Here is a 57,671-nt window from a genome sequence, read left to right on the forward strand (position 1 = left end):
GAGGTGGAACTGGTCAGTGAAAAACCGTCGCTGGACCTCGAGACCCTGCTGCACAAACCGGCCTTCCTGCAACTGTCGCCCGACGGCAGCGGCATACACGGCCAGATCTACCGCGCCGCCCAGGGTGATTCCGGCAAACGCCTGACCCGTTATTCGGTAACCCTGCGCCCGCAACTGTCGTACCTGGCGCACCGCGTCAACCAGCGCATCTTCCAGAACCTCAGCGTGCCGAAAATCATCGGTCAAGTGCTGGAAGAGCACGGCATCCAGAGCAACGCCTACGATTTCCAGACCGGTTCGATCTACCCCGAGCGCCTCTACTGCGTGCAATACGACGAATCCGACCTGCATTTCATCCAGCGCCTGTGCGAGGAAGAAGGCATTCACTACCACTTCCAACACAGCGTGGCCGGCCACAAACTGATTTTCGGCGATGACCAGACGGTGTTCCCGAAACTCCAACCCGTGGCCTATCAGCAAGACTCCGGCATGGTCGCCAACGACCCAGTGATCAAGCGCTTCGACCTGCGCCTGGAAACCCGCACCAGCCGCACCACACGCCGCGATTACGACTTCGAAAAACCACGCCTGACCCTCGAAAGCGAAAACCGTGGCGATGCCCTGCCCGACCTCGAAGACTACGATTACCCGGGCCGCTTCGTCGACCGCGAGCGCGGCAAACACCTGGCCAAACGCGCCCTCGAACGCCACCGCAGCGACTTCCAGCTCGCCGAAGGCAAAAGCGATCAGCCGTTGCTGGTCAGCGGCCATTTTCTGGCCCTGACCGAGCACCCAAAAGCCAAGTGGAACGACCTGTGGCTGCTCACCGAAGTGCTGCACGAAGGCAAACAGCCGCAAGTGCTGGAAGAGTCGGTGACCAGCGACACCACCGCGCTGAAAGACGATTTCCACCAGGGCTACCGCAACCGCTTCCAGGCCACCCCGTGGGACGTGCCGAACCGCCCGCCCCTGCGCCACCCGAAACCGCGCATCCTCGGCAGCCAGAGCGCCGTGGTCACCGGCCCCAAAGGTGAAGAAATCCACTGCGACCAGTACGGCCGCGTCAAAGTCCAGTTCCACTGGGACCGCGAAGGCCAGGCCGACGACAAAACCAGTTGCTGGCTGCGTGTCTCCAGCGCCTGGGCGGGCGCCCAGTACGGCGGCATCGCCATCCCGCGCATCGGCATGGAAGTGCTCGTCACCTTCCTCGAAGGCGACCCCGACCAACCACTGATCAGCGGCTGCCTGTACCACAAGGAAAACACCGTCCCTTATGCCCTGCCGGCGAACAAGACCCGCAGTACGTTCAAAACCCTGAGTTCCATGGGCGGCAGCGGTTACAACGAACTGCGCATTGAAGACAAGAAAGGTCAGGAGCAGATCTACCTGCACGCCCAGCGCGACTGGGACGAGAACGTTGAGCACGACCAGAAAATCCGCGTCGGCAACGAGCGCCACGACACGGTCGAGCAGAACAGCTACACGGAATTCAAGGCCGAAGAACATCACACCGTTTATGAAGATCGCAAGGTTGAGGCGCAGGCCAATGATCACCTGACGGTTGGGGTGAATCAGCACATCAAGATTGGCACCGGGCAGTTCATTGATGCGGGGCAGGAAATCCACCTGAGCAGTGGCATGAAAGTGGTGCTTGAGGCAGGTGCGGAACTGACGCTGGTCGGCGGTGGCAGCTTCATAAAAATCGATGCCGGCGGCGTGACCATGAGCGGGCCGGTAATCAACATGAACTCAGGCGGTGGTCCGGGTAGCGGCACGGGCGCTGCCCCGTTGTTGCCGGGGCCGTTGAAGCAGGCGGATGCGGATAAGGCCGGGCAGTTGTTGGTGCCGGCGTTGCGTCAAACCCTGAAACGGGCGGCCACAACGGCTCAGCCGATCTGCGAGATATGCCAAAAACTGAAGGCGATGAAATGATCCCCGGTGCCACGCGTTATCTGCTTCTGGATGGAGCAAAGATCGAAAACCTTCCGGCCCGTTTGTACAGTCTGGACGACAACCCTGTTGTCGAATGGCTGTATCACGCAACGCCCTACCAAGAGGTATTTGATGTCGGCCCTGCGCTGATCGTCTTGCGCGCCAACAGCGCACTTGAAAAAGCCTTCGCTGATGACTGGCAAAACGATGCTGGCCTCATCATCGAAAGCGATGCGCCTCTACAGCAATTGACTGAACATCTGCGCAGCCTCATCCACGCGCGGGTGACCGGTGAAGCGTCAATGCTGTTTCGGTACTACGACCCGCGAGTCATGCGCCATTGGTTGCCGGCCCTGAACCCCGGGGGAAAAGATCACGTGATGGGCCCGATCAGACGTGTACGCCTGCCAGCGCGAGAATGCCAGGAAGAACAGTGGGTCGTTCGTGAGCAGGATCGCCAAAGCGCCCAGCAATATGCTGAGCGCCCGTGGCTTTACCTTGATGAGCAACAGTTGCAACGGCTCAATCAAGGCAAGCTGGAAATGTTTGATCAACAGTTACTGGAGCACGTTCGTACCTACTTTCCCGACTGCCTGGCTCAGCGCTCGGCCGTCGAACAGCAGCAATGGGCGGTGCTTTGCCGTGAAGGCGCCGCCAGCCAGGGTTACTCGGCGCCCAACGAAGTGGCACGCTGGTCTGCTCTGGTTGCCGAGCATGGCACCGCGTTCCCCCTAGCGCCTGAACATCAGGCCTACCGCGAGATTCTTCAACAGCCGACGCTCAACGCCACACAACGCCTGGATGCCTTGTTGGTAGAACTGCATCGCCATTGGCTGCTGACTGACAAGGAGTCCAATGCATGACCACCACACCGCTCGATAAAAACCGCAACCTAGCCGCGGCCGACAACGCCGCGCAGTGCCAATTCGGCAACGAAGACTTGTCCAACCCGGGCACCGCCTGTCCTGCGCAACATCCCGAAATTTTCGTGGTTCCGAGCCGCTACGCGATGGCCGAACAGGGCGCCGACCACGCCGATTTCGCGCCTTCCAGCCCAACCAAAAGCCACCCGATGGCCTTGCGTCGCTTGCGCCCGGGCTACGTCTATCTTTGGCATGCCGAAGGACCATTGAAACGCTACGCGGTGGCATCTGATGGTTTACTGGTTGAACAACCGCTGACGCAACCCCACTCTGCTCTGACGACCGGTGAAAACGCCGGAATCGCGTTGAACAAAAGCACCGACGCGTGGATGCTCTACAGCGAAGTGCCATTGGGCAAAGACGCCTGCGAGCGCCTGAAAAAGAACGGTGAACGACGCAAGCGCATGCGTCAGATCGCCCTTACCGACATAGCCAAACGCCTATCGGCCAAACACTGCCCACCGCTCGAAAAAGCCCCGACACTGGTGGCCGAACTCATGCCGAAAGTACGCGAAAAAACCCTTGCGCATGAACATCAGAAGAACGGCTCAACTGACCGCGAAAGCGTGAAAGAACAACGCAAAACGGCGCAAGCCTCGCCTACTCAAGACAATATCAAAGCCTACTCCGCCAGCTCGGAATCTCTGCGCGAACGCGAACAGGCGGCCGGCGCGCAACCACCGGGCGAGCCGGTGGTCGAGCCCGGGACTTGGAGCGCTAGCCCTTGGGAACTGGCACCTACGCAAGCCTGGCTGGACAAAGCCAAGAGCGAATCGGCTCCGCTATATGCGGTGTTTGCTGCGCTGGATGATGATCTGGGAGTGTTGCGGGATATCGACCACGAACAGAACAAGGTCGAGGCAGAACACGAAGAGTGGGTAGCCGACAATAGCTTGCGCCAGACCATCGGCAGCTTTATCCGCAGCATGGTCACCGAAGACGGTGGCGAAGTTGCCAACCTGCTCAACTACCGGTATCGCGAACATAACCTGCAACTGACACCGGAACAGGGCGACACCCTGATCGACAGTCAGAAGCAGCTGAACACCTTGATGCTGGAAGAAACACGCATCAACCAACAACGCGGCCGACAGTATGGGCATGCCCAAGCAGATGGCCTGTTGGCTCAGGTTCGATCCCGTGAAGAAGCCGTACTGAACAAGGTGCGCAGCTTCATCCCAAGCGAATTGCATCAGGAAGCGCAACAGGTCGTGCGGGATTATCGCAAGGAAAAAGTCAGCAATCTGGAAGGTGGCGGCGGAACCAAGGTTGGTGAATACATCGACTTGGCGAGCATGGACCATTGGCTGGATCAGGAAGCGCCGCAGCACTTCAAACAGGTCGAAAAACGCCATCAGTTGCTGTACGCCGATCGCAAAACCTACCTGCCACGCAACGACAGTGGTACTTGGTTTGTCGACCAGAGCAGCGAAGAACACCTCACTTGGCTTGAAAGTTTGACGGTCGCCTGCCTCAGTGCGCAGTGCAGCCGTAGCGAAGGCGCCAAACAGTTTGCCGATTACGTGAGCAGCGATGACCCCGGCTTGCTGCGTCTGGTGTTCCAGGCGTGGAGTCCGAGCCTGGAAGCGGCGGTGAACAACACTTCACGCCTCAACGAACTGGTCACGGCGCTCAGTCTGGAAAACCTTGCCGACTCCCGCGCAGCCGCACTCAAGATTCTGGACGCGGACACCCTGCGCAATATCGAGCGGTTAGCGAGCAATCTGGAAGGTGCCTGGACGGCGACCATGACCCGCCTCGGCGCCTCTTTGATTCATGCAAGCAAAGGCACGGCGATGGCAATGGGATTATTCCTGGTCATCCGCCTCGGCGATAACACCCGTCTTGTGCAGGGCGTAGAGAACGGTATCAAGGTCTGGCGCTTGGTCGGCCAGAACGCTGAAGCCCTCAGCCAATGGACCCGAAGCACCGCCCAGGCCATCAGCCTCGGTCGCGTCAACGGCATCGTCAACGCACCCTCGATCAAAGCCTCGGGTGGCCTACTGCCGCTGGCGGCGCTGGTGGTCAACATTCTCAACGCCGGCACCTATGCAGGACAGGCAGCGGCGCTGGAAGGCAGCGATGCGCAACGGCAGGCGGATAGCATGTCAGCGTATTTGTACGCAGGGGCAGCGTTGGGGGCGGTGATTCAGAATTGGGTGATTTTGGGGAAGGGGATGAATGAGGTTAGCTTAGCTAAAGGCCAGCTCTCTTTCACTGCGCCAACTCTGACTTTATTCGGGGGAATCGTGGGAGCACTATCATTCGGAGCCGCTCTCAGTGAATACAGATCACTGCAAACTCAAATAGAAGCGTCTCAGAGCAACGTTGATCCTTGGCTAAAAGTGAAAAATTTGGCCGTTACTGGGCAAATCGCAGTTTATGGGGCTCAAGGATTGCTCGGTTTAAGCCTTACCGGCATGCGATTAGCTAACGTAATAAGTACTCCAGTCGCAATTCGCCGCTTCCGCTTGGGAATGGGCCCAGTCAACTTGCTGCTGCTCGCGTTAGGAAGTCTGTATCTTTTCGCTTGGCTCCGCCAAGCCAGTCCTTTACAAAGCTACCTTGCGAATTGCTGCTGGTCGCACCGCCGGGCAAGTGCCAACAAAACTATTGCGCCCCAGGCGCAACTGGACGAAATCAACGAACTGATGGTGATGCTGTACCAGCCTCGGCTGGCAATGGAAACCAGGGAAGTACGCATCAGCGGTTCTCTGGGCGATACCATCACCCAAGACGGTATTAGCCAACTGACCATTGATCTGCCAGGAGCCGCTCCGGGAGCTGCACAAATCGATCTATCCATGAGTGGCAATTTGACCCCTGTCTCGGCCGGATTCGGGACTGGTACGCGAGGTACTCCCACAGATCTAGGTGCCACTTGGCTGAACGCCAGCCGGTGTAGTTGGATACCAGTGGACGCAGGCCAGGGTTTGCGCCTGAGCGGGAGTTTCCCACAGCCCCTCACCCGTTTGTCCTTGCGACTGTGCTATCTCAGCCCGGTGGCACTACTTGCCGGTGTAGGTGCTACCATCGGCGGCTCAAAGGGCCAAGCCTATACCCTATCGCCTAATGGCGGGTTATTGAGCCCAGATGGTGAAATCATTATTTTACGTCCAGGAGAGCCAACCCCTGAGCTTGACCGGGCCAGCATCCACCGACTAGGGCCACAACAAAATTCGCGTTATTTGAACCCCAAGGATAAGGCATGAACTCAGCCAAACTCGGTAGCCGCAACGGACCGCTCTCACGAGAGGATTACCTGGCACCACTGGCCGTTCCGACAGGACAAACGCCCAAGGATGTCCTCAACACGATCTGGCGCAAGAACGAGGTATTTCTTGACATTGGCTCCTACAGCATTGGCTCTTTCGTCATGGTGCTTTGGCCCGTACTGCTTATTTTTATATGGTTAACCCAGGCAGTGGGTTTTGACGGATTGAATGCTGCTTACTGGTATGGGTTCATGTGTTTCTGTGGGATGCCAATTTTTTTTTTCATCTACATGTTGAGCCGCCCGGTCCCTCTCCCTGTTCGCTTCAACCGCCAGCGCCGAGAGGTCTGCGTGCCATTCGATGACGGCCGTTACTGGATCGTCCCCTGGGAACAGGTCACCGCCCAAGCAATAGCAATGGACTCTGTCGGCCAACACGGCAAAACAACTCAAGGTCTATTGGTGGTGGGCTTTCGCAATCCCGATCCCGATGCACCCGAAAAAGAACGAGACTTCAGCTTGGGATTCAGTTGCGGTGGCGGCGAAACGGCCATGTGTCTGTGGGAGTGCATGCGCAGCTACATGGAGGTTGGGCCGGAAGCCGTTCCGAAGTGCAATTTTGAGGGTGAGAACAGCCAAAAAGGCTTGATCGGCTGGACCATTAGTATTTTGTTCGACGCATTGAAATCCGCAGCCAAGGGAGACTTTAAATCTGCAATTAAAGATGTTTTCTTCACTGTCTTTTTAGGTGCTCCTTTGGGGTTTTATTTGCAAGAACGCAAGCTGGTTCCGCCACCTGACTTGAACGCCCCGGCTATAAAAGAATGGTCGAAACCGCTGCCGGCTGAGCAGTGGGCCAAACGCTCTCCTGAGTTGGCAGCAGCTATCGCCAAGCGTGAGGAGGAACTGGAGAACAAACCACAATCCGCATGACCCGAAAGCAAGAAATCCAGCTATTTGAAAGCCAAGGATAAGGCATGACATCAGCCATACCCCGCAGCCGCAAGGGACCACTCTCCCCCGGTGTCAGGATAGTTGTCGCCTCTCCGGTTTCTCCAAAAAAAGCATATCGGGGGCGGAAAGAGACTGGTCGTGCCGTACTATTCACCTGAACGCAGAGCCGCATTACTTAAGATGCTGCTTCCCCCGCTGAACCTGTCGATGGCCGAGGTTTCCCGGCGCAAAGGGGTCAGCGAAATGTCTTTGTCCAACTGGCGCAAGCAGCTCAGTTCTGAAGGAAATGCAGTGTCTGAAAACAAGCCGTTGACCGAGAACGGTATACAATCGCGGAAGGCCAAATTTGTATCGTCATGTGCAGATATCACTACTAAGAATCAAGCCCCACCGCCTGCCCCACACCTCTGACAATCATCTCCACCTCCCGCTCATCAATCGTCAGCGGCGGCAGCAGCCGTATGGTCTTGCCGCGCGTGACGTTGATCAGCAGTCCGTGATCGCGCGCAGCGATCAATGTCAGATCGCGAATCGGCTGTTTCAGCTCGATACCGATCATCAAGCCCTGCCCACGAATGGCCAGCACATTGGGGTTGTCCGCCAGCTCTGCGCGTAACCGAGTTAACAGCCGCTCACCCTGAATACGGGCGTTCTCCAGTAACCCCTGTTCTTCGATGATATCCAGCACCGTGCAAGCAACACGGCAAGCCAACGGATTACCGCCAAACGTGCTGCCATGGCTGCCCGGGGTGAACAGATCTGCCGCCCTGCCCCGCGCCAGACAAGCGCCGATCGGCACACCGTTGCCGAGTCCTTTGGCCAGCGTCATGACGTCCGGAACGATGCCCTCATGCTGAAAAGCAAACCACTGGCCGGTGCGGCCGATGCCTGTCTGAATCTCATCGAGCATCAGCAGCCAAGCGTGGCTATTACAGATTTCGCGCAGGGCCTTGAGGTAACCGGGTGGCGCGAGTTGTACGCCGCTTTCGCCCTGAATCGGCTCGACCAGAATCGCCACGATCCGCTCGCCATGCTTGCGCTGAATGTGCTCCAGTGCCGCCAGATCACCGAACGGCACTTTGACGAAATCCCCCGGCAATTCATTGAAGCCCAGGCGCACTGCCGGGCCATCGCTGGCGGACAACGTGCCGAGAGTGCGGCCATGAAAAGCGTTGACCATGACCACGACAAGCGGTTGCTCAATTCCCTTGCGCCAGCCATACAACCGCGCCAGTTTCAGCGCCGTCTCATTGGCCTCGGCCCCGGAATTGTTGAAGAACGCTCGCTCCATTCCCGACAACTCAGTCAGCCGTTTTGCAAGCTGTTGCTGCCAGTCGATGCTGTACAGGTTGGAGGTGTGCAGAAGCATTGCGGCCTGTTCGCTGATGGCATTGACGATGCGCGGATGCGAGTGCCCGACATTGGTCACCGCTACGCCCGCCACGGCATCCAGGTATTCGCGACCAGCCTGATCCCACAGGCGAGTGCCCAGGCCTCTGATGAAGCTCAGGGCCAGTGGTTGATAGGTGTTCATCAGGGCGGCGGTCATGACTTCAAACTCCAGTGAAGGTCGGTGTGTTTGCAGTATGGTTAGCCACCGAAACTGGATAAACTCGGCAAAACTTCAATCATTTATAAGCAGAGCTTGATAATGGATCTGTTTCAGTCGATGAGCGTCTACGTCAAAGTCGTCGAAGCGGGGAGCATGACGGCGGCCGCATTGCAGTGCGATATGTCGACGACGATGGTAGGCAATCATCTCCGTGCGCTGGAGCAACGGCTCGGTGTGCAACTGCTGCAACGCACCACCCGACGCCAACGACTGACTGAGTTCGGCAGCGTCTATTACCAGCGCTGCCTCGAAGTGCTGGGCCTGCTGGCCGATTCCGAACGCCTCGCCGAACAGGCTCTGGACGAACCCCGCGGCATCTTGCGCATCACCGCTCCGCTGACCTTCGGCGTTGAACGCATGGCCCCGGCGCTCAGTGAGTTTTCCCTGCAATGGCCAAAGGTCAAACTCGATGTGGTGCTGACCAACAGCCGCCCGGATCTGCTGGAAAACGGCCTCGACGTCGCTTTCCGGCTGGGCAACTTCGAGCAGTCCAACCTGATCGCGCGGCCATTGATCGATTACACGCTGACGGTCTGCGCGTCGCCGGACTATGTGGCACGGCGCGGCATGCCGCTGACGCCGCAAGACCTGCAACAGCATGACTGCCTGTCCTTCGCCTACCCCACCGGGGATGACTGGCAATCGGTGGAAAAGCGCTGGCGCCTCAGCGGCCCGGACGGCGAAATCATGGTCGATGTCAGTGGGCCAATGCTGATCAACAGCTCCGCCGGCCTGCATCAGGCGGCCCGCACCGGCATGGGCATCGTGATGCTGCCCGATGCGTTGGTGGAGCAGGATCTGCGCGATGGCAGACTGATCACGGTAATCCCCGACTACCAACCGCCCAGCCGCCCGTTACATCTGCTTTATGCCCCGGATCGCTATCGCCTGCCCAAGCTGCGGCGCTTCGTAGAATTCGCGATGCAGGCATGGGGCAGACCCTGATTCCCGGAGCCATCGAACGAGTTCCTGCGAGTCCTTTGCGCATCTGATCGAAAACTCCCAACGCACCGCTGTCGCGCTGTACTACGGACAAATCATCGGCTTCGCGCGAGGCATTACCAACGGTTTGGGATTTGAAACGTCGATGATTGCCATGGAGCGCCCGCGATTGAAATAACCGTCAAGCACGATGACAACGGCTATGATTCTCCTTTTTCCAGCACGGATGCTGCGCGATGCTCGCCATTTTGCAAAACACCCCGCTGTGGGTTTATGTGGTTTTCCTGATCCTGATGTATTACGGCCTGAAGGCGCGCAAGCCTCAGCACGAAAGCCGGTTTTCGCTACTGTCGACGCCACTGGCGCTGCTGGTCTGGTCGCTGTTTTCGCTGAACCTGTCGGTTGATCCCGGTTTTACGCTGGGCGGCTGGTTTATCGCTTTGACCCTCGGCGCCCTGTCGGCATGGCTGATTTTTTCCCGCGAGGGCGTGAAGCTCGACGACCCGGAAACCGGATTGGTCGTGCCGGGCACCTGGAAAGCGCTGATGTTGTTGCTGCTGTTTTTTGCGGTGAACTACTACATCGGCTATCAGGATGACGTGCACCCGGAACACAGCACGGCTGCGGACATGTTGTTGCTCAAGGCCGCAGCGTCCGGTTTTGTCTGCGGACTGATCAGCACCCGCTCGCTGAAGTTCTATTGGCTGCTGCGAACGCTTCAGGCACAACGCCCGTCTTTGGGCGCTCAATGATTCAGGAACCGCTCTTTACCAACACCGGTTTCTCCTGATAACGCTCCCCGAACAACTGCTTCAACTGCGCCACTTTCGGCATGTCGTTGATCACGATGTACGGGTAGCTCGGGTGCTCGGTCAGGAAGTCCTGGTGATAGTCCTCCGCCGGGTAGAAGCCGTTGTAGCTTTCCAGCTTGGTGACGATGGGTTTGCTGAAGGCATGGGTCGCGTCGAGTTGAGTGATGTAGGCCTGCGCGACTTTTTGCTGATCCGCGTTGATCGGGAACAATGCCGAACGGTATTGGGTGCCGCTGTCCGGGCCTTGGCGGTTGAGTTCGGTCGGGTTGTGCGCCACCGAGAAGTAGATCTGCAACAGGCTGCCATAGCTGACCTGCGTCGGATCGAAGGTGACTTGCACCGATTCTGCGTGGCCAGTGTCGCCGCCGCTGACCCGCTCGTACTCAGCGGTATTAGCGGCGCCGCCGGCGTAACCGGAGACCGCTTTCTGCACACCTTTTACATGCTGAAAAACACCCTGAACACCCCAGAAACAGCCGCCGGCAAAGACTGCCGTTTCACTGTGAGCCTGTGTGATTTCATCGAGGGTGGGCGGTGGAATGACCACCGCGTCTTCGCCGCCAAAGGAGAAGGCTGAACATTGGCCGATCACCCCGGCCACCGCGATACCCAACAAAACTCGACGCCAGCTCATTTGATTTTTCATGTCTGTGACTCCTGATCAACCGAAGGTAAAGGCGTAGGCCGACACGCCGGGGTCGAGAAATTCGATACTGAAGGTTCGATCCTGCACGCCGCCGGACTGTCGCACCAACTGATACAAGCGCTGTTCAGTGACTTGGCCAGAGCCATCCGGGGAGACATCGACGCCATGCGCTTCACCCGGTGCCTGACCATCAATCGACACTTTGAAACGCACCGGTTTGCCATCCGCGCCCGGCCCGAGCACCAGATGCAGGTCGCGGGCATGGAAGCGGTAAACGATACGGCTAGCCGTTGCACCGGCAGTGGCGCGTTCGGCACCGACGTTCCATTGGCCGCCGAGGCTCCAGTCATTCAGGGCCAGATGGGGCGGTGGGGTGTAGGCCGAAACTTTGTCTGGAACAAAGCTGAGTTGCGGCACGAAATGTTCTGCACGCTGGTAACCGATATACGTTTCCGGCGATTGCACTTCGTTCATGTCCGGCGCCTGTTGCACGCCTTTGGCGTCGGCATTGATCAAACCATCGGCGACGGTTTTCGAGCCTGCTTCACGCAACAATTGCTGTATGACGCGTTCCGACTCGGCGTAAGCCCCTTCACCGAAATGGTGGTAACGAATCCGTCCCTGAGCGTCAGCAAAGTAATGTGCCGGCCAGTATTCGTTGCTGAAGGCGCGCCAGATCTTGTAGTCGTTGTCGATGGCGACCGGGTAGTTGATGCCCAGTTCCTTCATGGCTTTGGTGACATTGCCGATGTCGCGCTCGAAGGCAAATTCCGGCGCGTGTACGCCGATGACCACCAAGCCTTGATCGCGATACTTTTCAGCCCAGGCTTTGACGTAGGGCAGCGTGCGCAGGCAGTTAATGCAGGAGTAGGTCCAGAAATCCACCAGCACCACTTTGCCCTTCAATGCCTGAGCGTCCAAGGGCGGCGAGTTGAGCCATTGCACGGCGCCATCCAGCGGCGGCAACCGGCCTTCGACCGGCAAGGTTGCCGGGGCCTCTGCGGCCATTTTCATCGCGCCACCGGCGGCCATCATGCTGCCGTTGGCCACATCATCTTGCGCCGGAATCTGCGCCATCATCGTGCCGTTCGGGCTCGCAGGTTTGCCCGACAGTTTGCCGACCAAAGCCTGTTCCAATCCGCCAGTGGATGCCGTTGAAAGCCGCGCGAGAATTCCGGTATCCAGCCCTAATGCAATCGCCGCCACCCCGGCCAACATCAACGCGCCCAGGCCTCGACGGATCCACTCACCGGTACCGATCGAGCGCTTCATCAGCGCAAACACCTTAGCGCCCAGCAGCAGCGCAGCCGCCAGCGAGGTGGCGGCCCCCGCCGCGTAGGCGAGCAACAACAGCGTGGTGGCGATGCTTGCCCCTTGCAGTGCGGCGCCGGTCAGAATCAGCCCCAGGATGGGGCCTGCGCAGGGTGCCCAGAGCAGCCCCGTGGCAACGCCGATCAGAAACGAAGCGCCGGGACGCGGGCGATTGTCCTGGCCGGCGGCCTCTGACAGACGACTGCCGGCCGAAACCAGCGGACGGGTCAGACGTTCGGCTACTTGCGGCAGCAGCAACGTCAGCCCGAACAGTGCAACGAACAGCAACGCGAGCCAGCGACCGTACTGATTGACTTGCACCACCCAACCGCCGCCCACCGCCGCCAACGAGGCGACGAGCGCAAAGGTGACCGCCATCCCCGCCAACAGCGGCAAGCCACTCTTGATAAATGGCTGCCCGGTGCGAGCGAAGACAAAAGGCAGAACCGGCAGGATGCACGGGCTGACGATCGTCAGCACACCACCGAGATAAGCGAGAACCAAGAGCCACATAGTGTCGTCCCGTTTGAAGTGAAGAGCGCAAACGCGTCATGGCTTAGGCCGCCACAGCGTTGAAGGTCATGGCCAGGCCATTCATGCAGTAACGCAGCCCGGTGGGTTTCGGCCCGTCATCGAAGACATGTCCCAGGTGACCGCCACAGCGTCGACAGTGAACCTCTTCGCGAGCCATACCGAAGGAGCGGTCCTGGCGCGTGGCCACGGCCTGCTCAAGCGGTGCCCAGAAACTGGGCCAACCGGTGTGGCTGTCGAACTTGGTCGCAGATGAAAACAGCGCCAGAGCGCACCCGGCACAGGCAAAAGTGCCTGCGCGATGTTCATTGTTCAGAGGGCTGGTGTAGGCGCGTTCGGTGCCTTCTTCACGCAGGATCCGGTACTGCTCGTCAGTCAGGATCGAGTGCCATTCGCTGTCGCTGTGACTCACTTCAAAGGCTTCATCAGCCTGTGCCTCGCTGATCAGCGGTACGTCAGTCGACAATTTTGGCAATACACCGATTACCAGGGCTGCAAGCCCCAGCCCGCCGCCCGCTACGAGAATCTGCCGCCGTGAAAACATGGCCGTCTCCAAAATGTCAGGTACCTGTCTTGGAACACAGCCTAGGCTTGGGTTGATCGCCAAATCCTCACGGGAAGTTAACGAATTCGTGATAACTCGCCTTGAGGAAAACCCGCACAATGCGCTCATTGCGCCGAAGGATTGAGCTTCATGGAACAAACCAAACGCATCCTGGTGGTCGAGGATGACCAACACATCGCCGACCTGATCTGCCTGCATCTGCGCGATGAGCAGTACGACGTTGTACACAGCGCCGATGGCGATGAGGGCATGCGTCTGCTGGAGCAAGGGCACTGGGATGCGCTGGTCCTCGACCTGATGCTGCCGGGCGTCGACGGTCTTGAAATCTGCCGCCGCGCCCGGGCCATGGCGCGCTACACACCGATCATCATCACCAGCGCCCGCTCCAGCGAATTGCACCGCATTCTTGGCCTGGAACTGGGCGCCGACGACTACCTCGCCAAACCGTTCTCGATGCTGGAGCTGGTCGCGCGGGTCAAAGCCCTGCTGCGCCGGGTCGATGCCATGGCGCGCAACCTGAAAATGGATGCCGGTAGCCTGAGCCTCGACGGCCTGAGCATCGACCCGATCACCCGCGAAGTCACCCTCGATGCTCAGCGACTGGACCTCACGCCACGGGAGTTCGATTTGCTGTATTTCTTCGCCCGGCAACCGGGCAAAGTATTTTCGCGCATGGACCTGCTCAACGCCGTGTGGGGTTACAGCCACGAAGGTTACGAACACACCGTCAACACCCACATCAATCGCCTGCGGGCGAAGATCGAAAAAGACCCGGCGCAACCCTCTCGCATCCTCACCGTGTGGGGCCGCGGTTATAAGTTCGGTATCGAGCAGCCATGAAACTGACCCTGACGCAGCGCCTCTCGCTGGTATTCGCCGTGTTGCTGTTGGTGTGCGGTGGTACATCGGCATGGCTGCAAGTGCGCTCCAGCCAGATGCATGAGCTGGAGGTGGTGCAAGGGCTGTCGCGGGATCTGGCGCGACACATCGCCCATGACACGGTACTGATGGACAGCAACGGTTTGATGCCTGGCGCCGTGCGGGAACTGTTCAGTCAACTGATGCTGGTCAACCCGAGTGTCGAGGTGTATCTGCTCGACACCGAGGGACGCATTGTCGGTAACGCGGCGCCCGAGGGCCGGATGCGGCGAGACAACGTCGACCTGGCGCCGATCCGCCAACTGCTCAACGGCCAGCCACTGCCAATCCTCGGCGATGACCCGCGCAGCGTCGATGGGCGCAAGGTCTTCAGCGCCGCGCCATTGCAGGTCAATGGCAAAGCCGCCGGCTATCTGTATGTGGTGTTGCTCAGCGAAGAACACGACCGTTTCGCCGAACGCGGCGCCACCAGCGCCGCGCTGAACACGGCGTTGCTGTCCATCGCCGTGGTCGCGTTGCTGTGCCTGATTGCCGGTCTCACCGCGTTCAACCTGATCACTCGGCCACTGCGACGGTTGACCGATACCGTCAGCCGTTTCGACATCGACGGTGCGCCGCCACCCTTGCCCACCACGTCGACACCAGTGGACAAAAGCACTGATGCGGATGAGATCGCCGTACTCGATGCCGCCTTCCGGCAGATGCAAAACCGTCTCGGTGAGCAGTGGCGTTCATTGACTCGTCAGGATCAGGAGCGCCGCGAACTGGTGGCCAATATTTCCCACGACCTGCGCACGCCGTTGGCCTCGCTGCATGGTTATCTGGAAACCCTTTCGCTCAAGGACGCCACGCTGTCCCCCGAAGATCGGCGGCGATACCTGGGCATCGCCCTCGATCAAAGCCGCAAGGTCGGCGGACTGGCCCAATCGCTGCTGGAACTGGTGCGCCTGGAACACGGTTTTGTGCAGCCGGTGCTGGAGCGCTTTTCCCTGATCGATCTGGTGCAGGACATCTTCCAGAAATTCGAACTCAGCGCCGAAGCGCGGCAGGTCGAACTCAAGGCCAGTTTCGTACCGAACCTGCCCACCGTCTGGGCTGACCTGGGCCTGATAGAACGGGTGCTGACCAATCTGGTGGACAACGCTTTGCGCCATACCCCTCAGGGTGGCGAGATCGAACTCGACCTGAAGTCCTTGGGTACAGGAGTCGACGTGACCGTGAGCGACACCGGCCCCGGCATCGCGCCCGAACTGCGCGAAGGTTTGTTCCTGCGCCCGTTCAATATCGGCGGCTCACGACGCGATGGTGGCTTGGGACTGCGCATCGTTCACCGCATTCTGCAACTGCATGGCCGCCAGATTCAGTTGGTGGACGTCACCGGGCGCGGTGCAACGTTCCGCTTTTCCTTGCCGGTCGATCAGCAAACCGCTGAGCAATGGCTGGCGCAGTCAATGAACCGTAACCACGCGGACAAATAGTTGAGACCATCGGCCCGTTGCTCCGTGACAACGCCGCCCCGCTCCCCTAAATTAGGCGGCCTGAAAAAGACCTCGCGCTTTCTCATCTCAACTCAAGTTAAAAAGTAGTGAAATTTCAATGTCCGATTTCAACACCGCTGAATCCGTAGTCACCGAATCGTCCAAAGCGGAATACGAAAACTCCATCAATCTTTCACAACACCTTCCACAAGCCAAAATCATCAGCGAGATGGTGCTGGACGCGTTTCAGTCGAGCCGCGAGAGCGACCAGATCCGCGAACTGCGCGCCGCGATCCGTCAGGCTCACGACAGCTTCGATGACGACAAGGCCTACGAACTGATGGGCCAACTCAAAGGTTTGAAGGACGCCGAGGCCGCCGACATCGCCGCCCTCGAAGACCTGAGCAGCCAGTTCTCGATCGGCCGCATCCTGTCCAGCTTCAAGGACGATCCGGCGTTTCAGGAAATCGTCTACGGCCTCGCCCTCAAAGTGCTGAACCAGACACATCAGGCCATCAGCAACCCGAGTGGCGGCAAGAGCAAAGCCGCGCGCGCCAAGAAAGAAGTCGAAACCTTCACCATCAGCAAGGACGGCATCAGCGTGACCCTGCCGCTGCGCACACCGCGCTCGCGCCTGAACGTTGACCGTGAAGCGCTGGAGTTCCTGGGTTTCACCTTCGTCGGTGAAGGTGAAGAAGCCGAACTCGACGGCGAAACCTTTGTCGACAACGCCGGCAATGAACAAGCGGTCAATCGCAAGAACATCATCACCGCTCTGCAACAGCAGACCGCGTTCGATGGCTACAGCATCACCGCGCAGTAATACGGCAACGCTTGCGAAAAAGCCCCGCACTGAGATTCAGGCGGGGCTTTTTGTTGTCCGCCGCGCAGGTTATGCGTCCGAGTGCAACGCGGCGATCATGTCGACTTCAATCGCCGCGTTCTTCGGCAACTGATAGACACCGACTGTGGTGCGTGTATGCCGGCCGGCATCACCGAGCACGTGACTGAACACATCGGATGCACCGTTGGCCACCTCGCTCAGGTCAACGAAGTCCGCCGTGGACTTCACGTACACCGTGACCCGCAGCAACGCCTTGATCTTATCCAGCGACCCTACCGCATCGACGATCAGCGCCAGGCAACGCATCGCACTGATGCTCGCGGCGGCTTGTGCATCCTCGAGCGTCAACTCCAGGCCAACCCGACCTGGGTACTGAATCTTGCCATTGGTGCGCGGCACCATGCCGCTGATGTACAGCTCATCATGATGACGGATCAGCGGCGCGTAATTGCCGCCGGCGGTGTTCTCGCCGTAGATGTCGTAGTTAAGCTCTTGTGCCAGGCCAATGAAGCGTTCGTCGCAGGTCATCCTCTCGGTCATTTCGCCCAGCCTTTTGATTGATGCGTGAATGACAGTCGAACACCTGTGAAATGGCATGGCGCTATCACTGTCATGGTTGGATCCAAATCTAGGGGTTTTGGACCCCAGTCGCAACCCTCACCCTCTCTCGGAAGGAGTGGGCTGGTGAGGGGACCTTACGACGAGCAACAAAAAACCCCGCACATCTCTCGATGGCGGGGTTTCTTGTACAACCTGCAAACCTTACGGCGCGTACGTCAGCAACAGCTCGGCCGGCACCTTGAAGTCCAGGGACATCATGACGCTCAACGCGGTGATGGTGAAGATCGAGAACACAAACAGCTTGCGTGCCCAGACCGTGTCATCCACCGCTTTGTAGCCGGTCCAGGCCATGTACAACCAGTACATGCCCATGGCCGAGGCAACGGCGAGGTAGCTCATGCCGGCATAGCCACTGAAGGTCAGCATCAAGGTCGCTACGAGGAACGCCAGGATGTAGAGCAGGATGTGCTTCTTGGCCACTTGAATCCCGCGCTTGACTGGCAACACCGGAATCGATGCGGCCAGGTAATCGTTGAAGCGGAAGATCGCGATGGCGTAGGAATGCGGCATCTGCCACAGGCTGAACATCACCAGCAGCGTCAGTGCGGCCATGTCGAAGCTGTTGGTCACAGCAACATAGCCAATCACCGGCGGCATGGCGCCCGACAGACTGCCCACCAGCGTGCCGTGAACCGACTTGCGCTTGAGGTAAAGGCTGTAGAAGCCGACGTAGATCACGAAGCCGATGACCGCGAACAAAGCGGCCAACGGATTGGCCACCTTGTACAACAATGCAACGCCGAGAACACCAAGGATGGTCGCGTAGACAAGGGCCAGTTTCAGGGAGATCAAACCCTGGACCAGCACCCGGTTCTTGGTGCGCTCCATCTTCAGGTCGATGTCGCGGTCGATGCAGTTGTTGAACACGCAACCGGAGGCGACAACCAGGGACGTGCCGATCATGGCGGCCAGAAACACCGCCAGATCTACATGCCCTTTCGAGGCCAGGAAGAACCCGCCTGCCACAGAAAGCACGTTACCGAAAATGATCCCCGGTTTGGTGATTTGGATAAAGTGCTTGAGCGACATCGGGTCTTACCTCACTTCGCCATCATGTAGGTGTGGATGCTGAACATGATCCACAGCGACAGGCCAACCAGCAGCACGATCACGATCGCGGCGAACACGAAGGCAATCACGTTGTTACGTTGCGCAGCCGAACGATCCAGGTGCAGGAAGTACACGAGGTGAACAACCACTTGAATCACGGCGAAAGCCAGAACGATCATCAGCGTGATCGACTTCGGCAGCGACGGGTACATCACCAGCGCAAACGGAATCGCCGTCAGGATCACCGACAGGATAAAGCCGATTGCGTAGGACTTGACGCTGCCGTGGCTGTCGTCGTGGCTGTCATGGGAGTGTGCGTTAGCCATTACAGGGTCCCCATCAGGTAAACAACGGTGAATACGCAGATCCACACCACGTCCAGGAAGTGCCAGAACAGGCTCAGGCAGCTCAGACGGGTCTTGTTGGTCGCCGTCAGGCCGTGCTTGTTGACCTGGTACATCATGATGCCCATCCAGATCAGACCCGCAGAGACGTGCAGACCGTGAGTACCGACCAGGGTGAAGAACGCGGACAGGAAGCCCGAACGGCTAGGACCGAAGCCCTCGGAGATCAGCAGGTGGAACTCGTTGATCTCCATGGCGATAAAGCCAGCGCCGAGCAGGAAGGTCATGAACAGCCAACCCAGAACCTGCTGCTTTTTACCTTTGTACAACGCCAGCATGGCGAAGCCGTAGGTGATCGAACTGAACAACAGCAGAGCGGTTTCGCCCAGCACGTAGGGCAGTTCGAAGATGTCGTGGCCGGCTGGGCCACCGGCAACGTTGTTTACCAGTACCGCGTACACCGCGAAGATCGACGCAAACAGAATGCAGTCGGTCATCAGGTAGAGCCAGAAACCGTATACGGTCATCTCGCCCGAATCGTGGTGATGGTCATCGTGCCCATGGTCACCATGGGCGTGTCCAGCATTGGTCACTAAATTCGACATGGTTTAAGCCTGTTCCAACGAGGTTTCAACACGGGTGGCGGAAGCCGGGATTTTCCCTGCCGCAACCAGACGCTTGTGCTGCTCGGCTTCGATGCGCTCGATCGTTTCAACCGGAACCATATAGCCCTGGTCGTCACGCGCAGCGTGGATCACGAAGTACACGACAGTGCCGACCAGACTTGCGATAGCCAGCCACCAGATGTGCCAGATCATCGCGAAACCGAACACGGTCAGCAGTGCGCCCATCACCACGCCAGTGGCGGTGTTGTTCGGCATGTGGATCGGCTCGTACTTGGCCGGAGCCTGGTACGCGGTACCGTTTTCCTTGGCTTCGGTGAACGGGTCGATGCAGTCAGCCTTAGGCAGCACAGCGAAGTTGTAGAACGGCGGTGGCGACGAGGTCGACCATTCCAGCGTGTGGCCATTCCACGGGTCACCGTGATCGCAAACGTTCTCTGGCTTGTTACGGTCACGCACACTGACGTACAACTGGATCAGTTGGCAGGCGATACCGACAGCGATCATCACCGCGCCGAACATGGCAACGTACAGGTACGGTACCCACTCAGGGTTGGTGGTGGCGTTCAGACGACGGGTCATGCCCATGAAGCCCAGTGCATAGAGCGGCATGAACGCGACGAAGAAGCCCGAGATCCAGAACCAGAACGCTGCTTTACCCCAGCCTTCGTGCAGCTTGAAGCCGAACGCTTTCGGGAAGTAGAAGCCGAAACCTGCGATGTAACCGAATACCGCACCGCCGATGATCACGTTGTGGAAGTGCGCGATCACGAACAGGCTGTTGTGCAGAACGAAGTCAGCACCCGGGATGGCCAGCAGTACGCCAGTCATGCCGCCGATGGCGAAGGTCACCATGAAGCCCAGCGTCCACAGCACCTGGCTGGTGAAGCGCAGACGGCCCTGGTAGATGGTAAACAGCCAGTTGAATAGCTTTACACCCGTCGGGATGGAAATCAGCATCGTCGCCAGACCGAAGAAGGCGTTGACGCTCGCACCCGAACCCATGGTGAAGAAGTGGTGCAGCCAAACCATGAAGCCCAGTACCGAGATCGCGCCCGAGGCGTAGATCATCGAGTGGTGGCCGAACAGTTTCTTGCCGGTGAACGCCGAGATCACTTCCGAGAAGATGCCGAATGCCGGCAGGATCAGGATGTATACCTCAGGGTGGCCCCACGCCCAGAACAGGTTGACGTACATCATTGGATTGCCACCAAGTTCATTGGTGAAAATGTGGAAATCCATGTAACGGTCAAGTGTCAGCAGCGCCAGGGTAGCGGTCAGGATCGGGAACGAAGCCACGATCAGAACGTTTGCCCAGGTGCAGGTCCAGGTGAAGATCGGCATGTCCATCAGTTTCATGCCAGGGGTACGCATTTTCAGCACGGTGGCCAGGAAGTTGACCCCCGTCAGCGTCGTACCCAACCCGGATAACTGTAGCGCCCAGATGTAGTAGTCCATCCCCACGCCAGGGCTATATTGCAGGCCCGACAACGGTGGATAAGCAACCCAACCGGTCTTGGCGAATTCGCCGACGCCCAGGGACAGGTTGATCAGCACAACGCCCGATACCAGCAGCCAGAAGCTCAGGGAGTTCAGGAACGGGAAGGCAACGTCACGCGCGCCGATCTGCAGCGGCACTGCAAGGTTCATCAGGCCGGTGAAGAATGGCATCGCCATGAAGATGATCATGATCACACCGTGAGCGGTGAAGATCTGGTCATAGTGCTCAGGCGGCAGATAGCCAGGCGAACCCTCGGTGGCCATGGCCAACTGGGTACGCATCATGATCGCGTCGGCAAAGCCGCGCAGCAGCATGACCATGGCCACGACGATGTACATCACGCCGATTTTCTTGTGGTCGACCGACGTCAGCCACTCGGTCCACAAGTAAGTCCACTTCTTGAAGTAAGTGATTGCAGCGAACAGACCCAGACCACCGAGGGCGATCATGGCGATGGTCACCATCACGATCGGCTCGTGGAATGGGACTGCTTCCCAACTTAATTTACCAAACATCGTTTACTCCTCTGCCCCGGCAGCTGAATGCGAACTCGAGTCAATATCCGTGGCCGCCACTTCTTTCTCTTTCTTCTCGTGCTTCAGCGGCTTGCCCGGCTTCATACCTTCGTACTTGTCGACGATGATCTGGAACTGGTTAGGCGTGACCGACGAGTAGAGCTCGACTGGGTTGTTCTGGCTCGGTTTGGCAAGGGCTGCGTATTCAGCTTGATCAAGCTGTTTAGGTGACTTCTTGACTTCGCTTACCCAGGCGTCGAAATCTTCCTGAGTCGTCGAGATGGCTTTGAACTTCATGCCGGTGAAACCCGCGCCGCTGTAGTTGGCGGAGATACCGTCCATTTCAGCGTTGCGGTCAGCGATCAGGTGCAGCTTGGTCTGCATGCCCGCCATCGCGTAGATCTGGCCGCCCAGACCCGGGATGAAGAACGAGTTCATCACAGCGTCGGAGGTGATCTTGAAGTTGATGGGCGTGTGCGCCGGGAACACGATCTTGTTGACCGTGGCAATGCCTTGTTCCGGGTAGATGAACAGCCACTTCCAGTCCAGCGCGACCACTTCGATGGTCACAGGCTTGACGTCGGATTCAATCGGACGATACGGGTCCAATTCGTGGGTCGAAATGTAGGTGATGTAACCCAGGGCAACGATGATCAGCACCGGGATGGTCCAGACCGCCACTTCGATTTTGGTCGAGTGCGACCACTTCGGGGTGTAGACGGCGTTCTTGTTGGACGCGCGGTACTTCCAGGCAAACAGGAAGGTCATGACGATAACCGGCACCACGACCAACAGCATCAGCAAGGTCGCGGTGATGATCAGGTTGCGCTGTTCCAGGCCGATCTGGCCCGTTGGATTGAGCAAGGTCATGTTGCAGCCTCCCAGCAACAACGTGCCGAGCAGCGGCACTAGGCCTAGTAATCTGGGGTACCTGTTTTTACTCATCTCACGACCTCTAAAGCAGCTTGCGCAATGCAGTTGGGTTTTGATCGCCAACACTTCACCCTGCCAAGGGTTGGCATTTTCTTTGGATTGAATAAGGGCCGCCCGCCGCGCGTCAGACGCTCGACAAATCCCGGGACAGCGTTAAGTTCTTATTCGAATTCGTGGTCAAAGGCCTTGTTACAGACCAATTCCATTTGGTGCGGAAAGTTGGAAGGCACCGACACCTGGGTGTCTCACCAGCCTTACGGCTTGCTCGACACCCGACTTTCTGCTCAGTTCCTTAATAAAGGCTGAACAGTGCCGGGAATTCAATGCGGGCGATTGTAGATAGGTAGCGCCCTATACACCATGTCTTATCCCGAAATAATTTTTATCCGTTCAAGCAACAATCCATCGCCATTTTTGCAAAAGTGCCGCATGTTATCGAAATCGATTCTCAACAAAAACACCAAAAATAGTAGGTGTATCCGCGTCAGTTCAGACAGCTCTGAAGGCTTTCTCCGAGGGCCAGAACTGCGCAAAGCCTGATATTCAAAGGCTTTTGGCCATATCCCAACGCTTGTTAGAAATGCCTGATCTGGCACTTGCGTTCAAAACACGAAAAACGGCGAAACAGACCAATCCTTTTTTGTAACAGCACACCAATCCGTGTCTGTGAAACCGCTTGCGACACCGCCTATGTGACAACATGTCGCACACTTGTCGCACGCTCTATTGCCGTTCGTCACGGTGAACTCACAAACACTCTGAAATGCAAAACGCCCCGGTTTGCTGATCCGCAAATCGGGGCGCTTTCTGTATCGGCCAAAGCGTTGAAAAGTTGACTCAGCGCAGGGTTTTTCGGTTACGCGAGGTCAGCAGTGGCACCAGAATCACCACCAGCACGAACGCCACCAGCGCCCATTGCGCCAGCGACAGGCCGAGTATCGGCGGGTACGGCGTCGAGCAGAAACCGTCGACCTGGAAGCCCAGCGGGAAGATCTTCGCCAGCGGCAGATCATCGACAATCGGCTGCAGCACATCGATGCCGCAGCTCACCGCCGGATAGAACTGGGTGTAAACGTGATGCCCAGCGACGCCAGCGCCAGCAATCGCACACATCACCACCAGCACTTCAAACACCGTGATGCTGCGCCGGGTGCGCATGCCAGCGCCAATGAACGCGAACAGCGCAATCAGCAACAACGCATAACGCTGCAAGATGCACAGCGGGCATGGCGCCTCGCCCAGTACGATCTGCATGTACAGCGCCCCACCGATCAGCGCCAGGCAGATGATGCCCAGCAGCACCAGAAAGCGCCGCTCACGTCCCAATCGAATCGTTTCCTCGCTCATCGCGTTTCCCTTTTATGTCCATGGTTCAGCTGGCTGGCGGCTGCGCGTGCAGTTGCGCCATCAGGCTGATGTTGTCTTCGATATGCCAATTGGCCGCGATGCGACCGTTGTCGATCTGATAGATATCGGTTGCCCGGAAGTCTACACGCTGGCCCTGCCCTTTGAGAGCCTTGAACGTGCCGCTGAAGTGCCCGTGAAAGTGCAAATGCACCACCACGCGATCACCGGCGACGATCATTTGCTCAATGTCGCAGCGCAGGTCCGGCACCGCTGTGCGAAAGAACTTCGACGCCAGCAATGGCCCGGTCGGCCCCTGCACCCGACCTTCAGGCGGAGTCTTGTCGACAAACTGCGGCGACAAGGCTGCGATGGCCAATGCCTCCTCACCCGAATTCCAGAAACTGCCATAACGCCGCGCTGCCAGCTCCATGGCCTCAACCTGTGCCTTGGGCAGGCTCTGATCGACGATCAGGGTCTGCGGTGTGATCAAGGCCGATTCGGCACAAGCAAATGGACTGGCCAACAGCGAAGCCGACAGGCTCAGCGCAGCGAGGCTGAAACGAGGGGAGAAGATGATGTGCGACATGGGAGCGATCCTGATCAGGTGAACGAACGAGCGCCTATCATCAGCATCGGGAAATAAACGATAAACCGGTTAAGAAACGATTAACCTTTAAACACTTTTTAAGAATCGAGACCGTGGTGATGCCATCGCGGGCAAGCCCGCTCCCACAGGATTGATGGCGCACACAAAATCTGTGGACGACGCTAAACCTGTGGGAGCGGGCTTGCCCGCGATGCAAACGACTCGGCCCGAAGGATTATTCCAAAGCAGACGCCGGGCCAAAGAACTCATACCGGCTCTGCTTCTCTGGCACACCCAGCGCTTTGAGATGGCGCTTGATCGCCGCCATGAAACCTTTCGGCCCCAAGAAGTAAGCATCGAGATCACGCTGCGCCGGCAGCCATTCGCCGAGCAATTGCTGGTTCAACATCCCGACGTTGTCCGCCGCCGGGCTCACACCGTCATCTTCGGCGTAGCAATAAAAACGCTTGAGTTGCGGATGACGCTCAGCCAAACCATCGATCCAGTCGCGGAACGCATGGACGCTGCCGTTGCGTGCGCAGTGGATAAAGTGCACCGGGCGCTTGGTCTGCAGCGCCGCTTCAAGCATCGCCAGGGTCGGGGTGATCCCGACGCCACCACTGATCAGTACCAGCGGCTTGTCGCTGGCCGTCAGGGTGAACTCACCCGATGGCGGGAACAGCAGAATACTCGCCCCAACCTGCAATTGATCGTGCAGATGATTGGACGCACGGCCACCCGGCTCGCGCTTGACGCTGATGCGGTACTGGCCTTTGTTCGCCAACGCCGACAGCGAGTAGTTGCGGCGGATTTCTTCGCCATCGAGGATCAGCTTCATACCGATGTACTGACCCGGCTCGGCCGCGAGAATCGGGCCTTTGTCCGCAGGTTCAAAGTAGAACGAAATGATTTCCGCGCTCTCCTCGACCTTGGCCGCCACAATGAACTCGCGTGCGCCGCGCCAGCCGCCGACGGCGTGTTCTTTCTGATCATAGATGGCGGTTTCGGCGCCGATCAGGATGTCGGCCAGTTGCCCATAGGCCGCGCCCCACGCACTCATCACCTCAGGCGTAGCGATCTCTTCGCCGAGCACTTCAGAGATGGCGCGCAGCAGGCATGTGCCGACGATCGGGTAATGTTCCGGCAGAATCTGCAGGGCGACGTGTTTGTTGATGATCTTCGCCACCAGATCGCCCAACTGGTCGAGTTGATCGATGTGCCGCGCATACATCAGCACGCCGTTGGCCAGGGCACGGGGTTGATCGCCGCTGGCTTGGTGAGCCTGATTGAACAGCGGCCGCACTTGCGGGTATTCAGAGAGCATCATGCGATAGAAGTGGGTGATCAACGCTTCACCGCCGCTTTCCAGCAGAGGCACGGTGGATTTGACGATGGCACGATCCTGGACGCTAAGCATAAGGGTGACTCCTGCATTTACTTGAAAGTTACCTTAGGCTTATCAGCTTTCGTGCCAACTTTATTTCCCATATAAAACAGTAACTTAAAATTTAAGTAGTCATATCGACTCGAAGCTATTTATAGTCAACACGACTACATCTTGTCTCTTTGACTACAAAACCATGTCCGCCAAATCCCTGCTCACCGCCCTGCTGCCTCTGGTCTCCGACCTCTCCCGCGAACTGCCCGAGGGCGAGCGTTACCGACGCCTGCTCGAAGCCATGCGCGCCCTGCTGCCCTGCGACGCTGCCGCGCTACTGCGCTTGGACGGCGAAGCGCTGGTGCCGCTGGCGGTAGACGGTTTGAGCACCGACACCCTCGGCCGACGCTTCAAAGTCAGCGAGCATCCGCGCTTCGGAGTGTTACTGGCAGGCAAAGGGCCGACCCGCTTCGCTGCCGACAGTGACTTGCCCGATCCTTACGACGGCTTGGTCGACGGCCTCGACGATCACCTCGAAGTCCACGACTGCCTCGGCTGCCCGTTGTTCGTCGATGAAAAGCTCTGGGGGCTGATCACCCTCGACGCCCTGGATCCCGAGCGTTTCGAACCGATCGAACTGGATGCGCTGCAAGCCTTCGCCAGCCTCGCCTCGGCCACGGTCAACGCCGCCGAGCGCATCGAACGTCTGGCGACTCGCGCCGAAGACGAACACCAGCGCGCGGAGGTCTACCGCCAGGCCAGCGGTCAGCAGCACCGCGAAATGATCGGCCAGAGCAAAGCCCTTAAACACCTGGTGGAAGAAATCAATCTGGTGGGTGGCAGTGATCTGACCGTGTTGATCACCGGCGAAACCGGGGTCGGCAAAGAACTGGTCGCCCAAGCCATTCACGCCGCCTCCCCACGCGCGGATAAACCGATCATCAGCCTCAACTGCGCCGCCCTGCCCGATACGCTGGTGGAAAGCGAGTTGTTCGGCCACGTACGCGGCGCGTTTACCGGCGCCACCAGTGACCGGCGCGGAAAATTCGAACTGGCCAATGGCGGCACGCTGTTTCTCGATGAAGTCGGCGAGTTGTCGCTAACGGTGCAGGCCAAATTGCTGCGGGTTTTGCAGAGCGGCCAGTTGCAGCGTCTGGGCTCGGACAAGGAGCATCAGGTCGATGTGCGCTTGATCGCCGCCACCAACCGCGACCTGGCCGAAGAAGTGCGCAGCGGCCGTTATCGTGCCGACTTCTACCACCGTCTGAGCGTGTACCCGCTGCGGGTGCCGGCGTTGCGTGATCGCGGGCGTGACGTGCTGCTGCTCAGCGGATTCTTCCTCGAACAGAACCGTTCACGCATGGGCCTCAACAGCCTGCGGCTCAACAGCGACGCCCAGGAAGCGCTGCTGGCCTACACTTGGCCAGGTAACGTGCGAGAGCTCGAACACTTGATCGGTCGCAGTGCCCTCAAAGCGCTGGGCAACAGCAAAGTACGGCCGAAAATACTCAGCCTGAGTGCGGCGGACCTGGATTTACCGCATGAGGTTGTGGATAACTCGCCTGAGCCGGCGGCCGCTGTTGTGGCGCCTGTTTCGCTCATCAGTGGGGACTTGCGCGCCGCGACCGAGGCGTATCAGCGCCAGTTGATCAGTGCGGCGCTGGCGCGCAATCAGGATAACTGGGCAAGTGCGGCGCGCGAGTTAGGGTTGGATCGGGCAAATCTGGGGCGGATGGCCAAGCGCCTCGGCATGAAAAACTGAAAAGCTGGGAAGCCCCCTCACCCGACAACTGACCTAAAGCCCATCCTTTAAACGCCGATAACCCGGCATCAATAGTTTTTGGCGATACCACCCTCGCCCATCACCTTTTTCCACAGAAGGTTTTTATGTCCTCCAACAAAGCCCGCGCAGATTCACTTTCGCTTCTGCTGTTTACCTTGCGCAGCGGCAAGCTGATGGCGATCAACCTGCTGAAAGTCAGTGAAATCATCCCCTGCCCACCGCTGACCAAGCTGCCGGAGTCGCACCCGCACGTCAAAGGCATCGCCACCCTGCGCGGCGCCTCGCTGTCGGTGATCGACCTGAGCCGCGCCATCGGCGAGCGACCGCTGGAAGACCCGAACGGCGGCTGCCTGATCGTCACTGACGTCAGTCGCTCGAAACAAGGCCTGCATGTACAGGCCGTGAGCAAAATCATCCATTGCCTGACCACCGACATCAAACCGCCGCCGTTCGGCTCCGGCGGTGTGCGCGCCTACATTACCGGCGTGACCTCGGTTGAAGGCACGCTGGTGCAAGTGCTGGACATCGAAAAAGTTATCCACAGCATCGCCCCGGCGCAGATTGAAATGGCCCCCACCGACCTGACCATGGAAGACGCCGAAGTCCTCGGCAACGCCCGGATTCTGGTGGTCGACGACAGCCAGGTAGCGCTGCAGCAATCGGTGCACACCCTGCGTAACCTCGGCCTGCAATGCCACACCGCGCGCAGCGCCAAGGAAGCCATCGATTGCCTGCTCGACCTGCAGGGCACGGCGCGGCAGATCAACCTGATCGTCTCGGACATCGAAATGTCCGAGATGGACGGCTACGCCTTCACCCGGACCCTGCGCGAGACCCCGGACTTCGCTCACCTCTACGTGCTGCTGCACACCTCGCTCGACAGCGCGATGAACAGCGAAAAAGCCCGCCTCGCCGGAGCCAACGCGGTGCTGACCAAGTTCTCCTCGCCGGAGCTGACCCAACGCCTGATCGAAGCGGCCAAACACGTCGCCGCCAGCGGACACTGAGCCTTGGGTCAGACGCACTGCTTGCTGATGCGCCACGATCTGCGTGCCGACGTGCCGCCGATTGTCTGGCCGCAAGGCATGGAAATCCGCCTATACCACGCCGAACTGGCCCCGGCCGTGCATCACCTGATGCAACTGGGCTATCGCGAGGGTGGCGGCCGGGTGCCAGCGCTGGAGCAATGGCAGCAACGGTTTGAAACCGATCCTGAATACGATCCGACCCTGTGTTTCATTGCCCACGATGCCGAGGGCGTCGTCGGTGTAGCGCAATGCTGGACCAGTGCCTACATCAAGAATCTGGTGGTACATCCGCGTGCTCGAGGCCGAGGCCTCGGTCGGGCGTTGCTGCTCAATGCATTCAAGGTGTTTCAGCAACGGCGCGAGGGGTTCGTCGATTTGAAGGTGCTGGAAGATAACGTTCGGGCGCAGCGGTTGTATGAAAGTGCCGGAATGTATGTGGTTCGCCGGGAAATCGTCCCGCACTGATCCACCGCTTACCCGCGACGACGTCGGCACAGACAGCCTCTGATCCTCAGGCATACTCTAACCTTGGCCATAACAAGGATGCCCCACCATGAAAACCCTCACCTTAAGCCTGCTCTGTCTCACCGCGCTCACCTCCCAGGTCCACGCCTCCAGCCCCGAAGCCTGGGCGGCCTACGACAAAAGCGTACTCGCCAGTTGCACCAAGGCCAGTGGCCTGAAAAACGTCAAACCGGTTGGCAACCCCGCGCAATTCGATCGCCGCGTTGGTTACACCGCCGTTCTGCTGCAAGGCCAATACCCGCAAAAACACATGAAGGGCCAACAAGGCACCGAGCTGTGCCTGTTCAACAAAAAGTCAAAAAGCGCCTTCGTCACCGAATGGGACTCGATCCGCCCTACCGCCAAAGGCCAGTGAATGGCGCACAACTTGCTTCGGTCGGAGCCTGCACGGCGACTTTACGTCGCCGTTTCACACCCTGATTGAAGATTGATCGTTCAATGAATACGACGTTTTCCTGCGTAGGTTGCGGCAAATGCTGCACTGACCACCATGTCCCCCTGACCCTCGCCGAGGCCCGCATGTGGGCAGCGGATGGCGGCCAGGTGATCGTGCTGGTCGAAGCATTCCTCGGCAACGGCCTGGGCTTACCGGCGCAGCAGCGCGAGCACGCCGAACGGCGTTCGGTGGTGGTGCGCAGCGGTAGAGCCGATGCCCACGTAGCCATCATCTTTGCCGCGTACAACGTCGGCCCCTGCCGGAATCTTGACGAAGACAAGCGGTGTCGGATTTATGAACGTCGACCCTTGGTGTGCCGGATTTATCCAGCGGAAATCAACCCGCATATTGCTGGCGGTGACAGCCGTATGCTGCCGCAAACGTTCCGTGGCGTCAGCCTGACCAACCACCGCTTCGACGGCTGGTTGATCGAAGGCGGTCAGGCCAGTTTCACCAAGCCTTACAACCAGAGCGGCCACACACGCATCGGCACCTCCTATGGCGTCCTGGCCGATGGCGATGACAGCCGTCACCTGAACTGGGCGGGCGTGGCCTGGAGCGGTGTCGAGGGCCTGACCAGCAGCCTTTACGCCTCCGAACTCAAAGACATCTGGAACCAGTACTACTACGACCTCGACTACACCTGGCAATTGAACGATGTGATCAGCCTCAATCCGGGCCTGCACTTCTATCACACCCAAGACACGGGCGATGCGCTGCTGGGCAACATCGACAACAACACCTACAGCTTGCACTTCACGGTCGGTGTCGGCAGCCACAGCGTCACCGCCGCGTATCAGCGGGTCAACGGCAACACGCCGTTCGATTACATCAGCCAGGGCGACAGCGTTTACCTGGACAACTCGCAGCAATACTCGGACTTCAACGGCCCGAATGAGCGCTCGTGGAAGCTCAAGTACGCCTATGACTTCGAAGGTGTCGGCGTGCCGGGCCTGACTTCAGCGGTGTCCTACTCGCGCGGAACGCTTGATCTGAGCAAAGTTGACCCGGACAGTCAGGGTTACTCCAATTGGTACAGCGCCGAAGGGCGAAACGCCAAGCACTGGGAACGTGACATCGATCTCAAGTACGTGGTGCAAAGCGGTCAGGCCAAAGATCTGGCCGTGCGTCTGCAATGGGCAACCAACCGTGGCAGCAACGGTTACGGCGCGATAGATACAGACACAGATGAATACCGCGTAATCCTCGACTACCCGATCAACGTCTTCTAGGATCGGCGCTACGCTGAAAAGACCTCTCAATCGAAAGCCCATCATGATCGCGAGCCTTACCCCACCTGTTGCGGGCAAGACCGGACGCCCCGAGCTACTGCTGATCTGCGGCAGTTCGCTGACCGTGCTCGCGATTTTGTGCATCGTCACTTTTCTACTGATCCGTGAGCACGCCAACGCTCAGGAAACGGCCACCCGCAGTGCCACGACCATTGCCCAGTTGATCGACGCCGACGTGCTGCGTACCGTCGAGCTGTACGACCTGACGCTGCAAGGTCTGATTGCCGCTGCACAGCGCGACGACTTGCAAGCGGTCTCGCCGCAAATCCGCCATCTGGCGCTGTTCGACCGCTCAACCACGGCGCGCTTCAAGGGCGACATTCTGTTGCTCGACAAACACGGCGATGTGATCGCCGACTCTTCAAGAGTCGAACCTAAACCCGGCAATTTCGCCGACCGTGATTACTTCCTGGCCCATGCGTTCGACCGCGACGTCGGCATGTTTGTCAGCCGCCCGTTCAAGACCCGTTGTGATTGCGATGAGGCCAACCAATGGCGGATCAGCTTCAGTCGGCGGGTGTCTTCGGACACCGGTGAGTTCGTCGGCGTGGCCGTGGCGTCGATGAAGCTCGATTACTTCGACCAGTTGTTCAACAGCCTGAATATCGGCAACGACAGCACACTCAACATCATCAATAACGATGGCGTGTTGCTGGCGCAGAAACCTCACCTGCAAAGCGACTCCATCGGCAAAAGCTTCGGCAACCGGCCCAACGTGCTGCGGATACTGCTCGACAGGGACGGCAATGGGAGTTTCAGCAGCACATCGAGCATGGATCAACAGCAGCGGCTCTACACTTACTCGCGGGTCGGCAATTTGCCCCTGGTGGTGATCGTTGCGCTGTCCGGCGATGAAGTCTTCGCCACTTGGCGGCGTACGGCGATGCTGATCAGCGGCGCCACGGGAGTGTTGTGTCTGGGGGTGCTATGGCTGACCTGGCTACTCGCCCGCGAACTGCGCTTGCGTCAACGGGCCGAACGGGATTTGGCGCAACTGGCTGCTACGGATGCACTGACCGGTTTGGCCAATCGGCGGATGCTCGATCAAACGCTGCGCCACGAGTGGTTCCGCGCCCAGCGTGCGGCTAAGCCACTGTCGGTGATGATGATCGATGCCGATCACTTCAAGGCCTTTAACGACCGGCATGGGCACCAGGCGGGTGACCAGGCATTGCGCGAGCTGGCCAAAGTCATCGCGGCGAACGTGCGGCGGCCGGCAGACTTGGTGGCGCGTTATGGCGGCGAGGAGTTTTCGGTGATTCTTGCCGAGACCGACAGTCATGGAGCGCAGCAGATTGCCGAACATATTCGTGAGGCGGTGGAACAATTGCCGCTGGTCGACGGGGCACAGGTGCCGATGACGGTGAGTATCGGTATCAGCACCTGGACGGCGGCGAGCGAGATGACGCTGGAGCAGTTGCTGTTTGCGGCGGACAAGGCGTTGTATCAGGCCAAGGAAGGTGGGCGCAACCGAGTGCTGGCGGGCTGAGTTCTGTTTCAAACAATAAAAAAAGGCCACCCAAAGGTGGCCTTCAAAAAACTAGAGAGGTTTTTTACTTACACCGCCGCAACAGGGCGCATGTAAGAGATTGGTGCGGTGCTGGCGTCTTCGAACGTCACCACTTCCCAAGCATCTGTCTGCTCAATCAACTTGCGCAGCAACTGGTTGTTCAGTGCATGACCGGACTTGAAGCCTTTGAACTCACCAATCAGGCTATTGCCCAGCAGGTACAGATCGCCAATGGCATCGAGGATCTTGTGCTTCACGAATTCGTCTTCATAGCGAAGGCCGTCTTCGTTCAGTACGCCATCGGCATCGACCACGATTGCGTTTTCAACGCTGCCGCCAAGTGCGAGGTTGTGCTTGCGCAGATACTCGATGTCACTCATGAAACCGAAAGTACGGGCGCGGCTGACTTCTTTTACGAACGAAGTGCTGGAAAAATCCACGCTTGCACTTTGGGTGCGGTCCCGGAATACCGGGTGATCGAAATCGATCTCGAAGCTCACCTTGAACCCTTCGAAAGGCACGAAAGTGGCGCGCTTGTCGCCGTCTTCCACTGTCACTTCACGCAGGATGCGGATGAATTTCTTGGCGGCGTCCTGTTCTTCCAGGCCAGCCGATTGAATCAGGAATACGAAGGGTCCAGCGCTGCCATCCATGATCGGGACTTCGGACGCGGAGAGCTCGACGTAGGCGTTATCGATGCCCAGGCCAGCCATGGCCGAGAGCAAGTGCTCTACCGTGTCCACTTTGACGTCGCCGTTAATCAGCGTCGTCGACATAGTGGTTTCACCGACGTTTTCCGCGCGGGCAGGAATCTGCACCACAGGGTCGAGGTCAGCGCGACAAAACACAATGCCAGTGTCGACAGGCGCAGGCTTGAGGGTCAGATAGACCTTCTCACCGGAGTGCAGGCCTACACCTGTGGCACGGATAATATTTTTCAGTGTGCGTTGTTTAATCATGGCTTGGGCCGCTTCAGCGCAAATTGCGAACTGGTATCAACAAAGGCTGGCGATGATAGCAGACCGAACCTTTGCTGAACACCAATCACCTTCATAGGCCTGATACATTCCATCAATCGGCCTGACGACGCAGGAATGCCGGGATGTCCAGATAATCCAGGTCATCTTGCGGATTCATCTTCGCGGCAGCCGCAGCACCGGCCTGAGCCTGGTTGCGCATGACGGTCGGACGGTCCAGGTCACGGTAGTTCACCGCTGGCGCTTCCTGACGGGCCGGAGCCGGTTGTTGCACCTGAGAAGCAGCCATCGAGGTGTGAACGGTGTTGTCGATAACCTTCACAGGCTTCTCGATTTTCGCGCCCAGACCCGTGGCAACCACAGTCACGTGCAGCTCGTCGCGCATGTCCGGATCGATAACGGTACCGACCTTGACCATGGCGTGCTCGGAAGCGAAGGCTTCAATGATGCTACCCACGTCGGAGTACTCACCCAGAGACAGGTCAGGACCGGCGGTGATGTTCACCAGAATGCCGCGTGCGCCTTGCAGGTTCACGTCTTCCAGCAGCGGGTTGCGAATGGCAGCTTCGGTGGCTTCACGTGCACGGTTCGGACCGCTGGCGCAGCCAGTGCCCATCATCGCCATGCCCATTTCGCTCATCACGGTACGCACGTCGGCAAAGTCGACGTTGATCATGCCCGGACGCTTGATGATGTCGGAGATACCGCGAACGGCACCGGCCAGTACATCGTCAGCCTTGGCGAAAGCCGACAAGAGGCTGGCGTCTTTACCGAGGATGGTCAGCAGCTTCTCGTTAGGAATGGTGATCAACGAGTCGACGCTTTCGGACAGCATGCGGATGCCTTCGTCGGCGATCTGCATACGCTTGCGGCCTTCGAACGGGAACGGACGGGTCACGACCGCAACGGTCAGGATGCCCATTTCCTTGGCCACTTCGGCGATGATCGGCGCAGCACCGGTACCGGTACCACCGCCCATGCCCGTGGTGATGAACACCATGTTGGTGCCGGCCAGCACTTCAGCAATGCGCTCGCGGTCTTCCAGAGCAGCCTGACGGCCGACTTCCGGATTCGCGCCGGCGCCCAGGCCTTTAGTGACGCCAGTGCCCAGTTGCAGGATGGTACGCGCGCCGATGTTTTTCAGCGCTTGAGCATCAGTGTTGGCGCAGATGAATTCGACGCCTTCGATGTTGCTCTTGACCATGTGATTGACAGCGTTGCCGCCGCCACCGCCAACACCGATAACTTTAATTACCGGGCTTGCGGGGATGTTGTCTACGAGTTCGAACATTTTCCCTCTCCTTACGTTCTCTAGTTTTTTCGCCTACTGCATTTTGTTGCGGTGCATCTACTGCTACTGCTTGCCGCCCGAAGCTTGACGCTTCGAACTGCAATTAAAAGTTGCCTTGAACCCACTTCTTCAATCGATCGAGCAACGGTGCCTGTGGCTCCTCGCTGCTGTAGCTGTCGCGGCTGCCGATGCCGGAGAACGAAACCCCGTCGGACTGTTTTTGCAGGCCGTACATCAACAAGCCAACGCCAGTGGAATAAATCGGGTTACGCACCACGTCATCCAGGCCTTTGACACCATGCGGCACGCCCAGACGGACCGGCATGTGGAAGATTTCTTCGGCCAGTTCGGTGGCGCCTTCCATCTTCGAAGTACCGCCGGTCAGCACGATGCCGGCCGGGATCAGGTCTTCGTAGCCGCTGCGACGCAGTTCGGCCTGGATCAGGGTGAACAGTTCGTCGTAACGCGGCTCGACCACTTCGGCCAGGGCCTGACGCGACAGTTCGCGCGGTGGACGGTCGCCGACGCTCGGCACTTTGATGGTTTCGCCAGCGCCGGCCAGTTTGGCCAGGGCGCAGGCGTAACGGATCTTGATCTCTTCGGCGTACTGAGTCGGGGTGCGCAACGCCATGGCGATGTCGTTGGTCACCTGATCACCGGCAATCGGGATCACCGCGGTATGGCGAATCGCACCTTCGGTGAAAATCGCGATGTCGGTGGTGCCGCCGCCGATGTCGACCAGGCACACGCCCAGTTCTTTTTCGTCGTCGGTCAGGACCGAGTAGGCCGAAGCCAGTTGTTCGAGAATGATGTCGTCGATTTCCAGGCCACAACGGCGCACGCATTTTTCAATGTTCTGTGCGGCGTTGACGGCGCAGGTGACGACGTGAACCTTGGCTTCCAGGCGCACGCCGGACATGCCCAAAGGTTCGCGGACGCCTTCCTGGTTATCGATCACGTAATCCTGCGGCAGGGTGTGCAGCACGCGCTGGTCAGCCGGGATCGCCACGGCCTGCGCAGCATCCAGGACACGCTCAAGGTCAGCGGAGCTCACTTCACGGTCACGAATCGCGACGATGCCATGGGAGTTCAGGCTGCGGATGTGATTGCCGGCCACGCCTACGAACGCCGAGTGAATGCGGCAGCCCGCCATGAGTTGGGCTTCTTCGATCGCACGCTGGATCGATTGCACGGTGGACTCGATATTCACCACCACGCCTTTTTTCAGGCCGCGGGACGGATGTGTGCCGATACCGACGATTTCCAGCGTGCCGTCGTCCGAGACCTCGCCTACCAGCGCCACCACCTTGGAGGTGCCGATATCCAGACCGACGATCATTTTGCCGCTTTGCACGTTTGCCATGGGTCCTGCCTCTTCTTAATTCTTCGCGACAGCGGGTTGGGCTGTCGTCGGCGCTACGGGTTCCCGCCAGCCAACAGCAAGGCCGTTGGCGTAGCGCAGATCGATGCGCGCAATGTTCGTAATCTGGTCTTTAAGCGTCTTGTCATAGATGGCAATGAAACGGCGCATCTTTTCCACCAGGTTGCCGCGTCCCAGCAGCAACTCGATGCCGGGGCCGGAACTGCCGGCGCCGGTGGTCAGGAACCAGCTACCGCGCTCACGCAGTTCCAGGCGGGCAATCGAGAAGCCCATCGGTCGCAGCATCTGGCTCAGCACCTGGTATTGCTGCATCACTTGCTGTTGAGCCCGTTGAGGACCGAACAACTGTGGCAAGTGTTCGTAGTTCGCCAGTTCCCTGGGCGTAAACGCCTGGCCCTGGTTGTTCAGCAACGACTCGTCGCCCCAGCGGGCCACCGGCAGTTGTTCTTCGAGGCGGATCACCACTTGATCCGGCCACACACGGCGCACTTCGGCGTGGGCGATCCAGGGCATTTGCTCCAGTTCTTTGCGCATGCCCTCCAGGTCGATGGTGAAGAAGCTTGCCGCCACATAAGGAGCGATTCGCTGCTGCACCGCCTGCTGACTGATGTAACTCAGGTCGCCCTGGACTGCGATCTTGCTGATTGGCCGATCGGCGTACGGCAGCAGACGCTGTGCACCTTCGTAAGTACCGAAACCGAGCACGACCAACAGCACCGGCCAGAACAGGCTTTTCAAAAAGCCGAAATTGGCTTTCGGCAGGCGCGCGGACATCGGCTCTTTGGCCACCATTCGGCTGGCACCCCGAGGCACCGGCTTGCGGCCGGGTGCGGGGGGCTGATGTCTGAGCTGAGCGCCTTGCATCGTCTTAACCTCGAGCGTCTTCAACACTGGCGGCCAGAATGGCCAGAACCAGTTGCTGGAAATCCAGACCGGCAGCACGGGCTGCCATCGGCACCAGACTGTGATCGGTCATGCCCGGTGCAGTGTTCACTTCCAGAAACCAGAATTGCCCGTCGGCGTCCTGCATCACGTCCGCCCTGCCCCAACCGGCAATACCCAATGCCTCACTGGCCTTGGCCGTGAGTTCCATGAGTTCCTGTTCCTTGGCGGCATCCAGCCCGCACGGAATGCGGTACTGGGTATCGTTGGCGATGTACTTGGCGTCGTAGTCGTAGAACGTGTGCGGTGTACCCAGGGCGATAGGAGGCAACACCTGGTCACGCAGGGTGGCGATGGTGAACTCCGGACCTTGAATCCATTGCTCAACCAACACTTGCGAATCGTAGGTACTGGCCGCTTTCCATGCGTCGATCAACTCGGACGCAGAACTCACTTTGGCCATCCCGATACTTGAACCTTCATGGGCCGGTTTGACGATCAAAGGGAAGCCCAGTTCCGTCGCTGCAGAAATACAATCGGCTTCGCTGCACAGTACAGCGTGACGCGGCGTCGGAATCCCGAGGCTGTGCCAGACCTGCTTGGTGCGCAGTTTGTCCATCGCCAGTGCCGAGGCCAGAATGCCGCTGCCGGTGTACGGAATGCCGGCGCATTCGAGCAGGCCCTGCATGGAGCCGTCTTCGCCGCCACGGCCGTGAAGAATGATGAAGGCACGGTCGATTTTTTCGCTGAGCAGACGCTGCAGAAAGTCTTCGCCGACGTCGATCCCGAACGCGTCCACACCCGCGCTTTGCAGCGCCTCGAGCACGGCATTACCGGATTTCAACGACACCTCACGCTCGGCACTCAAGCCACCGAAGAGCACGGCGACGCGGCCGAAGTCTTTCGGCGCAATAGTAGAGAACAGCTTGGCGTAGGCAGCAGTCATTTCAACTTCCCCTCGACCGACGCCGCCACGGCGCCAGCGAACAACTCACTTTTCAACAGTTTGGGTGCAAGACCGCCGATATCACCGGCGCCCTGGCACAGCAGAATGTCGCCGGCACGCAGCAGCGGCTTGACCAGCGGCGCCAGGTCGACGCCACGCTCGATGTAGATCGGGTCGAGCTGACCACGCTGGCGAATGCTGTTGCACAGCTTGCGGCTGTCGGCGCCCGGGATCGGCTCTTCACCGGCCGGATAGACTTCCATCAGCAGCAGCACGTTGGCGTCGGCCAGTACATTGACGAAATCGTCGTACAGGTCACGGGTGCGGCTGTAACGGTGGGGTTGGTAGACCATCACCAGACGGCGCTCCGGCCAGCCACCACGCACGGCTTTAATGACAGCGGCGACTTCGGTCGGGTGGTGACCGTAGTCGTCGACCAGCATCACGTGGCCGCCGTCCACCGGCAGTTCGCCGTAGACCTGGAAGCGTCGACCGACACCCTGGAAGCCCGACAGGCCCTGGACGATGGCTTCATCGCTGACGCCTTCGTCGGTGGCGATGCAGATGGTCGCCAGGGAGTTCAGCACGTTGTGATTGCCCGGCATGTTGACCGACACTTCCAGCGGCTCACGGTCTGGGCGCAGCACAGTGAAGAAGGTTTGCATGCCTTGCTGGCGCACATTGATCGCGCGCACGTCGGCGTCTTCGCTGAAGCCATAGGTCACGGTCGGCCGTTTGACCTGCGGCAGGATTTCACGCACCACCGGATCGTCCAGGCACATCACCGCCAAACCGTAGAACGGCAGGTTGTGCAGGAACTCGACGAAGGTCTTCTTCAGTTTGTTGAAGTCACCGTCGTAGGTCGCCATGTGATCGGCGTCGATGTTGGTGACCACAGCCACCAGCGGTTGCAGGTGCAGGAAGCTCGCATCGCTCTCGTCGGCTTCGGCGATCAGGTAACGGCTGGTGCCGAGCTGGGCATTGGTGCCCGCGGCATTCAGACGGCCACCGATGACGAAAGTCGGGTCCAGGCCACCGGCCGCGAACACGGAGGCAATCAGGCTGGTGGTGGTGGTTTTGCCGTGCGTACCAGCGACGGCAATGCCGTGGCGATAGCGCATCAGCTCAGCGAGCATTTCGGCACGCGGCACCACCGGGATGCGGCGTTCCAGGGCCGTCGCCACTTCCGGGTTGGAGGTGTTGACGGCACTCGACACCACCAGCACGTCGGCGGCAGCGGCATTCTCGGCACGGTGGCCGATAAAAATGTGGGCGCCGAACGATTCCAGACGCTCGGTGACCGGCGAAGCTTTCAGGTCGGAACCGGACACTTCATAGCCCAGGTTCAACAACACTTCGGCAATGCCACACATGCCCACGCCGCCGATACCGACGAAGTGGATGCGACGGATGCGGCGCATTTCCGGTTGTGGCATGGCTTTCTGATTCTCAACCATGGGACACCTCCAGACAGGAATCGACCACACTACGGGTGGCATCGGGTTTCGCCAGACGGCGGGCCGCTTGGGCCATTTCTTCAAGTCGTTGCGGTTGCATCAAGACCTCTGTCAGGCGCGCGGCAAGGTCCGCGGCACCAGTCGTTCTTTGCGGCATCAGGAAGGCTGCGCCTTCACGGGCCAAATATTCGGCGTTGCGGGTCTGGTGATCGTCGATCGCGTGGGGCAAAGGCACCAGCATCGAGGGCAGACCGGCGGCAGCCAGCTCACTGATGGTCAACGCACCTGCGCGGCACACCACCAGGTCGGCCCAGCCATAGGCTTGGGCCATGTCTTTGATGAACGGCTGCACCTGCGCATCCACGCCGGCAGCGCGGTAGCGCTCTGCAGTCACTTCATCGTGGTTTTTGCCGGCCTGATGGAACACTTCCGGACGCAAATCGGCAGCGACTTGCGCCAGCGCTTCAGGCAGCAATTTATTCAACGGCTCTGCGCCAAGGCTTCCGCCCAGGATCAGCAAACGCGCTTTGCGACCGGCCAGAGCAGGTCGCGGTGTTTCGAGGAACAGCTCGCTGCGCACCGGGTTTCCGGTGGTACGGCGGGTGTCCGACAGAGTAAAGGTGTCGGGGAAGGCTTCACACACCCGGGCGGCGAACGGCACCAGCAACCGATTGGCGGTGCCGGCCACGGCGTTTTGTTCGTGAACGATCACCGGCACGCCGGCCAGCTTCGCGGCAAGACCACCGGGGCCAGTCACATAACCACCGAAGCCGACCACGCACACCGGACGCAGCTTGCGAATGATTGCCCGCGCCTGCCAAACCGACTTGAGCAGCATGAACGGCGCCTTGAGCAGCGACAGCTTGCCCTTGCCGCGCAGGCCATTGGCGTTGATCCGATGCAGTTCCAGTCCGGCCGCCGGGACCAGTTCGTTCTCGATCCCGCGTGGCGTGCCGAGCCAGTGCACGGTGTAGCCGCGCGCCTGAAACTCGCGGGCACAGGCCAGCGCCGGGAACACGTGGCCGCCGGTTCCGCCGGCCATGATCAATACGTTAGCGCCCATGATTCGGCTCCTCGGCGAAGTCGCTCTCATGGAACTCCATCTCTTCACTGCCCAGGTGGGTTCGACTCTCCCACTCGATCCTCAACAACAAACCCAGGCAGGCACAGCAGATCACCAACGAACTGCCGCCATAACTGAGGAACGGCAAGGTCAGGCCCTTGGTTGGCAGCAGGCCGACGTTCACACCGATGTTGATCAGGAACTGACCAATCCACAGGAACGACAGACCGTAAGCAACGTAAGCGGCAAAGTACTGTTTGGCCTTCTCGGCCCACAGACCGATGTACATGCCACGGATACAGACGAATACGAACAGCGCCACGGTGCACAGCGAACCCACCGCGCCCAACTCCTCAGCCAGTACGGAGAACACGAAGTCGGTGTGCGCTTCCGGCAGGTAGAACTGCTTCTGCACGCTGTTGCCCAGGCCAACGCCCAGCCATTCGCCACGACCGAACGCGATCAAGGCTTGCGACAATTGATAACCGGCACCGAACTGGTCGGCCCACGGGTCGGCGAAGTTGGTCAGACGTGCCATCCGGTACGGCTGCATCTGAATCAGCAAAACCACGGCCCCAACCGCCAGCACCACCATCAGCGAGAAGCGGAACAAACCAACCCCGCCGAGGAATAGCATGGCCGCCGCCGCGCCCATCATGACCACGGTGGCCCCGAAGTCCGGTTCCATCAGCAACAGGCCGGCCATCGGCAACAGGACGATGAACGGCTTGAAAAAGCCCATCCAGCTTTCGCGCACTTCTTTCTGGCGCCGCACCAGGTAACCGGCGAGGTAGATCACCACGAACACTTTGGCGATCTCGGACGGCTGGACGTTGAAGAAGCTGAAACCGATCCAGCGCATCGAACCGTTCACTTCTCGGCCGATGCCCGGAATGATTACCATCACCAGCAGACCAAACGCACCGAGCAGCATCAGCCAGCCCAAGCGTTGCCAGGTGGCGATTGGAATCATCATGGTGATGATGCAGGCGCCAAGGCCCAGCGCCACATAGATCAGGTGGCGAATCATGTAGTACAGCGCACTGCCCGACTGCGCGGCGGCCACTTCGGTGGACGCCGACGCGATCATGACCAGGCCGAGACCGAGCAGCGCCAGGCACCCGGCGAGCATCGGGAAGTCGAGGTCGATTCCGCGCCCGGTGATGATCGGCGATGGATACGGTTTGATGATGTTGAGCAGGCTCATGCCAGTTCCTCCACGGCGCGGACGAACTGGTGACCACGGTCTTCGTAATGCTTGAACATGTCGAAACTGGCGCAGGCTGGCGACAGCAGCACCACATCGCCCGGTTGGGCAGCGGCGCGGCATTGCTCGACGGCCTCAACCAAGGAAGTAACGCGGATCAGTGGAACGGCGTCGCCGAGGGCGGCGCCGATCTTGTCGCTGTCGCGGCCCATCAGAATCACGGCACGGCAGTGGGCGGCGACCGGATCACGCAGATCGTTGAATTCGGCCCCCTTGCCATCGCCACCGGCGATCAGCACGATCTTGCCGTCGATGTCCGCACCCAAGCCTTCAATGGCAGCCAGCGCGGCGCCAACGTTGGTGGCTTTGGAGTCGTTGTAATAAGCAACGCCGTCCAGATCGCGCACCCACTGGCAGCGGTGTTCGAGACCGGCGAAATTACGCAGCGCCGCGAGCATGGCCTCGAACGGCAGACCGACCGCATGACCGAGCGCCAAGGCCGCGAGGGCGTTGGACTGGTTGTGTGCGCCGCGAACTTTCAGCTCGCGCACCGGCATCAGGTTCTGGAATTCAAAGGCCAGGTATTTCTCGCCGTCTTCTTCCCGGATACCGAACGCCTTGAAATCCGGTTTGCTCAGACCGAAGGTCCAGCACGGCTGGCCCTCGCCGATCAATGGCCGCGTCAGTGCATCCTGACGGTTGACCACAAACTGCCTGGCACCACGGAAGATCCGGTGCTTGGCCAGGTGATAGGCCGGCAGACCGCTGTAGCGGTCCATGTGGTCTTCACTGATGTTGAGTACGGTCGCCACTTCGGCGTTGAGCTGGTCGGTGGTTTCCAGTTGGAAACTCGACAGTTCCATCACGTACAGCTCGACGTCGTCACTGAGCAGGTCCAGCGCGGGGGTGCCGAGGTTGCCGCCTACTGCGACACGTTTGCCGGCCGCCATCGCCATCTCGCCAACCAGGGTGGTGACGGTGCTTTTCGCGTTGGAACCGCTGATGGCCACGATTGGCGCCTGCGCGTTACGCGCGAACAACTCGATGTCGCCGGACAGTTTCACGCCACGGGCGGCGGCGGCTTGCAGGGCCGGGGTCGCCAGCGCCAGGCCGGGGCTCACGTAGAGCTCGTCGGCACGGCACAGGAATTCGACGTCCAGCTCGCCACAACGCACTTCCACCTGCGGATAGTCACGCTTGAGCGTGGCCAGTTCCGGTGGATTTTCCCGCGTGTCAGCCACGGCAAACGACGTGCCCCGGCTCGCCAGGAAGCGAACCAGGGACATGCCGCTCTTGCCGAGGCCGACAACGATGCGGAAGTGGTCAGAAGCGATCAGAGACACTCGTTCTACCTCAGCTTCAGGGTGGCAAGGCCGATCAGCACGAGAATCACGGTGATGATCCAGAAACGGACGATCACGCGCGGCTCGGGCCAGCCCTTGAGTTCAAAGTGGTGGTGTATCGGTGCCATGCGGAACACACGGCGACCGGTCAGCTTGAAGGAAGCAACTTGAATGACGACTGACAGGGTTTCCATCACGAACACGCCGCCCATGATGAACAGGACGATTTCCTGACGGACGATCACCGCGATGGTGCCCAGGGCTGCACCCAGCGCCAGTGCGCCGACGTCACCCATGAACACTTGCGCCGGATAGGTGTTGAACCAGAGGAAGCCCAGACCGGCACCGATCAGCGCACCGCAGAACACGATCAGCTCGCCCGCGCCCGGCACGTAGGGGATCAGCAGGTATTCAGCGAATTTCACGTTACCCGATAGGTAGCAGAAAATGCCCAGGCCACCGCCGACCATCACGGTTGGCATGATCGCCAGACCGTCGAGGCCGTCAGTCAGGTTGACCGCGTTGCTCGAACCGACGATCACAAAGTAGGTCAGCACGATGAACCCGGCCCCCAGCGGAATGCTGTAGTCCTTGAGCATCGGCAGGATCAGTGTGGTTTCCACCGGGGTGGAAGCGGTCATATAAAGGAAGATCGCCGCGCCGAGGCCGAACACCGATTGCCAGAAATACTTCCAGCGGCTCGGCAGGCCACGCGAGTTCTTCTCGATGACTTTGCGGTAATCGTCGACCCAGCCGATGGCACCGAACAGCAAGGTCACCAGCAAAACAGTCCAGACGTAACGGTTGCTCAGGTCAGCCCAGAGCAGTGTGCTGACGCCGATCGAAGACAGAATCAGCGCGCCACCCATGGTCGGCGTACCGGATTTCGACAAGTGCGATTGCGGACCATCGTTACGAACGGATTGACCGATCTGACGGTTCTGCAGGGTGCGGATCATCCACGGGCCATAGCACAGCGACAAAACCAGCGCGGTCAGCACACCGAGAATCCCGCGCAGGGTCAGGTACTGGAAGACCGCGAAGCCTTTGTAGAACTGTTGCAGATACTCCGCTAGCAGCAGCAGCATTAATGTTTCTCCAGACTGGACCCGCACAGAGCCGCAACGATGTTTTCCATCGCTGCACTGCGCGAACCCTTGATCAAAATGGTGGTGTTTGTGTCCTGCTCGGCGTCGAGGGCCTGGATCAGTTCGGCTTGCGTGCCGAAGTGATACGCCTGTTCACCGAAAGCGTTTACGGCGTGGACCATGTTCGGCCCAACGGCATAAAGCGCGCAAACCTTGCCCCGGGCGTACTCGCCCACGTCGCGGTGCCCCTGCTCCGCCCAATCGCCCAACTCGCCGATGTCTCCGAGCACCAGGACGGTGCGGCCGGAAAAGCCGGCGAGTATATCAACGGCCGCGCACATTGAGGTGGGGTTTGCGTTGTAAGTGTCATCGATCACGCGCATGCCGTTCTTCGCCAGTTGCGCGACGGTGCGCCCCTTGACCGGTTGCACCGCGCCAAGCCCGGTGGCGATGCCGAACAGCGACACCCCCAACGCGTGTGCGGCGGCGGCGGCGGCCATGGCATTGGCGACGTTATGCGTGCCGAGCAGGTTCAGTTGAACGTACTCGACACCTTCAGGCGTGTGCAGATTGAAGGCCGGGCAGCCACGAGCATCGGTGCTCAAGTTGCTGGCGTAGAAGTCAGCCTGCGAATTGCTGAGGGCGAAGGTCAGCACTTTGCGCCCGGCAGCGCGGGTCTTCCAGATACCGAAGGCCTTGTCATCGAGGTTCAGCACGGCGATACCATCCGCCGCCAGCCCTTCGATGATTTCGCCTTTGGCCTCGACGATTTTTTCCGGGCCGCCGAACTCACCGACGTGAGCGGTGCCGGCATTGTTCAAGATCGCCACATGTGGCTTGGTCAGCCCAACGGTATAAGCAATTTCACCCAGACGCGAAGCGCCCAGTTCGATCACGGCCGCCGTATGCTCCGGCGCCAGTTCGAGCAAGGTCAGTGGTGCGCCGAGGTCGTTGTTCAGGTTGCCACGGGTGGCCAGCACCGGACCGCGCGTGCGCAGAATGCTCGCGAGCATTTCCTTGACGGTGGTCTTGCCGCTGGAGCCGGTTATAGCTGCGACTGGCTGATTGAAGGCAGCACGGTTCAAGGCACCCAACTGGCCCAACGCTTGGCGGGTGTCTTTGACCAGCAGTTGCGGCAGCGTGCTGCCGGCGACTTCACGCTCGACCAGCGCTGCAACAGCGCCTTTGGCCGCTACGTCGTTCAAATAGTCATGACCATCGAAACGCGGGCCGGTCAGGGCAATAAACAGTTGGCCGGGCTGGATCGCGCGGCTGTCGATGCTGACGCCGTCGAAGCTGGCATCGGCGCTGATCAGGCGTGCGTCGAGCGCGTTGGTCAATTCGCTGAGTTTGAGGGCCTTAAGCATGGGCCACCTCCCACGCGGTCAGGGCGTGATCGGCCTCGACCAGATCAGAGAAGGCATGGCGCTCGCCATTGATTTCCTGATAGTCCTCGTGACCTTTACCGGCCAGCACGATCACGTCATCCGCCGAAGCACCGGCGATCAGTTGAGCAATTGCCTGACCACGGCCGGCAACGAACGTGACTTTATCCACAGCGGTGAAACCGGCGCGGATGTCATCGAAAATCACTGCCGGGTCTTCCGTGCGAGGGTTGTCGTCAGTGACCAGCACTTGATCGGCCAGACGCTCGACCACTTCAGCCATCAGCGGACGCTTGCCGCGATCGCGATCACCGCCGCAGCCGAACAGGCACAGCAACCGACCTTTGACGTGGGGGCGCAATGCCGTCAGCACTTTTTCCAGGGCATCCGGGGTATGGGCATAATCGACCACGACCAACGGTTGCGTGCCACCGCCAAGACGCTGCATGCGACCGACCGGACCTTCGAGTTTTGGCAGTACTTTAAGAATTTCGTCCAGTGCGTAATCCAGCCCCAGCAAGGCACCGACTGCAGCCAATATATTGCTCAGGTTGAAACGACCCAACAACGTGCTGCGCAAATGATGTTCGCCTTGCGGCGTCACCAGGGTGGCGAGCACGCCGTGGTCATCGAACTGGGCTTCGCGGCAATACAGATAGGCACTGCTGTCGAGCAGGCTGTAAGTAATCAGCCGCGAATCGCGTTTTTCGGCAGCCAGTTGCCGGCCAAAATCGTCGTCGAGGTTGACCACACGGCACTTCAGGTCATTCCAGGCGAACAGCTTGGCCTTGGTCTCGGCGTAAGCCTCCATGGTCCCGTGGTAATCCAGATGATCACGGGACAGGTTGGTCATCACTGCCACGTCAAACGACAACGCGCTCACGCGCCCCTGATCCAGACCGTGGGACGAGACTTCCATGGCCACGGCTTTGGCGCCGGCCTTTTTCAGGTCGCCCAAAGTCGCTTGCACGGCAATTGGATTGGGCGTGGTGTGCAGGCCGCTTTCCAGTGCGCCATAGAAGCCGGAACCCAGCGTGCCGACGATGCCGCAATGCTGGCCGAGCAGATCCAGCGCTTGCGCCACCAATTGGGTCACGCTGGTTTTACCGTTGGTGCCGGTCACGCCGATCAGCTTCAGATGGTGGCTTGGCTCACCGTAAAAACGCCCGGCGATGTCCGACAACTGTGCGGCCAGACCCTTGACCGGAATCAGCGGCACATCGGTGATCGGCAGTACCGTGGCGCCTTCCACCTCATAAGCCACCGCTGCTGCGCCGCGTGCGAGCGCATCGGCAATGTGCGCGCGGCCATCGAACTTGCCGCCGGGCACAGCGAGGAACAGATCACCCGCGCGCACGTTTCGGCTATCCAGTGCCAGTTCTCGGATCAACAGATCGTGGCCGGCGTGAGGGAATATTTTGTTCAGACTAAGAGACATCAGCCGCGCCCTCCATTGGCTTTCAGCGGAATAACCGGGGTGGCGTTGGCCTGTTGTGTCGTCGGCAGGTTGTCCGGGGTTACGTTCATCAGACGCAGGGTGCCGGACATCACACGGCTGAACACCGGCGCCGATACCAGACCACCGAAGTAACCGGCCTTGGACGGCTCATCAATCACCACAACGATTGCGTAACGCGGGTCGCTCATCGGGCCGAAACCGGCGAACAGCGAGCGGTAGGAATTTTCGGCGTAGCCCTTGGTGCCCGTCGATGTCTTGCGCGCCGTACCCGACTTGCCAGCCACGTGATACGCCGGCACCTTCGCACGGAACACGCCACGAGGCGCCTCGATCACTTGCTGCAGCATGCCTTGCATGGTTTTCGCGACGGCTTCAGGCAGCACTTGCGTGGTTTGCGGCGGCTTGTCGGTTTTGATCAGCGTCAGCGGTGCGAGACGACCGTTGTTGGCCAGCGCCGAAAAGGCGTGGACCAATTGGATCGCGGTCACGGAAATACCGTAGCCGTAGGACAGTGTCGCGGTTTCTGCCTTGCGCCATTCGCGGTAGTTCGGCAAGTTGCCCACGCGCTCCCCCGGGAAGCCGAGGCCCGTGTCCTGGCCCAGGCCGACTTTCTGCGCGAGACGGTAGATGGTTTCGCCACCAATATCGAAGGCGACCTTACTCATGCCGACGTTACTGGAATTGATCAGAATGCCGGCCATGTCCAGCACCGGGCCTTCGCTTCGGGATACGTCCTTGATGGTGTATTTACCAATCTGCAAAGTCCCCGGATACACCTCGACGGTGTCGGTCGGTTTCCAACGGCCGGACTCGATCGCAGCGCTCATCGAGATCGCTTTCATGGTCGAGCCCGGCTCGAACACGTCGATCATCGCGCGGTTACGCATCATCGCCGGCTGCAGATTGCGGCGGTTGTTCGGGTTGTAGGTCGGCTGATTGACCATGGCAAGAATCTCGCCGGTCTTTACGTCCATGATCACCAGGCTGCCGGCCTTGGCGCCGTTCTCGATGATCGCGTTACGCAGTTCGCGGTTGGCCAGATATTGCAGACGCAGGTCAATGGACAACGCCAAGGGCTTACCGGCCTTGGCGTTTTTGGTGACCTGGACATCCTTGATCAGCCGTCCGCGCCGATCCTTGATGACCTGTCGTTTGCCCGGCACCCCGGCCAGCCATTCGTCATAAGCCAGTTCGACACCCTCACGACCGTGGTCATCGATGTCGGTGAATCCGACCATGTGCGCCGTCACTTCACCGGCCGGATAGAAACGCCGGAATTCTTCGATGCCATAGACGCCCGGCACTTTGAGGTCGAGCACAGCCTGGCCTTGCTCGGGAGTCAGCCCCCGCACCAGATAAATGAATTCTTTGTTGGCTTGGGCTTCGAGACGCTCAGTCAGTGCTTTCGGATCCTGCCCCAGCGCTGTCGCCAATGCAGGCCACTTCTCTTTGGCCGATTGCATTTCCTTGGGGTTGGCCCACAGGGTCGTCACCGGGGTGCTGACCGCCAAAGGTTCGCCGTTGCGGTCAGTGATCAGACCTCGGTGCGCCGGGATAGGAATGTGACGAAGACTGCGGGCATCGCCCTGACCTTTGAGGAAGTCACGGTCAACCACTTGCAGGTCGATAATTCGCCAGCAGATCGCTGCGACCATCACGCCGAGGAGCGCCAGCATCAGGCGGAAGCGCCACGGAAAGAGTGCGCCTTCAAGCTTCATCATGGCGCCACCATCTGCACGTCAGCCGCGCCCGGGATGTGCATTTTCAGTTGCTCAGTGGCCAGTACTTCGATCCGGCTGTGTGCGGTCCAGGTGCTTTGCTCAAGAATCAGACGACCCCATTCGGCTTGCGCCTTGTCGCGCACGCTCAGCTCGTTATAAAGGTTGTTGAGCAACTGACGGTTCCAGTGCGCGCTGTAAGACACGCCGATGGCCGACACGAGCACGCCGACAAACAGCAGCAGCATGAAAAAGCTGCCGCCAGGCAGTGGCTTGGCGAAAAGCTTGCTCACCGCAACTTCTCCGCGACGCGCATGACGGCGCTACGGGAACGTGGGTTGGCTTTGAGTTCGGCGTCGGAGGCCGTCTGCGCTTTGCCATGGACTTTGATTTTCGGTTCGAACGCAACGTGGCGAACCGGCAGGTTGCGCGGCAGGTTGTCGGCTTCGCCTTTCACCAGTTTGCGCATGAACAGCTTGACGATACGGTCTTCGAGCGAATGAAAACTGATTACAACCAGACGGCCGCCCACTTCCAGGGCTTCCAGTGCCGCTTCGAGGCCAGCTTCCAGGTCACCCAATTCGTTGTTGACGTGAATGCGCAAACCCTGGAATGCACGGGTAGCCGGGTTCTTGCCCTTCTCCCATGCCGGGTTGGCGACTTTCAACACTTCGGCCAGATCGGCTGTGCGCTCGAAAGGTTTGATATCGCGACGTTCGGCGACGGCACGGGCCATGCGCCCGGAGAAACGCTCTTCGCCGTATTCCTTGAACACCCGGGCGATTTCTTCAACCGGTGCGGTATTGACGAACTCGGCGGCGCTGATGCCTCGGGACGGGTCCATACGCATATCCAGCGGGCCGTCATTGAGAAAACTGAAGCCGCGCTCTGCGTCATCGAGCTGCGGCGAAGACACGCCCAGATCGAGCAGAATCCCGCTGACCTTGCCGTCCAGCCCCCGTTCGGCGACGACCGAGCCGAGCTCGGCAAAGCTGCGCTGCACAACGACAAAGCGGCCGTCTTCGGCCGCTAGCGCTTGCCCGGTGGCAATCGCTTGGGGATCCTTGTCGAACCCGATGAGCCGACCGGCCGGCCCGAGCTGGCTGAGAATCAACCGACTGTGCCCGCCGCGACCGAACGTGCCGTCCAGATAGCAGCCATCAGGACGTACGGCGAGAGCCTCGACGGCTTCGTCAAGCAGTACGGTGATGTGGTTAAAGCCGCTATCAATAGTCACAGGATCAAATCACGCAGTTCATCAGGCATCGCGCCCGGTTGTTGAATGGCAGCAAGGTCAGCGGCAGATACCGCGTTCCATGCATCCTCGTCCCACAATTGGAACTTGTTCAGTTGGCCTACCAACATTGCGCGCTTATCCAATTTGGCGTACTCGCGCAGACGTGGCGGAACCAGAAAACGACCACTGCCATCGAGCTCGAGGTCGACGGCATTACCAATCAATAAACGTTGCAGGCGACGGTTCTCTTCGCGAAGCGAAGGGAGCGCGCGCAACTTGGTTTCAATGATTTCCCACTCATCGAGCGGGTAAACACACAGGCATGGATCAACGGCATCGATCGTGACAATCAACTGGCCGGAACTCCGCGATTCGAGCTCGTCACGGTACCGGCTCGGCATAGCGAGACGGCCCTTTGCGTCGAGACTTATAGCGTTAGCTCCGCGAAACACGTCTGCGTTTCTCCAATTTTTATCGTTTTGAGCTCAAAAAACCCACTTCATGCCACTTTCCGCCACTTGCGCACACTATAGGAATGCGCCCACCACACCGTCAAGGCGCGGATTAAAGGAAAACCCTTACAGAACGGAGATTTAGGAGCATAAAAGGAGGTGCAACGAGAATCTGGCGGCTACTTTTGACCCATAACTTGATGCAGCACCGAAAGCTGCGATCGAAAGTTAAAGTAATTTGTTAAGAGTAAGATTTTTTCGGTATTACAAATGCGCTTCTGCTGTTGATTGAAGCAAGGTGGGAAATGGCTATTACTGCATTTGCCGCTGCCGAACTTTCAGCCAGGGCCTGCTGATAATACACAGCCCTGATGCCATTGATTCAAGCAGGGAAAGAAAAAGGTGGAGAGTCGATCTGTAAGCCGGGTTCTGTCTTGAACAGTCATTCGTCTACGATGGCCATCACTGGACATCTTTAGCAACCTACCCGGTCCCAGCGCGGGCCACGCCTTGGGACCCTATTTGGTCTTGCTCCAAGTGGGGTTTACCTAGCCACGAACTGTTGCCAGACGCGCGGTGCGCTCTTACCGCACCTTTTCACCCTTACCGGTGCCGAAGCACTTAGGCGGTTATTTTCTGTGGCACTTTCCGTAGGCTCACGCCTCCCAGGCATTACCTGGCACTTCGCCCTATGGAGCCCGGACTTTCCTCCCCCCCCTAATTTTCATAGAGGGCAGCGACTGTCCGATCGACTCTCCGCCGCGAAGGTTAACGGCAGAGCGACCGAAGAACAAGCCTTAATAGCCGCAAACCCGCTTCGCGCGATGGGTTACTCACCCTTCTGTTTATCCAGCGCGACTTGATACAACACGTTTTTACGCTCACCGGTGATTTGCGCTGCAAGCGCCGCAGCACGCTTGAGCGGCATCTCTTCGAGCAACAAATCAAGAATGCGCATCGCCTCGCTGCTGACAGCGTCTTCGGACTCCGGCGCGGTCCAGCCTGCCACCAACACCACACACTCGCCGCGCTGCTGATTGCTGTCGGACTCCACAAATGCGCGCAGCTCAGCCAACGGCAAACCTTTAAGCGTTTCGAACGTCTTGGTTATTTCACGGGCCAGCAACGCCTGACGCTCGCCACCGAAAACCGCCTCCATGTCCTGCAAACATTCAAGGATACGGTGCGGCGCCTCATAGAAAATCAACGTGCGCGGCTCTTCCTTAACGGCTTCGAGTCGCGCCTTGCGCCCGACTGACTTGGCCGGCAGAAAACCTTCGAAGATGAACCGGTCAGACGGCAGCCCCGCCGCCGACAGCGCAGCAATGAGCGCACAGGCGCCTGGCACTGGCACCACGCTGATCCCCGCGGCCCGCGCCTGACGCACCAAGTGATACCCCGGATCGGAAATCAGCGGCGTTCCTGCATCAGAGATCAACGCCACGTTGTCACCCGCCAGCAAACGGGTAATAAAGCGGCGACCTTCATCCCGTTCGTTATGTTCGTGACAGGCGGCCAGCGGTGTGGAAATACCAAAGTGCTGCATCAATCGTTGCGAGTGACGCGTGTCTTCCGCCGCGATCAGTGCCACTTCACGGAGAATTTTCAGTGCCCGGGCGCTGATGTCGTCCAGGTTGCCGATGGGCGTCGCCACCACATAAAGCGAGCCAGCAGCGGAATTCAAAGGACCTGGAGCAGTCAAAGCGCACACCTCATGATCGGTAAAAGCCGGCATTGTAACGCGTCACGAGGCTCGCGATGCGTTCAGGCCTCCTTGGGTTTTGTGCGTAACTGTGCGCCGCTGCAACATTTCCTTCAGCTAAATTGACTGATTCATGCCAGTAACATCGCGCCCCGGCCAGCGCTTGGGTACAATTCCACGCTAATTTGATCGAGTATCAGGAACACTTACATGATCGCTTGCCTGCGGCTGTTCACTGCCCTTTGCCTCGCTGCCTTGTTGGCGGCTTGCGCCAGCTCCCCTTCCTCCAGCCTTGGCGAACTTCCACGGACTCCGGATGCCAGCATCGAGCAAATGCTCGAACAGGCTACCCAAGCTAAAACCCCGGAAAAAGCTGCCCTGTTGCGCCTGAGCGCGGCAGATCTGGCTTATCGCCAGGGCAATGCCGGACAGTCCGCGCAGATCCTGCAACAAGTGCCACTGGAGCAACTCAAGCCAGGCCAGCAGATTTTCGCCAGCACCCTGGCAGCGGAACTGGCCATGACGCGCAATCAGCCAAAAGCGGCGCTGACCGCTCTGAGCCATCCGAGCCTGCAACATTTGGGTGAAATGCCGGAAGATCAGCAGATACGCACCGGCACCGTGCACGCCCGCGCCCTGGAAGCCGATGGCCAGACGCTCGCAGCTGCCCGCGAGCGCGTTTTTATCGCCCCGATGCTGCAAGGTGAAGCCGCCAGCAAGAACCACGAAGCCATCTGGACCCTGATTGCCTCGCTGCCGACCGATCAACTGCAACCCAACACCACCGACGATCTCGGCGGCTGGATGGGACTGGCGCTGGCCGTAAAAACCGCCGGCACTCTGGAACAACAGCAAGCCGCCATCGACACTTGGCGCGCGCAAAATCCAAAGCATCCGGCCGCCATCAAGCTGCCATTGCCACTGGCCAAACTCAAGGAGCTGACCAGCCAGCCCCTGAGCAAAATCGCTCTGCTGCTGCCACAAGATGGCCAATTGGCTGCTGTCGGCAAAGCGCTACGCGAAGGCTTCATGGCTGCGCACTATCAGGCTCAACAGGCCGGGCAGAAGCCGCCAGCCATCGAGTTCTACGACAGCACGAAACTGACCTCGATGGATGAGTTCTACCGCAAGGCTCAAGCCGATGGCGTGCAACTGGTGGTCGGACCGCTGGAGAAACCCCTGGTCAAACAACTGAGCACTCGCCCACAACTGCCGATTACCACCCTGGCGCTGAACTACAGCGAAGGCGATCAAGGTCCGGCGCAGCTGTTCCAGTTTGGTCTGGCTGCTGAAGACGAAGCCCGCGAAGTGTCTCGCCGCGCCCGCGCCGACGGCCTGCACCGCGCCGCAATCATGGTGCCGAAAGGTGAATGGGGCGACCGCGTAATGCGCGCATTCAGCCAGGATTGGCAAGCCAATGGCGGCAGCGTTGTCGCCATCGAGCACATTGATCAACCTGTGCAACTGGCTCAGCAGATCGCTGATATGTTCCGACTGCGTCAGAGCGAAGCGCGCGCCAAGAGCCTGCAAAATGCTGCCGGCACCAACGTAGCCGCACAGCCGTCGCGCAGTCAGGACATCGAATTCATCTTCCTCGCCTCGACACCACAACAGGCACAGCAGATCAAGCCGACCCTGAACTTCCAGTACGCTGGTGACGTTCCAGTCTATGCGACCTCCCATGTGTACAGCGCCAGCGGCGATGTGAACCAGTACAACGACATGAACGGCATTCGCTTCTGCGAAACCCCATGGCTGCTGGAAACCAGTGATCCGCTGCGCCAACAAGTCACAGCGCAGTGGCCGCAAGCGGCCGGCAGCCTGGGGCGTCTGTACGCCATGGGCGTTGACGCTTACCGTCTGGCACCGCGCCTGGGCCAACTCAAAGCCCTGCCGGACAGCCGCATCGAAGGCCAGTCGGGCAGCCTTGGCATGACCCAGACTCAACGCGTTGTGCGTCAGTTGCCTTGGGCGCAGTTCGTCAATGGTCAGGTCCAACGTCTGCCGGATACCCCGCGCTGATGCCCGACAGGTCACGCTCGCAAAGCGGTAAAGATGCCGAGCGCCAAGCGCTCGATCATCTACAGAATCAAGGTCTGCGCCTGCTGGCGCAGAACTGGTTATGTAAACGCGGCGAGCTTGATCTGGTCATGCTTGATGGCGATACAGTAGTATTCGTTGAAGTTCGCTACAGAAAAAACACTCAATGGGGTGGAGCGCTCGCTAGCATCGATGAGCGCAAGCAGCAGAAACTGATTTTCGCTGCGCAGTATTTTCTTCAGCGCGAGTCGCGTTGGGCCAACTCTCCCTGCCGCTTCGACGTGGTGGCCATCGACAGCCATCCGGGTCAGCTGAACTGGTTGCAGAATGCTTTCGACAGTTGATCACCTGCACCCGACCCAATTTTCACCCGACACATTTTGCTCTTTGCTTTGCGGGCTGCACATTCATGTGCCGAACAGCCGCGCTACTTAAGGTCACACAGATGGACATGCAATCCCGAATTCGCCAGCTTTTCCAGGCCAGTATCGACACCAAGCAACAGGCGATGGACGTACTTGCACCGCACATCGAGCAAGCCAGCCAGATCATGGTCAATGCCCTTCTCAACGAAGGCAAAATGCTTTCGTGCGGCAATGGCGGCTCCGCGGGCGACGCCCAGCACTTTTCCTCGGAACTGCTTAACCGCTTCGAGCGCGAGCGCCCGAGCCTGCCAGCCATAGCCCTGACCACCGACACCTCGACGATCACCTCGATCGCCAACGACTACAGCTACAACGAAGTGTTCTCCAAGCAGATCCGTGCGCTCGGTCAACCAGGCGATGTACTGCTGGCGATTTCGACGAGCGGTAACTCGGCGAACATTATTCAAGCGATCCAGGCCGCACATGATCGCGAAATGATTGTCGTAGCTTTGACCGGACGCGACGGCGGCGGCATGGCGTCGCTGCTGTTGCCCGAGGACGTAGAGATTCGCGTACCGGCCAATGTCACTGCACGCATTCAAGAAGTCCACTTGCTGGCGATCCATTGCCTTTGCGATCTGATCGACAGCCAACTGTTCGGGAGTGAAGAATGACCCCTAATCGCCTTGGCCTTCTGGCCTTGACTCTATGCCTCGGCATCAGCGGCTGCACCTCAGTGGTGAATGCCAGCCGTGAAGCGCCGATTGAAGACGACCGCGGCACCCGCACCTTCGGCAGCAAGATCGACGACTCGCTGATCGAAACCAAAGTGGGCGTGAACGTAGCCAAGGCCGACCCGGCACTGGATAACGATTCGCACATCGTCGTCACCAGCTTCAACGGCGTCGTGCTGCTGGCCGGCCAGACTCCACGCGAAGACCTCAAGGCCAAGGCCGAGCAAGCCGCCGCCAACGTGCAGCGCGTGAAGAAGGTGCACAACGAACTGCAAGTGCTGCAACCCTCCTCCCTGCTGGCCCGTCAGAACGACGCGTGGCTGACCACCAAGATCAAGACCCAGATGCTCACCGACGCCAGCATTCCTGGCTCGCGCATCAAAGTCGTGACCGAGAACGGCATCGTCTACCTGCTGGGCCTGCTGACCAAACAGGAAGCCACTCAGGCCACCAACCTGGTGCAAGGCGTCTCCGGCGTGCAGAAGATCGTGAAACTGTTCGAGTACATCGACTGACACCTGCACTGCAGGTAATAAAAAAGGCGATCCTTGCGGATCGCCTTTTTTTATTTCACCACTTTCAGACTTGGCCGACCGCTTGGGCGCGGTGGCTCGCTGTCCGGTGGCGGCAGGTCGTCCTCCGGCTCGATATCGCCTTCGTCATCCGTCGGCGATTCGAGGTCGAACACCATGCCCTGCCCGTTCTCCCGGGCGTAGATGCCCAGAATCGCACTGATCGGCACATACAGACTGTGCGGCACACCACCGAAGCGACCCTCGAAGGTCACCACGTCGTTATCCATGTGCAGATGGCGCACAGCACTCGGCGAGATGTTCAGGACAATCTGCCCGTCACTGGCGAAACCCTGCGGTACCTGCACCGCTGGGTATTCGGAATTGACCAGCATGTGCGGGGTGCAATCGTTATCAACAATCCACTCGTAGAGCGCGCGGACCAGATAAGGTCGACTGGAGTTCATAGCGGCTCCTTAAGCCTTAGCGCATATCGCGTTCGACGCCAGACAGACTCGCCTGGAAAGCCTCACGCGCAAACTGGCGCTCCATATAATCAAGCAGCGGCTTGGCTGGCCGCGGCAGTTCAATACCCAGAATCGGCAAACGCCAGAGTATTGGCAATAGGCAGCAATCCACCAGACTTTGTTCCTCGCTGAGGAAAAACGGCTTGTCAGCGAACAGCGGCGACACGCCTGTCAGGCTTTCACGCAATTCCTTACGCGCCACGACTCGCGCGGCTTCCTTGGCTTTCGGATCCAGGATCAGATCCACCAGACCACACCAGTCACGCTGAATACGGTGAATCAGCAGACGGCTGTTGGCACGCGCCACCGGATAAACCGGCATCAACGGCGGGTGCGGGTAACGCTCATCCAGATATTCCATCACCACGGTCGACTCCCACAACGCCAGGTCACGATCGACCAGCGTGGGCAGACTTCCGTAAGGGTTCACCTCAATCAGTTTAGGCGGCTGACGACCAGCTTCCACATAAATGATCTCGGCGCTGACACCCTTCTCTGCAAGTACGATGCGCACTCGGTGGGAATAGTGGTCGGCGGGGTCGGAGTAACAGGCCAACCGATTGGTCACGCCCATGGCGATCCTCCTCGCTTGTTGAAATTGTCGGAACCGGAAAAACGCGCGCGCCCAGAGGGCGCCTCCCGCAACACCTGGCAGGCCAGACGTTGCGCTATCGGAGACGCCCTTGGGCGCGCGCGATTAACAGCAATGCTTGAAGCGTTATCAGTGCACGTCTTTCCAGTATTCACGCTTGAGCAGGTAGGCGAACACAAAGAAGAACGCCAAGTAGAGCAAAACGTAAGTACCGATGCGCTGATGTTGCAGCTTAACCGGGTTAGCCGAGTAAGCCAGGAAGGTTACCAGATTCTTGACCTTCTCATCGAACTGCTCTTCATTCAGAGCACCCGACTTCGGCACGATGGTCAGTTGATCGCACGCTTCATGAGTCAAAGGCGTACCGGTCAACGGATCATATTGCTTCTTGCCGTCTTCGACGATCTGCACCTGCTTGCAGCCCACGACCTGACGACCTTGCAGGCCGACCAGCACGTTAGGCATACCGACGTTCGGGAAGACCTTGTTGTTCACGCCCCATGGACGCGCAGGATCTTCATAGAACGACTTCAGATAACCGTAGAGCCAGTCAGTACCCCGAACGCGAGCGACCAAAGTCAGATCCGGTGGCGCAGCGCCGAACCAGGTCTTGGCATCAGCGGGCTGCATGCCGATGCTCATGTGATCGCCAATCTTGGCACCCGTGAATACCAGTTTCTCCAGCATCACATCGTGGGGAATACCGAGGTCATCGGCGACCCGCTCGTAACGCTGGAACTTGGCACTGTGGCAACCCATGCAATAGTTGGCGAACGTGCGCGCGCCATCTTGCAGGGCTGCTTTATCGGAAACGTCGATGTCGACGTTTTCCAGCTCAGGACCGTGCTCGGCGGCGAAAGACAACACAGGCAAAGCAACAAGAATCAGTGCAGCGAATAATTTTTTCATCAGCCAGTCACCCTTTCCGGAACCGGTTTGGTCTTCTCGAGCCGGGTGTAGAACGGCATCAGAATGAAGTAGGCGAAATACAGGAAGGTGCAGACCTGCGACAGCAACGTCAGAGTCGGTGTCGGGGCTTTCACGCCAGTCCAGCCAAGCAGCACAAAACAGACACAGAAAACCAGAAGCCAGATTTTGCTCAACCAGCCCTTATAGCGCATCGACTTGACCGGACTTCGGTCAAGCCAAGGCAGGACAAACAGCAAAGCGATAGAAGCACCCATCGCGATCACGCCCA

At 59.2% G+C, this 57,671-nt stretch carries 52 protein-coding genes, 1 other RNA gene and 2 pseudogenes (1 of these 55 running past the window's edge); 20 read left to right on the forward strand and 35 right to left on the reverse strand.

Annotated features, from left to right (window positions below; genetic code table 11):
- From tssI to K5E40_RS15050, 5 genes and pseudogenes are all read left to right on the forward strand, one after another.
- Positions 1-1,932 (forward strand): type VI secretion system tip protein TssI/VgrG (gene tssI / locus K5E40_RS15030; RefSeq protein ID WP_221731476.1); only part of this gene is annotated, 1,932 nt, incomplete at its 5' end.
- The gene (locus K5E40_RS15035) at positions 1,905-2,795 is read left to right on the forward strand and encodes a DUF4123 domain-containing protein (protein WP_221731477.1); all 891 of its coding nucleotides are present in this window, start codon (positions 1,905-1,907) and stop codon (positions 2,793-2,795) included. The genes tssI and K5E40_RS15035, both read left to right, overlap by 28 nt.
- Positions 2,792-6,067: a toxin VasX gene (locus K5E40_RS15040; protein ID WP_221731478.1), complete on the forward strand. Its 3,276-nt coding sequence runs from the start codon at positions 2,792-2,794 to the stop codon at positions 6,065-6,067. The genes K5E40_RS15035 and K5E40_RS15040 overlap by 4 nt, the downstream gene beginning before the upstream one ends.
- Entirely contained in the window at positions 6,064-7,002 is a 939-nt protein-coding gene (locus tag K5E40_RS15045) for a DUF6708 domain-containing protein (protein WP_221731479.1), read from the forward strand. Before K5E40_RS15040 ends, K5E40_RS15045 begins: the two co-directional genes overlap by 4 nt.
- Positions 7,003-7,161: 159 nt before the next feature.
- Positions 7,162-7,371, forward strand: a pseudogene (locus K5E40_RS15050) (transposase); the annotation flags it as partial.
- A 25-nt stretch (positions 7,372-7,396) separates the two neighbouring features.
- Here the strand turns inward: K5E40_RS15050 and K5E40_RS15055 are convergent.
- Entirely contained in the window at positions 7,397-8,572 is a 1,176-nt protein-coding gene (locus tag K5E40_RS15055; RefSeq protein ID WP_221731480.1) for an aspartate aminotransferase family protein, read from the reverse strand.
- 102 nt (positions 8,573-8,674) lie between these two features.
- On the opposite strand from K5E40_RS15055, the gene K5E40_RS15060 reads away from it, so the two are divergent.
- Positions 8,675-9,580, forward strand: coding sequence for a LysR family transcriptional regulator (locus K5E40_RS15060; protein WP_221731481.1), 906 nt, complete (start codon positions 8,675-8,677; stop codon positions 9,578-9,580).
- Positions 9,581-9,813: 233 nt separating this feature from the next.
- Positions 9,814-10,329 (forward strand): DUF6622 family protein, encoded by a 516-nt coding sequence (locus K5E40_RS15065; protein ID WP_221731482.1) that lies wholly within the window; start codon positions 9,814-9,816, stop codon positions 10,327-10,329.
- A gap of 1 nt (position 10,330) precedes the next feature.
- Here K5E40_RS15065 and msrA read toward each other — a convergent pair whose 3' ends face one another.
- From msrA to msrB, 3 genes are read right to left on the reverse strand one after another with little or no spacing between them, the layout of a single operon-like run.
- On the reverse strand, positions 10,331-11,035 hold the full coding sequence (msrA, locus tag K5E40_RS15070) for a peptide-methionine (S)-S-oxide reductase MsrA (protein WP_221731483.1): 705 nt from the start codon (positions 11,033-11,035) through the stop codon (positions 10,331-10,333).
- 15 nt (positions 11,036-11,050) lie between these two features.
- Positions 11,051-12,859, reverse strand: coding sequence for a cytochrome c biogenesis protein DipZ (locus tag K5E40_RS15075; protein ID WP_221731484.1), 1,809 nt, complete (start codon positions 12,857-12,859; stop codon positions 11,051-11,053).
- A gap of 43 nt (positions 12,860-12,902) precedes the next feature.
- The gene (gene msrB, locus K5E40_RS15080) at positions 12,903-13,421 is read right to left on the reverse strand and encodes a peptide-methionine (R)-S-oxide reductase MsrB (RefSeq protein WP_221731485.1); all 519 of its coding nucleotides are present in this window, start codon (positions 13,419-13,421) and stop codon (positions 12,903-12,905) included.
- Positions 13,422-13,571: 150 nt separating this feature from the next.
- On the opposite strand from msrB, the gene K5E40_RS15085 reads away from it, so the two are divergent.
- From K5E40_RS15085 to K5E40_RS15095, 3 genes are all read left to right on the forward strand, one after another.
- Complete coding sequence (locus K5E40_RS15085) at positions 13,572-14,282, forward strand: response regulator transcription factor (protein ID WP_221731486.1); 711 nt, start codon at positions 13,572-13,574, stop codon at positions 14,280-14,282.
- Positions 14,279-15,799 (forward strand): HAMP domain-containing sensor histidine kinase, encoded by a 1,521-nt coding sequence (locus K5E40_RS15090; protein ID WP_221731487.1) that lies wholly within the window; start codon positions 14,279-14,281, stop codon positions 15,797-15,799. The genes K5E40_RS15085 and K5E40_RS15090 overlap by 4 nt, the downstream gene beginning before the upstream one ends.
- Positions 15,800-15,917: 118 nt before the next feature.
- Complete coding sequence (locus tag K5E40_RS15095; protein WP_221731488.1) at positions 15,918-16,622, forward strand: hypothetical protein; 705 nt, start codon at positions 15,918-15,920, stop codon at positions 16,620-16,622.
- Positions 16,623-16,691: 69 nt separating this feature from the next.
- Here the strand turns inward: K5E40_RS15095 and K5E40_RS15100 are convergent, their stop codons facing one another.
- The 9 genes from K5E40_RS15100 to hmpA all read right to left on the reverse strand — a co-directional run bounded on the left by K5E40_RS15100 (position 16,692) and on the right by hmpA (position 25,580).
- Positions 16,692-17,183, reverse strand: coding sequence for a RidA family protein (locus K5E40_RS15100; protein ID WP_221731489.1), 492 nt, complete (start codon positions 17,181-17,183; stop codon positions 16,692-16,694).
- Between the two features lie 222 nt (positions 17,184-17,405).
- Positions 17,406-18,293 carry a heme o synthase gene (gene cyoE, locus K5E40_RS15105; protein WP_221731490.1) on the reverse strand — a complete coding sequence of 296 codons (888 nt, stop codon included), beginning with the start codon at positions 18,291-18,293 and terminating at the stop codon, positions 17,406-17,408.
- A gap of 11 nt (positions 18,294-18,304) precedes the next feature.
- Positions 18,305-18,640 (reverse strand): cytochrome o ubiquinol oxidase subunit IV, encoded by a 336-nt coding sequence (cyoD, locus tag K5E40_RS15110; protein WP_221731491.1) that lies wholly within the window; start codon positions 18,638-18,640, stop codon positions 18,305-18,307.
- The gene (cyoC, locus tag K5E40_RS15115) at positions 18,640-19,263 is read right to left on the reverse strand and encodes a cytochrome o ubiquinol oxidase subunit III (protein WP_221731492.1); all 624 of its coding nucleotides are present in this window, start codon (positions 19,261-19,263) and stop codon (positions 18,640-18,642) included. Before cyoC ends, cyoD begins: the two co-directional genes overlap by 1 nt.
- Positions 19,264-19,266: 3 nt before the next feature.
- Positions 19,267-21,297 (reverse strand): cytochrome o ubiquinol oxidase subunit I, encoded by a 2,031-nt coding sequence (gene cyoB, locus K5E40_RS15120; protein ID WP_221731493.1) that lies wholly within the window; start codon positions 21,295-21,297, stop codon positions 19,267-19,269.
- A 3-nt stretch (positions 21,298-21,300) separates the two neighbouring features.
- Positions 21,301-22,242: a ubiquinol oxidase subunit II gene (gene cyoA, locus K5E40_RS15125; RefSeq protein WP_221731494.1), complete on the reverse strand. Its 942-nt coding sequence runs from the start codon at positions 22,240-22,242 to the stop codon at positions 21,301-21,303.
- A gap of 825 nt (positions 22,243-23,067) precedes the next feature.
- The gene (locus K5E40_RS15130; RefSeq protein WP_221731495.1) at positions 23,068-23,577 is read right to left on the reverse strand and encodes a disulfide bond formation protein B; all 510 of its coding nucleotides are present in this window, start codon (positions 23,575-23,577) and stop codon (positions 23,068-23,070) included.
- 25 nt (positions 23,578-23,602) lie between these two features.
- Entirely contained in the window at positions 23,603-24,163 is a 561-nt protein-coding gene (locus tag K5E40_RS15135) for an ester cyclase (RefSeq protein WP_221731496.1), read from the reverse strand.
- 235 nt (positions 24,164-24,398) lie between these two features.
- Positions 24,399-25,580 (reverse strand): NO-inducible flavohemoprotein, encoded by a 1,182-nt coding sequence (gene hmpA / locus K5E40_RS15140; protein ID WP_221731497.1) that lies wholly within the window; start codon positions 25,578-25,580, stop codon positions 24,399-24,401.
- A gap of 163 nt (positions 25,581-25,743) precedes the next feature.
- Between hmpA and norR the strand changes: the two genes are divergently transcribed.
- The 6 genes and pseudogenes from norR (at position 25,744) to K5E40_RS15170 (ending at position 32,094) form a co-directional block, all read left to right on the forward strand.
- Complete coding sequence (norR, locus tag K5E40_RS15145; protein WP_221731498.1) at positions 25,744-27,303, forward strand: nitric oxide reductase transcriptional regulator NorR; 1,560 nt, start codon at positions 25,744-25,746, stop codon at positions 27,301-27,303.
- 125 nt (positions 27,304-27,428) lie between these two features.
- A complete protein-coding gene (locus tag K5E40_RS15150) occupies positions 27,429-28,331 on the forward strand; it encodes a chemotaxis protein CheV (RefSeq protein ID WP_221731499.1) in 903 nt (300 codons plus the stop codon).
- A 27-nt stretch (positions 28,332-28,358) separates the two neighbouring features.
- Positions 28,359-28,817, forward strand: a complete 459-nt coding sequence (locus tag K5E40_RS15155; protein WP_221731596.1) for an N-acetyltransferase — start codon at positions 28,359-28,361, stop codon at positions 28,815-28,817.
- 88 nt (positions 28,818-28,905) lie between these two features.
- Complete coding sequence (locus K5E40_RS15160; protein WP_221731500.1) at positions 28,906-29,232, forward strand: hypothetical protein; 327 nt, start codon at positions 28,906-28,908, stop codon at positions 29,230-29,232.
- A 113-nt stretch (positions 29,233-29,345) separates the two neighbouring features.
- Positions 29,346-30,545 (forward strand): annotated as a pseudogene (locus K5E40_RS15165) (OprD family outer membrane porin); the annotation flags it as partial.
- A gap of 43 nt (positions 30,546-30,588) precedes the next feature.
- Complete coding sequence (locus tag K5E40_RS15170) at positions 30,589-32,094, forward strand: sensor domain-containing diguanylate cyclase (protein WP_221731502.1); 1,506 nt, start codon at positions 30,589-30,591, stop codon at positions 32,092-32,094.
- A gap of 68 nt (positions 32,095-32,162) precedes the next feature.
- On the opposite strand, the gene lpxC is transcribed toward K5E40_RS15170, so the two are convergent.
- The 18 genes from lpxC to rsmI all read right to left on the reverse strand — a co-directional run bounded on the left by lpxC (position 32,163) and on the right by rsmI (position 51,736).
- Complete coding sequence (gene lpxC, locus K5E40_RS15175) at positions 32,163-33,074, reverse strand: UDP-3-O-acyl-N-acetylglucosamine deacetylase (RefSeq protein WP_007916984.1); 912 nt, start codon at positions 33,072-33,074, stop codon at positions 32,163-32,165.
- A 112-nt stretch (positions 33,075-33,186) separates the two neighbouring features.
- Entirely contained in the window at positions 33,187-34,383 is a 1,197-nt protein-coding gene (gene ftsZ / locus K5E40_RS15180; protein ID WP_221731503.1) for a cell division protein FtsZ, read from the reverse strand.
- A 103-nt stretch (positions 34,384-34,486) separates the two neighbouring features.
- Positions 34,487-35,746 (reverse strand): cell division protein FtsA, encoded by a 1,260-nt coding sequence (gene ftsA, locus K5E40_RS15185; RefSeq protein WP_047303071.1) that lies wholly within the window; start codon positions 35,744-35,746, stop codon positions 34,487-34,489.
- A 15-nt stretch (positions 35,747-35,761) separates the two neighbouring features.
- Entirely contained in the window at positions 35,762-36,628 is an 867-nt protein-coding gene (locus tag K5E40_RS15190; RefSeq protein ID WP_221731504.1) for a cell division protein FtsQ/DivIB, read from the reverse strand.
- A gap of 4 nt (positions 36,629-36,632) precedes the next feature.
- Positions 36,633-37,592 carry a D-alanine--D-alanine ligase gene (locus tag K5E40_RS15195; RefSeq protein ID WP_221731505.1) on the reverse strand — a complete coding sequence of 320 codons (960 nt, stop codon included), beginning with the start codon at positions 37,590-37,592 and terminating at the stop codon, positions 36,633-36,635.
- Positions 37,589-39,049, reverse strand: a complete 1,461-nt coding sequence (murC, locus tag K5E40_RS15200) for a UDP-N-acetylmuramate--L-alanine ligase (protein WP_221731506.1) — start codon at positions 39,047-39,049, stop codon at positions 37,589-37,591. Before murC ends, K5E40_RS15195 begins: the two co-directional genes overlap by 4 nt.
- Positions 39,042-40,112 (reverse strand): undecaprenyldiphospho-muramoylpentapeptide beta-N-acetylglucosaminyltransferase, encoded by a 1,071-nt coding sequence (murG, locus tag K5E40_RS15205; protein ID WP_221731507.1) that lies wholly within the window; start codon positions 40,110-40,112, stop codon positions 39,042-39,044. Before murG ends, murC begins: the two co-directional genes overlap by 8 nt.
- Positions 40,102-41,319, reverse strand: coding sequence for a putative lipid II flippase FtsW (gene ftsW / locus K5E40_RS15210; protein ID WP_401139127.1), 1,218 nt, complete (start codon positions 41,317-41,319; stop codon positions 40,102-40,104). The genes murG and ftsW overlap by 11 nt, the downstream gene beginning before the upstream one ends.
- Complete coding sequence (murD, locus tag K5E40_RS15215) at positions 41,316-42,662, reverse strand: UDP-N-acetylmuramoyl-L-alanine--D-glutamate ligase (protein ID WP_221731508.1); 1,347 nt, start codon at positions 42,660-42,662, stop codon at positions 41,316-41,318. Before murD ends, ftsW begins: the two co-directional genes overlap by 4 nt.
- A 5-nt stretch (positions 42,663-42,667) precedes the next feature.
- Positions 42,668-43,750 carry a phospho-N-acetylmuramoyl-pentapeptide-transferase gene (gene mraY, locus K5E40_RS15220; protein ID WP_103306215.1) on the reverse strand — a complete coding sequence of 361 codons (1,083 nt, stop codon included), beginning with the start codon at positions 43,748-43,750 and terminating at the stop codon, positions 42,668-42,670.
- The gene (gene murF / locus K5E40_RS15225) at positions 43,750-45,117 is read right to left on the reverse strand and encodes a UDP-N-acetylmuramoyl-tripeptide--D-alanyl-D-alanine ligase (protein ID WP_221731509.1); all 1,368 of its coding nucleotides are present in this window, start codon (positions 45,115-45,117) and stop codon (positions 43,750-43,752) included. Before murF ends, mraY begins: the two co-directional genes overlap by 1 nt.
- The gene (locus K5E40_RS15230) at positions 45,110-46,573 is read right to left on the reverse strand and encodes a UDP-N-acetylmuramoyl-L-alanyl-D-glutamate--2,6-diaminopimelate ligase (protein WP_221731510.1); all 1,464 of its coding nucleotides are present in this window, start codon (positions 46,571-46,573) and stop codon (positions 45,110-45,112) included. The genes murF and K5E40_RS15230 overlap by 8 nt, the downstream gene beginning before the upstream one ends.
- Positions 46,573-48,312, reverse strand: coding sequence for a penicillin-binding protein 2 (locus K5E40_RS15235; protein WP_221731598.1), 1,740 nt, complete (start codon positions 48,310-48,312; stop codon positions 46,573-46,575). Before K5E40_RS15235 ends, K5E40_RS15230 begins: the two co-directional genes overlap by 1 nt.
- Positions 48,312-48,605, reverse strand: coding sequence for a cell division protein FtsL (gene ftsL / locus K5E40_RS15240; protein WP_221731511.1), 294 nt, complete (start codon positions 48,603-48,605; stop codon positions 48,312-48,314). Before ftsL ends, K5E40_RS15235 begins: the two co-directional genes overlap by 1 nt.
- Positions 48,602-49,549, reverse strand: coding sequence for a 16S rRNA (cytosine(1402)-N(4))-methyltransferase RsmH (gene rsmH, locus K5E40_RS15245; RefSeq protein ID WP_409339138.1), 948 nt, complete (start codon positions 49,547-49,549; stop codon positions 48,602-48,604). The genes ftsL and rsmH overlap by 4 nt, the downstream gene beginning before the upstream one ends.
- On the reverse strand, positions 49,546-50,001 hold the full coding sequence (gene mraZ, locus K5E40_RS15250; RefSeq protein ID WP_221731512.1) for a division/cell wall cluster transcriptional repressor MraZ: 456 nt from the start codon (positions 49,999-50,001) through the stop codon (positions 49,546-49,548). The genes rsmH and mraZ overlap by 4 nt, the downstream gene beginning before the upstream one ends.
- Positions 50,002-50,403: 402 nt before the next feature.
- Positions 50,404-50,757: RNase P RNA component class A (rnpB, locus tag K5E40_RS15255), an RNA gene on the reverse strand.
- 73 nt (positions 50,758-50,830) lie between these two features.
- Positions 50,831-51,736, reverse strand: coding sequence for a 16S rRNA (cytidine(1402)-2'-O)-methyltransferase (rsmI, locus tag K5E40_RS15260; RefSeq protein WP_221731513.1), 906 nt, complete (start codon positions 51,734-51,736; stop codon positions 50,831-50,833).
- A gap of 177 nt (positions 51,737-51,913) precedes the next feature.
- Between rsmI and K5E40_RS15265 the strand changes: the two genes are divergently transcribed.
- The 4 genes from K5E40_RS15265 (at position 51,914) to K5E40_RS15280 (ending at position 55,357) form a co-directional block, all read left to right on the forward strand.
- Positions 51,914-53,725, forward strand: coding sequence for a penicillin-binding protein activator (locus K5E40_RS15265; RefSeq protein WP_221731514.1), 1,812 nt, complete (start codon positions 51,914-51,916; stop codon positions 53,723-53,725).
- Complete coding sequence (locus K5E40_RS15270) at positions 53,725-54,087, forward strand: YraN family protein (protein WP_221731515.1); 363 nt, start codon at positions 53,725-53,727, stop codon at positions 54,085-54,087. Before K5E40_RS15265 ends, K5E40_RS15270 begins: the two co-directional genes overlap by 1 nt.
- Positions 54,088-54,188: 101 nt before the next feature.
- Positions 54,189-54,782, forward strand: a complete 594-nt coding sequence (locus K5E40_RS15275; RefSeq protein ID WP_008082788.1) for a phosphoheptose isomerase — start codon at positions 54,189-54,191, stop codon at positions 54,780-54,782.
- Positions 54,779-55,357 carry a BON domain-containing protein gene (locus K5E40_RS15280; protein ID WP_166221262.1) on the forward strand — a complete coding sequence of 193 codons (579 nt, stop codon included), beginning with the start codon at positions 54,779-54,781 and terminating at the stop codon, positions 55,355-55,357. Before K5E40_RS15275 ends, K5E40_RS15280 begins: the two co-directional genes overlap by 4 nt.
- A gap of 50 nt (positions 55,358-55,407) precedes the next feature.
- Here the strand turns inward: K5E40_RS15280 and K5E40_RS15285 are convergent, their stop codons facing one another.
- The 4 genes from K5E40_RS15285 to K5E40_RS15300 all read right to left on the reverse strand — a co-directional run.
- Positions 55,408-55,821: a ClpXP protease specificity-enhancing factor gene (locus K5E40_RS15285; protein WP_221731516.1), complete on the reverse strand. Its 414-nt coding sequence runs from the start codon at positions 55,819-55,821 to the stop codon at positions 55,408-55,410.
- A gap of 16 nt (positions 55,822-55,837) precedes the next feature.
- On the reverse strand, positions 55,838-56,455 hold the full coding sequence (locus tag K5E40_RS15290) for a glutathione S-transferase N-terminal domain-containing protein (protein ID WP_090286143.1): 618 nt from the start codon (positions 56,453-56,455) through the stop codon (positions 55,838-55,840).
- A gap of 147 nt (positions 56,456-56,602) precedes the next feature.
- On the reverse strand, positions 56,603-57,382 hold the full coding sequence (locus K5E40_RS15295; RefSeq protein WP_221731517.1) for a cytochrome c1: 780 nt from the start codon (positions 57,380-57,382) through the stop codon (positions 56,603-56,605).
- On the reverse strand, positions 57,382-57,671 hold the 3' portion of the coding sequence (locus K5E40_RS15300; protein ID WP_221731518.1) for a cytochrome bc complex cytochrome b subunit. It continues 922 nt past the right edge of the window; 290 of the gene's 1,212 nt are visible here — the last part of the coding sequence; its start codon lies beyond the right edge, outside the window; it ends in the stop codon at positions 57,382-57,384. Before K5E40_RS15300 ends, K5E40_RS15295 begins: the two co-directional genes overlap by 1 nt.

Source organism: Pseudomonas baetica (assembly GCF_019733355.1).
Taxonomy (GTDB): Bacteria; Pseudomonadota; Gammaproteobacteria; order Pseudomonadales; family Pseudomonadaceae; genus Aquipseudomonas; species Aquipseudomonas baetica_A.

Excerpts from the sequence above, each read along its gene's own strand:
- K5E40_RS15035 (WP_221731477.1), top strand. The coding sequence starts at position 1,905 with ATGCCAAAAACTGAAGGCGATGAAATGATCCCCGGTGCCACGCGTTAT.
- K5E40_RS15040 (WP_221731478.1), top strand. The coding sequence starts at position 2,792 with ATGACCACCACACCGCTCGATAAAAACCGCAACCTAGCCGCGGCCGAC.
- K5E40_RS15045 (WP_221731479.1), top strand. The coding sequence starts at position 6,064 with ATGAACTCAGCCAAACTCGGTAGCCGCAACGGACCGCTCTCACGAGAG.
- K5E40_RS15055 (WP_221731480.1), bottom strand. The coding sequence starts at position 8,572 with ATGACCGCCGCCCTGATGAACACCTATCAACCACTGGCCCTGAGCTTC.
- K5E40_RS15060 (WP_221731481.1), top strand. The coding sequence starts at position 8,675 with ATGGATCTGTTTCAGTCGATGAGCGTCTACGTCAAAGTCGTCGAAGCG.
- K5E40_RS15065 (WP_221731482.1), top strand. The coding sequence starts at position 9,814 with ATGCTCGCCATTTTGCAAAACACCCCGCTGTGGGTTTATGTGGTTTTC.
- msrA (WP_221731483.1), bottom strand. The coding sequence starts at position 11,035 with ATGAAAAATCAAATGAGCTGGCGTCGAGTTTTGTTGGGTATCGCGGTG.
- K5E40_RS15075 (WP_221731484.1), bottom strand. The coding sequence starts at position 12,859 with ATGTGGCTCTTGGTTCTCGCTTATCTCGGTGGTGTGCTGACGATCGTC.
- msrB (WP_221731485.1), bottom strand. The coding sequence starts at position 13,421 with ATGTTTTCACGGCGGCAGATTCTCGTAGCGGGCGGCGGGCTGGGGCTT.
- K5E40_RS15085 (WP_221731486.1), top strand. The coding sequence starts at position 13,572 with ATGGAACAAACCAAACGCATCCTGGTGGTCGAGGATGACCAACACATC.
- K5E40_RS15090 (WP_221731487.1), top strand. The coding sequence starts at position 14,279 with ATGAAACTGACCCTGACGCAGCGCCTCTCGCTGGTATTCGCCGTGTTG.
- K5E40_RS15095 (WP_221731488.1), top strand. The coding sequence starts at position 15,918 with ATGTCCGATTTCAACACCGCTGAATCCGTAGTCACCGAATCGTCCAAA.
- K5E40_RS15100 (WP_221731489.1), bottom strand. The coding sequence starts at position 17,183 with ATGACCGAGAGGATGACCTGCGACGAACGCTTCATTGGCCTGGCACAA.
- cyoE (WP_221731490.1), bottom strand. The coding sequence starts at position 18,293 with ATGTCGCTCAAGCACTTTATCCAAATCACCAAACCGGGGATCATTTTC.
- cyoD (WP_221731491.1), bottom strand. The coding sequence starts at position 18,640 with ATGGCTAACGCACACTCCCATGACAGCCACGACGACAGCCACGGCAGC.
- cyoC (WP_221731492.1), bottom strand. The coding sequence starts at position 19,263 with ATGTCGAATTTAGTGACCAATGCTGGACACGCCCATGGTGACCATGGG.
- cyoB (WP_221731493.1), bottom strand. The coding sequence starts at position 21,297 with ATGTTTGGTAAATTAAGTTGGGAAGCAGTCCCATTCCACGAGCCGATC.
- cyoA (WP_221731494.1), bottom strand. The coding sequence starts at position 22,242 with ATGAGTAAAAACAGGTACCCCAGATTACTAGGCCTAGTGCCGCTGCTC.
- K5E40_RS15130 (WP_221731495.1), bottom strand. The coding sequence starts at position 23,577 with ATGAGCGAGGAAACGATTCGATTGGGACGTGAGCGGCGCTTTCTGGTG.
- K5E40_RS15135 (WP_221731496.1), bottom strand. The coding sequence starts at position 24,163 with ATGTCGCACATCATCTTCTCCCCTCGTTTCAGCCTCGCTGCGCTGAGC.
- hmpA (WP_221731497.1), bottom strand. The coding sequence starts at position 25,580 with ATGCTTAGCGTCCAGGATCGTGCCATCGTCAAATCCACCGTGCCTCTG.
- norR (WP_221731498.1), top strand. The coding sequence starts at position 25,744 with ATGTCCGCCAAATCCCTGCTCACCGCCCTGCTGCCTCTGGTCTCCGAC.
- K5E40_RS15150 (WP_221731499.1), top strand. The coding sequence starts at position 27,429 with ATGTCCTCCAACAAAGCCCGCGCAGATTCACTTTCGCTTCTGCTGTTT.
- K5E40_RS15155 (WP_221731596.1), top strand. The coding sequence starts at position 28,359 with ATGCGCCACGATCTGCGTGCCGACGTGCCGCCGATTGTCTGGCCGCAA.
- K5E40_RS15160 (WP_221731500.1), top strand. The coding sequence starts at position 28,906 with ATGAAAACCCTCACCTTAAGCCTGCTCTGTCTCACCGCGCTCACCTCC.
- K5E40_RS15170 (WP_221731502.1), top strand. The coding sequence starts at position 30,589 with ATGATCGCGAGCCTTACCCCACCTGTTGCGGGCAAGACCGGACGCCCC.
- lpxC (WP_007916984.1), bottom strand. The coding sequence starts at position 33,074 with ATGATTAAACAACGCACACTGAAAAATATTATCCGTGCCACAGGTGTA.
- ftsZ (WP_221731503.1), bottom strand. The coding sequence starts at position 34,383 with ATGTTCGAACTCGTAGACAACATCCCCGCAAGCCCGGTAATTAAAGTT.
- ftsA (WP_047303071.1), bottom strand. The coding sequence starts at position 35,746 with ATGGCAAACGTGCAAAGCGGCAAAATGATCGTCGGTCTGGATATCGGC.
- K5E40_RS15190 (WP_221731504.1), bottom strand. The coding sequence starts at position 36,628 with ATGCAAGGCGCTCAGCTCAGACATCAGCCCCCCGCACCCGGCCGCAAG.
- K5E40_RS15195 (WP_221731505.1), bottom strand. The coding sequence starts at position 37,592 with ATGACTGCTGCCTACGCCAAGCTGTTCTCTACTATTGCGCCGAAAGAC.
- murC (WP_221731506.1), bottom strand. The coding sequence starts at position 39,049 with ATGGTTGAGAATCAGAAAGCCATGCCACAACCGGAAATGCGCCGCATC.
- murG (WP_221731507.1), bottom strand. The coding sequence starts at position 40,112 with ATGGGCGCTAACGTATTGATCATGGCCGGCGGAACCGGCGGCCACGTG.
- ftsW (WP_401139127.1), bottom strand. The coding sequence starts at position 41,319 with ATGAGCCTGCTCAACATCATCAAACCGTATCCATCGCCGATCATCACC.
- mraY (WP_103306215.1), bottom strand. The coding sequence starts at position 43,750 with ATGCTGCTGCTGCTAGCGGAGTATCTGCAACAGTTCTACAAAGGCTTC.
- murF (WP_221731509.1), bottom strand. The coding sequence starts at position 45,117 with ATGCTTAAGGCCCTCAAACTCAGCGAATTGACCAACGCGCTCGACGCA.
- K5E40_RS15230 (WP_221731510.1), bottom strand. The coding sequence starts at position 46,573 with ATGTCTCTTAGTCTGAACAAAATATTCCCTCACGCCGGCCACGATCTG.
- K5E40_RS15235 (WP_221731598.1), bottom strand. The coding sequence starts at position 48,312 with ATGAAGCTTGAAGGCGCACTCTTTCCGTGGCGCTTCCGCCTGATGCTG.
- rsmI (WP_221731513.1), bottom strand. The coding sequence starts at position 51,736 with ATGCCGGCTTTTACCGATCATGAGGTGTGCGCTTTGACTGCTCCAGGT.
- K5E40_RS15265 (WP_221731514.1), top strand. The coding sequence starts at position 51,914 with ATGATCGCTTGCCTGCGGCTGTTCACTGCCCTTTGCCTCGCTGCCTTG.
- K5E40_RS15270 (WP_221731515.1), top strand. The coding sequence starts at position 53,725 with ATGCCCGACAGGTCACGCTCGCAAAGCGGTAAAGATGCCGAGCGCCAA.
- K5E40_RS15275 (WP_008082788.1), top strand. The coding sequence starts at position 54,189 with ATGGACATGCAATCCCGAATTCGCCAGCTTTTCCAGGCCAGTATCGAC.
- K5E40_RS15280 (WP_166221262.1), top strand. The coding sequence starts at position 54,779 with ATGACCCCTAATCGCCTTGGCCTTCTGGCCTTGACTCTATGCCTCGGC.
- K5E40_RS15285 (WP_221731516.1), bottom strand. The coding sequence starts at position 55,821 with ATGAACTCCAGTCGACCTTATCTGGTCCGCGCGCTCTACGAGTGGATT.
- K5E40_RS15290 (WP_090286143.1), bottom strand. The coding sequence starts at position 56,455 with ATGGGCGTGACCAATCGGTTGGCCTGTTACTCCGACCCCGCCGACCAC.
- K5E40_RS15295 (WP_221731517.1), bottom strand. The coding sequence starts at position 57,382 with ATGAAAAAATTATTCGCTGCACTGATTCTTGTTGCTTTGCCTGTGTTG.